We start from the raw sequence: 57,671 nt of genomic DNA on the forward strand, positions 1-57,671 counted from the left end.
CAATCGCCTGCAAGGTGTCCATGCCACTGGCGAGGCTGTCGATGCGTGCCAGAACCTGTGCCGCCGGCATCTTTGTGCCGCCCACGTCGACCATCTCCGAGGCGGGCCGGGCACGCAAGGTCTTGATCGTCGGCCCAAGATCCGTCAGCCAGGTGCGCAGCTCGGCATGTTCACGCGTGTTCGCCACGCTGCGTTGCAGTTCCCAGGCACCAAACAGCGCCAGGCACAGCGGCAACAGCACCAGTACCGCGACCAGCTTCAGGTTTTTCATGGGCATCCTTGAAAGTCGCTTATTTGCGACGGGCCTTGTGGCGCAGCGCTTGTCGCTGCAACCGCACCTGCACCATGGCCTCGCGCATTTCGCGGTGGCGCTTGCTGTTGAGCATCAGCAAGGTCAGCAGCGGCAGCAGCAGGCCTGCGACATACATGAACAACGGCACGCCGCGCTGCCCCCAATGCACACCGACCACCAGGATGCAGGCGACCATCGCTACCACAACCGGCCAGATGCCCCAGGGACGCCCACGAATGACCAGGAAATTGGCCGAGCACAGGTAGACCGAAAGGCCAAGGTTGGCGATGACCATGTATTTCCCGTAGTCCGAAAGCGTCGGTGGATACAGCTCCAAAAGCATGATCAAGGTCGCTGACAGGGCAAACAGCGCCAGGAAAAACGCGCCGATGAAGACAGGGAAATGCCGACGCAGGATCGTCATGAAGTCCATAGCGTCCCTCACTCGCCCAACTCCTCATAAAGGCCAATGACATGGTTTTGCACAATGGTGCTGCCTGCCAGTCCTGTGCCCACGCCAATCGCATCCTTGATCGTTACCGCAAACTTGGCCGAGATCTCAGCGGTCCCGTAGCGCTTGGGCAGGGTTCCGGCGGCTTGCAGCGCCTTGCGCAGCTTGGGCGTCAAGGCCGGGTTTTCAATCTTGTGCAGTTCATCGGTCAGGCGCTTGCGCTCTTGCCTGTTGAGGCCCTTGAGGCTCTCGTACCAACGGCGCCCGGTCATTGCCTTGCGCGTATTCAACAGTTTGGCAATGGTCAGGCCGGCAGACCCGACACCGGCCAACGCAACGATGTCCAGCGCTTGCGACATGCCCTGGTACCACTGCTCGCTGTCGAGGGCATCGTTTCTGGCAGGGTTGTTGATCTCATTACTGACCCGGGCCAGGCCAATGCCACATTGCGCGGTGCTGGCCGCCGTGGCCGCCAGTCCCAGCGAGGTAATCACCAGGCTCGCACCGCCGGTGAAGGGCACGATAGCAGTACCGCCGATCACCGCAATCCAGCCCAGCACCGCGCCGGTGCAGGCCATTGAAGCGCTGAAACCCTCATAAATCAGCCGCGATTCACGTGGGTTGGTTTGTACATGCTGGGCGAACTGCTGGGGAGAAATATTGCGTGGCGCCTCGCGCACGATGATCCGCTTGGGTTTGATGCTGCAGATCGGTGTGAACTCGCGCAGGGTCACCACATTGAAATCGGCATCGATGTACACCACCCCGGCCCCGACAATCGCAGGCTCGGCATCGATGGCGGCATAGATTTTTCTGACATTGATCCGGGCCTCGATGCTTTGCCGGGCCAACACTTGCGAAGGGCTGTTTCTCAGCCCGATCATGACTTCTGACATGCGTCTTCCTTGAAACAATACAAACAGGCGCCCCGTGCGGGGCCGCGCCGATCATTCAGATCGGCGGGCGTGTCATTAACGTACTCAGGCAGGGCAAGGCACCGGTGCCCAGTCGCCTACGTCAGGGCTTTTGCACATGCGGTCGACGTCGCTTTGACCGGCGGCGGCAACCGCCTTGCTCTTGTCTTGCTTGATCTTGGCCTGTTGCAGGGATTGCTCGGTGCCGACGGCTTCTTTCGGCACGTCAGGCAGCTTGCCGCGGTTGACCTTTGGCGGGTTCTTCGGCGGCTTCTTGCCCGACTGCGTCGAGGTTGTCACCAGGTTCGGCTGGTCGGCGGTGGCCACGACCACTACGTCGTTACGCTTGACGCCAACCTGTTGCAGGTCCGCCTCGTACGCCTGGGTGTAGTTGTTCAGGTCTTCGCTGGCGCGGCCATTCACGGCCACGATCAGGTCGTTGGACTCTTTCAGGCCAGCGACGATTTCGGCCAGGCGCTTGCGGCCTTCGACGGCGTCGATGCTGTTGGACTTGCGACCGGCAACCAGGCTGGCGAACTCGCGCTGGTAGCAGGATTGCGAAGCCTGGGCATAAGCGGTGCTGCGGTCGATGTCGGCTGCGCTTTTGCTGATGTCGGTGGCATAAGAGGCGATGCGCTGATTGTCATCGGCGATCTGCTTCTGGCGCTCGGTGTAATAACCGGCGGCGCCGCCGACCAGTGCACCGCCGGCCGCGCCGATGGCGGCATTACGGCCACGTTTTTCCGAGTTGCCAGTCAGGGCGCCGGCCAGCGCACCGCCCACCGCGCCGATGGCGGCACCGCTGACGACCGAGGTGGTCATGTCCGAATCGGTCTTGCGCAGGTGTTGTACCGGCTCGTAGCAGCTTGGGTAGTACTCGACCTTGGTGGTCGCGCCGACCTTGGACACCGGCGAGCTGGCGCAACCGGTCAACAGAACAGCGCTGAAACCGGCAGTGGCCATCAACAGGGTGCGGCTTTTGACGAAGCTTGCGAGGGGGTTGCGGGAAAAAGACATGACTGCGTTCTCTTCTTGAGGTTTTAACCAGCCCGGTACGGCCCCATGCCGTCCAGGTTTTTGCGTTACATACAGGCTTCGGTCAGTCACGGGTGCTGACCGATGCGAGCAATTGCTTGAGGATCACTTCCGGGTCGGCGCGCTTGTTCTTGCGGTACTCGCCGACATGACGCACGAACAGGGTGGCGCGGTTGACCAGGCTCTTGCCGATCACCGGCTTGCGATTGAGTTCTTCCTTGACCCGCTGAAACTGCGCCTGAATCACCGCATCGGTGTAGCGCGTGCCGTTGGCCAGGTTGTCGATGTAGATCGCCACGGCGCCATCGAGCGCACTGCGGCCATTGCTGATCGCGGCGCCGAACATCGCGGCGCTGGCCTCATCCTTGGCATCGCTGGCCTGCTTCTGGCTTTTCTGCATATTGGTCAAACGGATGTTGTAGTTATTGATGGTCTCGGCCACCAGTGCGGCGGACTGGATCAGGTTGCCGGCGGCTTCTTCGCGTTGCAGCGCGATCAGTGCCACGTTGCGTTTCAGCTCTTCGTTGACCAGCCCCAGTTCTGCCTGCAGGCGCGGGTCGGCGGTGGTGCCGATCAAGGTGTCGAGGCGCTGGGTCGGGTCGTTGACCGCGTCGATGTCGTCGGTCAGCGAGGCCAGACGGCCGTCCTTCTGCCATTGCTCGAACAGTTCCTTGTAGCGCGAGCGCGGGGCCGACAAGGCGCCCAGCGCCACGCGAAAACCGGTGGTTTCGTTGCGCTGCTCGGTGCCGTCGGCGGCGAACAACGGGTATTCGCGGCGCATGCCGGTGAACAACGTGCCCTCGCCTTCCAGGTAGTTGCCGCCCTTGGCGACGAAGCCGCCATAGGTGCCCTGGCGGCGACCGGCATGCACCAGCTGGAACGACTCCTGAACCATTTCGGCGGCGTTGCCGATCACATCGAACATGCCGATCGGGTTGGGCAGTCTGGTGCCGATGGGCATCAGCCGTGCGGCCTGGCCGGTGCCGCCGGCGACCTGGTTGAACACCGCCCAGTCGGCCAGCGGGCCATCGCCTTCCTGGCCTTCCTGACGGCGCGGGAACAAGCGCCCTTCCATGTCCTGGCGGCTGACCGCCTGGGCGCCACGGGCGGCGAACTCCCACTCCACTTCGGTGGGCAGGCGCACAAAACCGATACCGCCGTCGTCGACGTCTTTGCCACGACCGCTGACCGGCAACAGATCACGGTGGTTTTTCATCAGCCAGGCGCTGTACACCGCCGCAAAACGCTCGGCCTCGAAGCGCGACAGCTTGACCTGCGGCAGGCGCCCGGCCATGCCTTCGACAGGCTCGCAGGCCGGCGCCGGATCGCCGCTGGCCAGTGACTGCGCCTGGGCCATGACCTGCGCGTACTGGCGCTGGGTGACTTCGTATTTGCCAATGAAGTACATCATCGGCTTGAGCGGTGTGCCGGCCTCGGCCTTGGGCAGCATCGGGCCGATGCTCTTGCGCCAGTCGGGCGACAAGTCCTGCAAGGTGAACTGGCCGTTGATGAAGTCGCGCCGGTAGCCGGAAATGAACGACTGCTTGTAGCCCGCCTCGCCCTCGCTGAACGGGTAGCCGAGACTGATCTCGCGGTCGTCCAGGCTGCCCTCGGCGAGGATATACACGTAGCGCATGACCATCTCGCCGCCACACGGCAGCGGCAGGCTGACGTCGTCGGGTAATGGCTTGGGGTTGTCCAGTTTATTGGCGGCCTCTTCAGCCTGCGCGCCCAGCGCGGTCAGGCACAACGCCGCGACCGTCAGCGCCTGTAGGGCAGCTTGTAAGCCCCTGCGCAACTCAAACATCTCTGATTCCTTCCGAAGCTTCGATCCGTGACACGCGCCAGCCGCCGAGCAGCGCCGCGAAGGCGCTGACCCCGAGCACAGCGACCAGGGCCACGAGGTAATGGCGCGGTAATAGCTGACTGGCATATTGGCCAGACCCCTGAACGAATAAACGGTTCAGCCCCAGCTCCGCAATTGCATACAAAGTTGCGCCAATTGCGGACGCCATCACACCGCTGTACAGCGCTTGCAGCACCACGAAGCCCAACAGCGCGCCGGTGCCGAAACCCAGCAGGCGCAGCACCGACAGCTCGCGGCGCTTGCGCTCGATGGCCGCCAGGGTGCCGGCCACGATGGCCGCACAGGCGCCGCCCATGGCCAGGGCGGCAATGATCCAGAACACGATCGACAGGTTGCGGCTCAGCGACTGCACCTGGGCAATGGCCTGCGCCTGGGTCGAGACCAGCAGGCCGGTGTCGGCAAAATGACGGCGCAGGGTTTCGACATCGTTGAGGTTGCGGGCGTACAGGCGAAACGCCGGATAAATGCGCTGCGCAGCTTCGGGCCGTGCGTCACCGGGCCAGTCCAGCGCCGGCACCGCACGGCCGTCGCGGTAGTCTTCGGCGGCTTGCAGCAGGGTCAGATCGGCGAACAGTGCATCACGTTGAAATGCTTGCAGCGGCAATACCGCACGCACCTGAACCCGCACGCGGCGCGACTCGACACGTCCGGCGACCTGGCGGGTAAATGCCGATTCCAGCCAGTCACCGGCCTTGGCCTGAAGCTTTTCGGCGGCGGTCTTGCTCAGCAGCACGTCGTGCAGGCCATCGGGCGCGGCGAGGTCGCCCAGCAGCGGATCGCCGTGGGCGGTGGGGATCATTTCGACGTTCAACGACGTTTGGCCGTTCACGTTCAAATCGGCCGTCGCCGCGATCTGCCGGGTGCGCGGCACCACAAACATCACGTCCGGGCGCTGGCCCAGCGCGGCAATCGCATCGCTGCTGAAACGCCCGCCGCCCAACGGGATGATTTCGCGCACTGCCGGGTCCTGTTCCAGGCGTTCGGTCAGGCTGCCGATCAGGCCGAACTTGAGGCCGAACAGCACCAGCAACGGTGCGAGCACCGCCACCAGCGCCAACACGCTGCACGCCGACAAGCGTGAGTCAGCGCGGTAATCCTGCCAGGCCAGGCTCGCCACCAGCCCCACGCTCATGCGCGCAACTCCCCGAGAGTGGCGGTCACACCGCCGTCGGCGTCGCGCTGGCATTCGATGCGCAGCACGCTCAAGCCCGCCTGCCGCGCCAGGCCCTCGTCATGGGTGGCGATCACGCAACAGGCGCTCTGTTTGATCGCCTGCTTGAGCAACAGCTGCATGACCCGCCCGGCGTTCAGCGGGTCCAGCGCAGCGGTGGGTTCGTCGGCCAGCAGCAGTTGTGGATTGTGCGCCAGGGCGCGGGCGCAACTGACGCGCTGGCGCTGACCGACTGACAAGGCATTGGGTTTCTTGCGCAACTGGTCACCGATTTCCAGTTGCTCGGCGAGGTGCTCGACGCTGCCATCGTTGCTCAAGCCCAGCAGGCGCCGCGACAGCTCGATATTGCCGCGCACATCGAGAAACCCCAGCAGCCCGCCGGTTTGCAGCACATAGCCCAGGTGCCGGCTGCGCAGCGCGGCCAGCTGGTTTTGCCGGTCTTCACGCCACAGCCCGCCAATGTCGAACTCGCCCTGCGACGTCGAAAAATCGAAGCGCTGCGCATGGTCCGGTGCCAGCACCAGCGCCAGCAGGTCGAGCAAGGTACTCTTGCCGCAGCCGCTGGGACCGACCAGTGCACACTGCTGGCCGCGTTGCAGCTCAAGACGCGGGATCACCAGGCTATAGCGCTGGCTGCCCACGCCGCGCGTCTTGCGCACCTCTCGCAAACTGAGCATCACGGCAGTGTCGACAGGGGCACGCGGTACAGCGCATCACCCGGCTCGGCATCGCCGAAGCGCACCCAGTTGGCCAGGTCGTTGTGGAAGGTCTCGTACAGACGGATCTTCGATTCCAGCTCGTCGATAAAGTCTTCCTGCTCGGCGACGCTCAGCGACAACCACAAGTCCTGGGTCATGTTCAGCGACTTGCTGCGGTACGGCAGGCCTTCGAGGTATTCGCCCAGCACCCCGCCGCTGGCCAGGTTGCCGCCCGAACGCAGGGCTTGCGGGTCGCGGCTCATGTAGGCGCTGGCGCTGGCGATTTCCTGGAAGAAATCCTTGGGCGAGGTCTGGGTCTTGCGCGCCGCATCGACGATCAGTTTCAGCGATTGCTGCAAGTCGTTGAGTTGCAGTTTGGTCAGCATCACGCAGACCTGAAACGCCGGCAGCGCAGGGTTGGTCAGGTCGCGGTCGGCGGCCCAGGCGTTGACCAGTTGCGGCGCCTGGCTGGCCGATTTACGCCCGAGAAAATCCATGTGCATGGCATAACCGATTGCCGCCGACTTTTCGCCCAGGCTCGGCGCATTAGCCAGCAATGGCACGGCCTGCGGCTGGTTGCTGCGCACCTGATGCACCAGATCGGCGAACACCGTGCCGATCTCGCCGACGCGCTGGCCGAACTGCGCCACATCGCCGCCGGCCACCGGCACATACAGGTCGCCGATGCGCGGGTTGGCGTCAGCGGTCAGCACGCGATACTGCTGCTCGGCGGTGTCGTGGTTTTTCTTGCCGGCGTCGGTGCGCAGGTGCAGCGCATAAATCTTGATCTGCTTGCCCAGCGCAGCCTGGCGCACTTCGGCCTCGTTCATCTGCGTGCTGCTCAGCGGGTCGCTCTTGCGCAGCGCGCCGGCGTCGCTGACCAGCAGAATCAGACGCCCGCCGTAGCCTGACCAGTCCATGCCGTCAACCGCCTGCATGATCCCGGCAAAGGCATCCTCGTTGAACGAATGGCTGGACACCGAGGTGGCCTTGACCTGCTGCGCCAGTTGCATGAAGCGCTGTGGGTCGCTGCCTTGTTCGAGGCTGACCAGGGTCTTGGCCAGGTACTGCAAGCCGGGGGTTTTCGTGGTGTTGTTACGAAAGCCGACCAGACCAAAACTGACGCTGTCCAGCTCGCCGCGCTGGGCGATTTTTTCCTGCAATTGATGCACGACGTCGCGCACCTGATCGATATACGGCTGCATCGACACCGAGGTATCTACGACCAATACCACGGCGGTGCGAAAGGCCTTTTCGTTGGCGGCTGCGGGTGGTTTTGGCGGGTTGGCGACGGTTTGCGCGGCCTGGCTGCCGGGGTCGATGGACGCCACGTTGAGCATCTGCACCGGCTGGCCGTCCTCGTTGAAGCTCTCTTTGGCCTCGAAGATCGGCAGCAGGTAGAACTGATCTTGCGGCACCGCGCTGGCGGTCGGTTCCAGGGCCAGCACCTGACTGTTGTCCTGGCCCTGGTTTTGCGCCTGCATCAACAGTTTGCGTGCCGTCACCGGGTCGCCGATCAGTTTTTCCAGCTGGCCCGGCTCGCGCACGAACATCACCGGCGAACGCCCGGAGCGTTCGGTGAACTTGAGCACCAGGCTCTGTTTCCAGTCGCTGACCTGATCCGCCGGCAACCAGCCTTCGCTGCGCCCGTCACTGCCGGCGCCGACACGAAGCCACTGGCCGCCGGACGCCTTACGGCGCTCGTAGACATACAGCACCGAGAACGCTGGCAGCGCCTGGCCGCCGCCACTGCCCGGCTCTGTCGCCAACTGCGCGCCGGGCTTGCTCAGTACGCGCTGGTAAAGGGTTTTCTTGCCGGCCATCAGCAAAGGCCGCCCGGAATCGCTGGGCGGTTGTGCGGCGGGTGTTGTCGTGCCGGTTGCCAGCAGATTGGTTGGTGGATCGGAGGCGGTGACGGCATTCGGATCCTGAGGCTTGCTGACCGCCGGCACCTCTTCGGGTTTGTCGCTGCCCAGCCACAGGTAACCGCCGATACCGAGGCCCAGCGCGGCGGCAATCGCCACCGCCAGCAGGGTCTTGCCCGAACGCTTGGGCGGTGCCGGTTGAGGTTGCGGCTGAGGCCTTGGCTGGGGCTTGTCCAGGCTCGGCACAGGCCTGGCCGCTGGCGGCGGGCTGCTCGGAATCTCGATGGACACCGGCGTCATACCGGCCAGATCGTCGCCGGGCGCCTGAACAGCTTTTACCGGCTGCGGATCGGGCAACGGCCGGAACTGCGTGCGCTCGCTGTCGCGTGGCGTGTCGGCCAGTTCCAGCTCATCCAGCGCCGCGACCAAGGCCTGGGCATTGGCGAAGCGCTCGGCCGGGTCCTTGGCCAGCAGACGGCTAAGAATCCCTTGGTAGCGATCATGCTGCAGCGGCAGTTCCGGCAGCGGCTCGGTCAGGTGCGCCAGTGCCGTGGACAACGCATCGGGGCCGCTGTACGGCAGGCGCCCGGCGAGGATTTCGTAGAGCACCACGCCTAGCGCATACAGGTCGGCACGGCCGTCGATGTCCTGGCCACGCGCTTGCTCCGGGCTCATGTAGCTCGGCGTGCCGACCGCAAAGCCGGCCTGGGTGAACTGGGTGCGGTCGTCCAGCGACTTGGCGATGCCGAAGTCCGACAGCACCGCCGTGCCGTCGGCGCGAAACAGAATGTTGGCCGGTTTCACATCGCGGTGCACCAGCCCTTGGGCGTGGGCATAGCCCAGCGCAGCGGCGATCTGGCGGATGTACACCAGCCCGTATTCGGCGGCCAGCCCGGCGCCGATGCGCTCCTTGAGCGTGCCGCTGGGCAGGTATTCCATGGCCATGTAGTACAGCGGGCCGACATTGCCGATGTCGTGAATGGTCGCGATGTGCGGGTGCGACAGCCGCGCCAGGGTGCGGCCTTCACGCAAAAAGCGCTCGCAGAAGCTCGGGTCGTCGGCGAGGCTGGCGGCCATGACCTTGAGCGCGACCTTGCGCTCCAGCGAGCGCTGGGTGGCGAGGTACACCGTGGCCATGGCGCCTTCGCCAATCTCGCCGTCGATGTCGAATCCAGGAATCTGCATGTCCATAACGGCTCTCAACTGGCCTTGACGACGATGGCGGTGATGTTGTCCGGTGCGCCGCGGGTCAAGCCCAGATGCACCAGGCTGCGGACCACTTCATAAGGGTTTGGATGACTGAGCACGCCGCGAATCTCGTGGTCCTCGGCGGTCTTGTTGAGGCCATCGCTGCACAGCAGAAACGTGTCGCCGGGCAGGATCTGCACCGTCACCCGCGACAAGCTCAAACGGTCTTCGACGCCGATGGCGCGGGTGACGATATTGGCGCGCGGATGAACCCGTGCCTGGGCTTCGTTGAGCAGGCCGTTGTCGATCAGTTCCTGCACGTAGCTGTGGTCGCTGGACAGGCTTTGCAGCACACCGTCACGCAGGCGATACAAGCGGCTGTCGCCGGCCCAGAGGCATTCGCCCTGGTCCTCACGCACCGCCAGCACCACCACGGTGCTGCCCATGACCTGCACGCCACGGCGCACGGTTTCTTCGCGTACCTCGGCGTTGATATCTTGCAGGCGCAGCGCCAGGGCATCGCCATAGGCTGTCAGCGCGGCCAGCGGCGGCACGCCACGCAAGGCGTCGACGATCAGGCTGCTGACATAGTCGCCGGCCGCGTGGCCGCCCATGCCGTCGGCCACCACCCACAAGCCGCGCTCGGACAGTGCCAGGCAAGCGTCTTCGTTCAACGAGCGGACCATGCCGGTGTGGCTGTAGCTGGCCGCCTGGTAAGTCAATGACATCAGCCCTGCCCCTCATGGCCAAGGCCTTCGAAACCCAGCAGCGCACGGGCAAAATCGGCGGCGGCCGGCAAGCCGACGAAGCGTCGCAGGCCTGGCGCGATGTGTTCATTGCCACGGCCCCACCACAGGCTGGCACCGGCGTAATCCTGTTCAGGCACCGCCTCGAACTCAGGCAAAGGCAGGCTTTGCAGGCCGACTTCAAACGCCTCGAAACGGGCATCCGCCTCCAGGCTGTCGAGCATCAGCGCCTCAGCCTGTTCGAACCAGTCTTCGACTTCCAGCCAGGGACCGACGCCCTGCGCAGCCTCAAGGGGCAGGGCCACGGTCAGCGGAAAGTAGCGCCCGACCCGGTCGATGCTCGGCATCAATACGCCGACCACCGCCTGCGGCCCGCACACACCGGGAGCCAGCGCAAAGCGCCACAGCGGGCTGACCAGGTACGCTGGCAGCCAGTCGTTGCCCAGTTGTTGCTGGCTGGCATTCAGGCCCGCCGCCAGCCACTGGTCCCAGGGCTGAATGAACGAGGGCGGCAAGTCGCGGCTGACGAAGTCGCCACGGCTGGCCAGTTTTCCGTAAAACCCGGCGTAGGTCATAACCGCTCCGGCAGGCTGAAACCGCTCAGGACACGGCTTTTGAAAGGGTTGAAGGCGCTGTTGGCGCGCAGCTCGTAGGCGATGCTGGCGCCGTCGACGCGCAGGCGCAGGTTAAAGCGGTCCGGCCCGTTGCCGCCGGAAAGGTCCGACTGCTCCAGCAGGCGAAACCACGCCCACGGGCCGTCCAGCGTTACGCCGGAGCGGCCGCTGGGCGCTGGCGGGCTGATCGACAGGCGCACCACCCCGATGCTGCCGGGGTTGGGCCATTGCATCGCGACCGGGCGGCTGGGGCCGTGGTCGTAGCTGATCTGCTGGCCGTCCAGATCAAGCAGAAACTGGCTGATCGAGGCGTCCATGGCCACCGGCTTGAGTTCGAAACGCACCACCGGCTGGGTGCCGCCGGCACGGAAAAACGCATCGCGAATCGCACTGGCTCGCTGGAAGGTTTGCAACACGCCGCTGTTGATGCCCAGCTTCTGCGCCGCGCCCGGCTGCCAGCTCCACGGGTTGCGTGAGGTGTCGACATAGGGTTGCAGGTATTTGCGGAAATAGTTGTCCATCACCCCGCCGACACCGAAGAACAGGCCGAAATCGTCCAGCGTCGCGTCACGGGCGCTGCCGGGCGACATCGGGTAGCGACCGCTCAGCGACTGGCGATACACGTTCAGCACCTCGCTGGTCCAGGCCGCGTTGAGCTGGTTACGCACGCCGCCCATCATGGTGTTGGTGGTCGAGTTGACCACTGACTTGACCAGTCCGCGCACCAGCGCCGGCTGACGTTCGGCACTGAGGTTGACGCGGTTGGCGGCGGCCGTGGTCTGGTTCTTGGCCTCGCCCAGCAACGCATCGCCACTGGCGCCAACCATCGCGCTGACCTGCACATACAGCGCGTTCATATCAGCCAACAGGCCGTCGATACCGGCCGGCTGGTTATCGCCGCTGCCGACCAGCCGGCGCAGCTCGGCAAAATGCGCGCTGACCGGATCTTCAGTGCTTACTGGCGCCTGTGCCGCCGCGTTCTGCTGCTCCTGACCGAGCAACGAACCGAGGCGTTGCTTGAGCTGGTCGACACCGTCTTCGGCCTTTTTGCCCTGGGCACCGAGCAGGCGATCTTCGGCCTGCAGGTCGGTCTGTTTCGCCACCTCGACCAGCAGCTTTTTCAACGGCGAATCGGGACCGGAAATCACCCGCAATACGTCGGCGGCCTGGGCCACGCTGGTGATCGGCACAAAGTCGATGTCGGCGAGCAAGGCGTCCCACTCACGGACGAAATCCTGAAAGTACAAACGCCGCACTTCGCCAGCCAGCGCCGCCACATCCATGGCTGCACCGGCCACACCGCCTTGTGCGCCGCCCAGTACCCACTGCTCTTCAGCCAGGGTGCCGGCCTGGCTCAGGCTGTTGCGCAAAAAACCATCGCGGTAACCCTTGGCGGTGAACAGGCCGCTCAACGGCTCGCCCAAAGGCTTGCCGCTCTTGCGGCTGAACACCAGCGCAGCATCGCGGCCGGCGGCTTCGTTAAGGCGAAAGTCCGGCACGCCGTCGGGCAGCTTCTGGCGCTTGACCCGGTCATAGACGCGCTGCGCCACCGGCAGCTGCTGCAACTGGCGGCGCAGGTCGTCGATCAAGGGTTGGTCGAGCCGCGCCTTGGGCGGATGCCGCTCGAACAGCGCCTGCAAGTGCTCATTGAGTGCCTGACGCTGCTGCGCCGGCAGGTCACGCGGCAGGCTGCGCTCCCAGTCGAGCGTGACCCAGGCCTTGATGAAGTCGGCGTCGTAGTGCTCCTGATCGGCGAGCATAAGATAAGCCTTGAGGCCTTCGTAGAGATAGTCCGACGAACCGCCGGAGCGCAGTTGCTCTTCGATACGGCTGACCAGTCGCGGCGCAAACACCGCGATCAGCAGCTTGCGGTACACGCTGCCCGATTCGGCTTCGAGCATGTCGCCCTGGTACAGGCCCAACCCTTCGGACCAGTCCGGTGCATCGCCGGCCAGATGGCGGGTGGCATTGAGCAGCGGCAACACCGCCAGCACATCGCGCTGCGCCGGGCTGAGGTTTTGTACCTGCGGGCCGAGTGGCGCGACCTTGCCATCGACCTGGGCGATGTAGTCCTGGTTGGCGCGGTAGCTGACCCACCACAAACCGGCCACGGTCAGCACCACCGCCACGGTGGCCGCCAGCACGCCACGGGCGATCCAGCGCCGGCGGCGTTCGACCTTGGGGTCGGCGCTCATCAGGCCCTGTTCGGCAAAGGCCACGCCGGTGAACAGTTTTTCGATGAAGTAGCTGCGCCCGGTACCGTTCTGCCGCGCCAGGTGCTGGCGGTCCAGGCTCATGCTTTGCGCCATGACCCCGATCAGGCGGTCGATGGGGCTGCCTTCCTGGGTGCCGCTGGTGAAATACACCCCGCGCAGCAGCGGCCGGGCTTCATACGGATTGGGCTTGAACACGCCTTCCAGAAAGCCTTGCAGCACCTGGCGCTGCGCGGCGAACTGCTGGGCAAAACCGTAAATCAGATCGCGGCGTGCCGGGTCGCGCTCTTGCTGCAAACGCTCGACCAGCCGCTCATTAAGGCGCTGCTCCAGCGCCGCGAACTCGGCGGGGAAATCCTGCAACGGGCCGGTGGCGCTGGTGCCGTCGTCCAGATCGAAGGTGGTGCCCCACACTTGGGCGCGTTCATCCTTGCTCAGCGCGTCGAAAAACTCCATGAAGCCCGGCAGCAGGTCGAGCTTGGTGAGCATCAGGTAGATCGGAAAGCGCACGCCCAACTGGTCATGCAGTTCCTGAATCCGGCTGCGAATCGCCACGGCATGCGCGACGCGGTCTTCTTCGCTGCCCAGCAGCAGGTCCGACAGGCTGATGGCGATAAACGCGCCATCGATGGGCCGGCGCGGGCGCTGGGTCTTGAGCAAATCGAGGAAGCCCAGCCAGGCGGCCTTGTCGACCTGCGCATGGCTGTCCTGGGTGGTGTAGCGCCCGGCGGTGTCGAGCAGCACGGCCTGATCGGTGAACCACCAGTCGCAGTTGCGCGTGCCGCCCACGCCGCGAATCGCGCCGCTGCCCATTTGCGCGGCCAGCGGAAAATCCAGGCCCGAGTTGACCAGTGCGGTGGTCTTGCCGGAACCCGGCGGGCCGATGATCACGTACCACGGCAGCTCATACAGGTTGCGCCGCTGATCGCCGCCCAGACGGGCTTTTTTCAGCAGGGCCAGCGCCTCGTCCATGCGCTGGCGCAGGGTCGCCAGCTCTTCGGCGGTGGCGACACTGGCGGCGTCCGGCGGGGTTTCGGCGGCCAGGCTGTCGATGACCCGCGCCGCCTGACGCCGGGCCTGAACGATGCGAAACACCCGCCAGCCGATCCACGCCGCCCACAACAGGCCGATCAGCAGCCAGCGCCGGCCTTCGGGCACCAGTGCGTCGAGCAGCGGGCCAATGAACCAGACGATCAGGCTCAGAGCGATCAGGCCCAGCACCGGAATCACCCAGCGGATTACAAACTGCAAAAACGCCTTCACTCGACGCCCTCCGCCAATACCGTGATTTCAACCCGGCGATTCTTCGCCCGCCCTTCGCTGGTGGTGTTGGGCGCCAGCGGCTCGGTGTCGCTGCGCCCTTCGGCGGTAAAGCGCTGCGGCTGGCCGGTGCGCGCCGCGAGGATTTGCAGCACTTCCTGGGCACGCGCCTGGGACAAGGCCCAGTTGGACGGAAAGCGCAGCGTGGCGATGGGCCGGTTGTCGCTATGGCCGGTGATGCGCACCTCGCCCTTGACCTTGCCCAGCGCTTCGGCGATGCGCAGCATCAGCGGCTGGTAGGCATCGACGATGGTGGCGCTGCCGGAGGCGAACAGTTCGTCGCCACGAATGGTCACCACCGAACGGTCCACCGCGTCTTCCACCGCGACCTTGCCGGCGCGAATCTCGTCGGCCAGAAAACCCGCCAGGCGCGGACGCTCGACGATTTTTGGCTGCACGACAGGGCGGTCGATGGCCTGCACCGGAATCTCGCCCAGCGCATGAATACGTTTGAACACCGGCTCCGCCTGCGCCGCCAGTTGCATGCGCAGGATCAGCAGCAACAACAGTAACAGCGCCACGCCAATCGCCACGCCGACCCACGGCGGCATGAACTGCGCCAGCCGGTCGCGGGCCAGGGTCAGGCCGCGCCAGCGCGGCGACAGCGCTTGTTCACGCTCGCCACGGGCACTGCGAATCGCCGCGCTGGTGCGCTCGCGCAGGGCATCGAGCTGGCTGCGGCCGTTGTTCATCACCCGGTAGCGGCCTTCGAAACCCAGGCTCATGCACAGGTACAACAGTTCGAGCAGATACAAGCGCTCGCGCGGGGTTTGCAGGCAATGCTCCAGCAACTGAAAGCACTTTTCGCCGCCCCAGGCCTCGTTGTGGACGGTGATCAGCAGGCTCTGCTGGGTCCACTCGCTGCTGCTGCCCCACGGCGTGCTCATCACCGCCTCATCCAGCGCGGTGCACAACACGTAGCGGGCCAGCAACACATCGTTGCGCACCACACCGGCGGCCTCGGCGCGCTCTTCGAACTGGCGCAACTGCGCCAGCAACTGCGCGCGCAGGCTGGCCGGCGCCGGGTGGGCGATGGTGTTGCGCAAGCGCGTCAACAGCGCCAGCAACGGACCCGCCGCTGCTTCCAGCGGATTGAGGCCTTGCGCCTGGCCGGGCGCCAGTGCCGGGCCTTGTGGCTCGGGCGCGCGCGCGGGCGGCGGGGCCGCTTCACCGCTGCTCGCCGGGCGGCCGCCCGGACGCGGCATGAACTGGGTGCGATCGTCAGTGGGGTGCATGGCCGCTTATCCTCGGATCGCCCAGAACGCCAGATTCAAGCCCGGGAATTCGCCGGCAATGTGAAAGGCAAAACCGCCGGAGCGCATCAGTTGTTGCCAGTGCTCGCTGCCGCGGTCCAGCTCGTAATAGGTCGAGCCGACATGGAACGGCAATTGGCGTGGCGCCACCGGCAACGGCAGCAGGCCGATGCCTGGCAGTTGCAGGTTGACCAGGTCGCGGATGTGCTCCACCGAACCGACCTTGCTCTGCTGGCCGAAACGCGCACGCAAGGTTTCGCCAGGGATGTCGGCGCGCACCACGAGGATGAAGCTGGCGTTGTCGAGCAGGCTCTTGTCGGCCAGCATCGCCACGTGCACGCCGTAGGCTTTTTCGACAATCGGAATCGGCACCGCCTTGCTGTCGATCAGCATCGACAACGCTTCACGCAGCGCCTGCATGACCGGCGCAAAGCTGGCTTGCAGGTCGTCGTGCTGGTAGCGCGGGAATTCCTGCGGGCGGTGTTCGCGGGTCGAGAACGTAGCGAACTCGCCGGCCAGGCTGACCAGTTCGCTGTACAGCCGCTCCGGGTGCAGCGGGCTCATGTGGCCCAGGTGCTGCACCAGCGGTTCGGCGCGGTTGACCAGTTGCAGCAGCATGAAATCGGCAATTTCCGAAGCGCCACCGGCACCCGAGGCCACCACGCGCCCGGCCAGCGCTTCGCCGCGCTGGCGCAGCAGGCCTTGCAGCTCGCTGCGAAACGCATTCAGCGGCCGGCTGACGGTAATGTCGAGCAGCGGCGGGATGTATTGATCGTCGAGCAACAGCACATGATCGGCGCGCTTTTCGATGACCCGCACCACGCCCAGCACCGCGTAATCGCTCAGGCCTTCCTGCTCGGTCAGCATGCGCAAGGCACGCGAACCGACTGCCACGGGCGCGCGGTTTTCGAACGGCGCGTTATCGTCGCGCACTTCACGCACCTGGCTCTGGTAGCGCGCAGCCCCCGGCGCTTCGCCTTCGTCAACGGTGTCGCGCACCCCGGCACGGCGCAGCGGCAGGCCCAGGTACACCAGGCCGTCGCGCACGTTGTCGTCGAGAATCAGCGGGCTGGGCGCCGGGTCGTCATGCGGAATATTGAACGGTGTGCCATCGGGCAACAGGCCACGGGCACTGATGATCGCCAGCTTGCCCTGGGCCAGCAGGCCCTGGTCGATCAGCAGTTCGGAAAAGCCCCAGGCGGCGGCCGACAGCGGACGGCTGCGGGCGTCGATCAGGTTTTCCAGGTAGCGGTCATGCTGCTGGAAATGCTGGGTTCCGATGAACATGCCTTCCGACCAGACCACACGATTGTTCCAGGACATGGGTTCTCCGAATGCTTATTGAGCAGGAAGGGTGACAGGGGTGCTGCGCACAGCCTGCGGGTCGAGTTCGATGCGGTATTCGCGTGCGTTTGCCGACAGCACCGTGCGCCACAGCGCACGGTCGATTTCGCGATAGCCGACCACCAGGCCGATCTGCCGCGTCGCCGGGTTCAGCTTGCGCTCCACACGGCGGGTTTCACCGGGGCGGATCAGCACTTCGTCCTGATCGACCAAGTCAGGCCCCAAGGCATCGCCTGCGCGTTCGGCCAGGGCAAAATAGTCGGCACGGTTGAAGGCGGCGGTGTTCTTCAGTTCGAAAATACGCACGCGCACCGGCGCCGGCTGGCCGCTGGCACCGGGGTTGAGACCGGCAGCGGCGTGAAGGTTCAGAATCACCGCGCCGTCTTCGGCGGCCTTGATCGATTCAGCCTCGGGCGTCTTGCCGGCCGGCGTCGATGAACAGGCACCCAGCAACAAGGCCAGGGCAGCAAGGGGGGCAACTACACGCAACATCGCAATTCTCACGGCGGGTTCTCAGGGGCGGCGCAGGCGTTGGCTGTGCGCTTCATAGGCTCGGCTGAACTCGCGGCCGAACAGGTCCTGGAAGTCGTCTTCGGCTTCCTGCGAAATGCGCTGGTAAAGCGCGGTAAATTGCTGCCAGTACTGCGCCTGCCGCGTGCCGCCGAACAGGTTCGACAGGCCGCCGGGCTTGCCCATGCGGGTTTCAAGTTCTGCCGGTTCGAAGCGCTTGAGCAGGTGTTTGATCGCCGCCTCGACCCCGGCCATGACCGCCAGCTGGTGGGCACGCAGGTCGTCGAAACTGTCGTTGATCGCCTGTTCGGGGCCCATGAACGCCTGGTTGCCGTGACGCAGCAGCAACAGCAGCGCTTCATCGGCATTGGGGGCGAACTTGAGCGGGTTGTTTTCCACCGGGCGAATCATGGTCTGCTGCATGCGAAACTCGCCCTTGAGGCTGGTGCGCGCACGCAAGACATCGATCAGGCCCTCGACCATCAGCCGATAGCTGCGACCGATGGCTTCCATCTGCGCTGCAGCCTGGGCCGGGTCGAGGTTCAGTTGATCGAGACCGGCACCGCGCAGGAAGGCTTGCAGCAGGTCCTGGTTCGGTTCCTGGCTTGGCTTCGGGGGTTGCGCTGCAGGTGTCGCGACGGGCGCAGGGGCCGGCTCGACACGCGGCGCCGGCTCAGGAATCGGTTGTGGCTGTGGCGCTGGAACGGGCGGCGGCAGTGGCGCGGCGACATCGGCCAGCGGGTTCCAGTCATCGGGAATCATGCCGGCCGGCGCTACGGGCTTGTCCTGAACCACAGGCGTGGGCGGTCGAAAGTCATGCTGGCGCGCCGGCACATGGTCGGGCTGGGTTGCCGGCGCCACACTGCCAGGCGCCAGAAAATCGAACAGGTCGGGAAAGGTGTCCTGCGCAGAACCACCCTGCAAACGGGCCATGCCGGGCGTGGCGACAGGCGCGGTGTCCTGGCGATTCATCAGCGCCTCGAAACTGTGTGCGCCCTCCCCTGCGAGCACGCCCGTTTCGGGCAATTGCATGCTGAAATCGATACGCACGCGAATTTCATATTCGCCGATGCGGACAAGTTCACCGTCCTGTAATACTTCACTGTTACCGCGACGCAGACGAATGCCTGCCTCTACCAGCTCGACGCCATTAGTGCTGTTATCGGTCAAATAGTAACGGCCATCCTTATATTGGATGACGCAATGCCGTGAAGAAACTAACCGTTCTGGATCGGGAAGTACCCAGTCATTTTCCGGGCTGCGGCCAATTGCCATTACTCCCTGCTCAAGTGTCTTTTCAGCGCACTGTCCGGGGGTAATCTTGTGGTAACTGGTGATCGTCAAACACAGCGACATCGTGCCTCCCTGCTATATCGCGCATTATGAAACCCACGCCTCAAAGCCTTGTGGATCAAGGCCAGACAGGCGCCCGACGAAAAAGTTCAAAAACTGGCGACGCCTTCTAAAAGTCTGTACATCGACAACTTTGCGCGCATGATAATCATGCTGCCGCAAGCGATGTCAAAATAACATGCAAGCTGTTAGCTGCGTCACAACTCCCCGAAAGGGCGCCCATCCTAACCTTGACATTGCCCTTTAACTACTCCAAAAATGCACAACTTCTCGCACAGACTAGTGTCACATTGATATCTACCGTATTCATCACGACTGCGGCGTTTTCAAATAGTTCCGACATGACTTCGAGAAATTTCCCACCTACCGGTAGACATCATCTGAATCGATAAGGAGATCACGTTTGATGGATGTCGCATTGTTGCTCAGCGCTGTTTCAGCCAACTTCCCCTGCGGTGAAGACCTGGAATATGACGCCGACTTTCTGCAACTGGAACGTGACGCACAGGGCAAACCCGAGCGCGTGATGGGTGATGCCGTGCAGCCTGCCGAGCCGCCACCGTGGCGCCTCATCGAGCAGTCGGCCAGCGGCCTGCTGCAACGCAGCAAGGACCTGCGCATCACCCACTTTCTGGTGCAGAGCGCGCTGGCCCTGGACGGGATCACCGGGCTTGCCAACACCCTCGAACTGATCGACCAGTTGCTGCGCCAGTACTGGGCCGAGCTGTACCCGCTACTCGACGCCGATGACGACAACGACCCGACCCTGCGCATCAATGCGCTGGCGGGCCTGGCCTGCGACACCAACCTGCGGCTGCTGCGTGAAAGCCCGCTGGTGCGCTCTCGGGCCTTCGGCACCTTGAGCCTGCGCGCTGCCCTGCATGCCAGCGGCCTGCAACATGCCAGCGATGAGTCGCTGGGCCTGGACGCCTTCAGCGCCGCCCTGCGCGACAGCGACCCGCAAAGCCTGCAAGACACCCACAGCGCGCTGCGCCAGGCCCTGCAACGGGCCACAGACATCGAGGACTTCGTCAACGAACACGTCGGCTCCGCGCAAGGCATCGACTTGGCGCCACTGAAACAGCCGTTGCGCCAGGCGCTGCATGTGCTCAACGAGCATGGCCCGCAGACAGATGAGCCGGGCAGCGATGCGCCCGCAGCGCCTGAAGCACACGATGCAGCCCCGGCCCAGGCGCAAACCGTTGCCGCCCCTGCCGCGCCGCGCATCAGCGCCGAGATCAACAGCCGCGACGATGTGCTGCGCAGCCTGGACCGCTTGCTGGCCTATTACGCCCGCCACGAGCCGTCCAGCCCGCTGCCGATGCTGCTGAACCGCGCCAAAGGTCTGGTCAATGCAGATTTCGAGAGCATCGTGCGCAACCTGATTCCCGACGGCATGTCCCAGTTTGAAACCTTGCGCGGCCCGGAGCCTGACTGATCCGTTTTGTGGATCACGTTCGGGGTGCGTAACCCGTTACCGGCTTAGAAGCCAACAGCGTCGCACCAGCGACCAGGAGGAGCAACGTGGCGAAAACCAGTTCGCAGAAATTCATTGCGCGCAACCGTGCGCCTCGCGTGCAGATCGAGTACGACGTAGAGCTGTACGGCGCCGAGAAGAAGGTCCAGCTGCCGTTCGTGATGGGCGTCATGGCCGACCTGACCGGCAAGCCTGCCGAGCCCCTGGCGCCGGTGACCGAGCGCAAGTTTCTGGAAGTCGATGTCGACAACTTCGACTCGCGCCTCAAGGCGATGCAGCCACGGGTGGCCTTTCATGTACCCAACGAGCTGACCGGCGAAGGCAACCTGAGCCTGGACATCACCTTCGAGAGCATGGACGACTTCAGCCCTGCCGCCGTGGCGCGCAAGGTCGATTCGCTGAACCAGTTGCTCGAAGCGCGTACCCAGCTCGCCAACCTGCTGACCTACATGGACGGCAAGACCGGCGCCGAAGAAATCATTCTGAAAGCCATCAAGGACCCGGCGTTGCTGCAGGCCCTGGCCAGTGCGCCAAAGCCTCAGGACTCCGAGCCCTCCGCTTGATCAGGACCGATCATCATGACCGATTTGCTGCGTGACAATCAGGCCCAGGCGGGCACCGTAGAACAGACCAACGAGTTTGCCTCGTTGCTGTTGCAAGAATTCAAACCCAAGACCGAGCGCGCCCGCGAAGCGGTCGAGACGGCGGTGCGCACCCTGGCCGAACAGGCCCTGGCGCAGACCGATCTGGTGTCCAACGATGCGATCAAGTCGATCGAATCGATCATCGCCGCGATCGACGCCAAGCTCACCGCCCAGGTCAACCAGATCATTCATCACCCCGAGTTCCAGCAGGTCGAAAGCGCCTGGCGGGGCTTGCATTATCTGGTTAACAACACCGAAACCGACGAGCAACTGAAGATTCGCGTGCTGAACATCTCCAAGCCGGAGCTGCACAAGACCCTGAAGAAGTTCAAGGGCACGGCCTGGGACCAGAGCCCGCTGTTCAAGAAGATGTACGAAGAAGAGTACGGCCAGTTCGGCGGCGAGCCATATGGCTGCCTGATCGGCGACTACTACTTCGACCAGTCGCCACCGGATGTCGAGCTGCTGGGTGAGCTGTCGAAAGTCTGCGCGGCGATGCACGCACCGTTCATTTCTGCCGCCTCCCCAACGGTGATGGGCATGGGTTCGTGGCAGGAGCTGTCCAACCCGCGCGACCTGACCAAGATCTTCACCACCCCGGAATACGCCGGCTGGCGCTCGCTGCGTGAGTCCGAAGACGCACGCTATATCGGCCTGACCATGCCGCGCTTCCTGGCGCGCCTGCCGTACGGCGCCAAGACCGACCCGGTTGAAGCCTTCGCCTTCGAAGAGAACACCGACGGCGCCGACAGCGCCAAGTACACCTGGGCCAACGCGGCGTACGCGATGGGCGTGAACATCAACCGCTCGTTCAAGCACTACGGCTGGTGTTCGCGCATTCGCGGTGTGGAATCGGGTGGCGAGGTGGAAAACCTGCCGGCGCATACGTTCCCCACCGACGATGGTGGCGTGGACATGAAGTGCCCGACCGAAATCGCCATCTCCGACCGCCGTGAAGCGGAACTGGCCAAGAACGGCTTCATGCCGCTGCTGCACAAGAAGAACACCGACTTTGCAGCGTTCATCGGTGCCCAGTCGCTGCAAAAGCCTGCCGAATACGACGACCCGGACGCCACCGCCAACGCTAACCTGGCCGCACGCCTGCCGTACCTGTTCGCCACCTGCCGCTTTGCGCATTACCTCAAGTGCATCGTGCGCGACAAGATCGGCTCGTTCAAAGAGAAGGACGAAATGCAGCGCTGGCTGCAGAACTGGATTCTCAACTACGTCGACGGGGATCCTGCGCACTCCACCGAAACCACCAAGGCCCAGCACCCGCTGGCAGCGGCCGAAGTGGTGGTCGAGGACGTCGAAGGCAACCCGGGCTACTACACCTCGAAGTTCTTCCTGCGCCCGCATTACCAGCTCGAAGGACTGACCGTGTCGCTGCGCCTGGTTTCCAAACTGCCCTCGGCAAAAGGCGCCTGACGAGAGTCGACGCAATCGTCGTAGGAGCGACTTTAGCCGCGAATGGCCGGGATCGTGTCGCCCACTTCCCGACTAAAGCGGATCGCCGCCCGGTCGGTACACGTGCACTAATCAATACCGTGGCCCCACGCCACCTCAGGAGAAAACATGGCTGTCGATATCTTTATCAAGATCGGTGACATCAAGGGTGAGTCGGTAGACAAGACCCACAAGGACGAGATCGAAGTGTTGAACTGGAGCTGGGGCATGTCCCAGTCCGGCAACATGCACATGGGCACCGGTGGCGGTGCCGGCAAGGTCAATATCCAGGACCTGTCGCTGACCAAGTTCGTCGACAAGGCGACCCCCAACCTGATGATGCATTGCTCCAACGGCAAGCACATCGACAAGGTCACCCTGACCGTGCGCAAGGCCGGCGGCGACAATCAGGTCGAGTACCTGATCATCAACCTCGAAGAAGTGCTGGTCACCTCGCTGAGCACCGGCGGTTCGGGTAACGATGATCGCCTGGTCGAAAACGTCACCCTGAACTTCGCCCAGGTCACGGTCGATTACCAACCGCAGAAAGCCGACGGCAGCAAGGAAGGCGGCCCGATCAAGTACGGCTGGAACATCCGCTCCAATACCAAACGCTGAGTGTTGGCGCCCCCGGCCGCACAGGCCGGGGGTAATTGGCATCAGGATGCCTGCGCGGCAGGCGGTAAGGAGACACACAGATGGCCAAACCTTCGTTTATCAATTTGTGGAATGAATACCTCAAGATCTGGGCCGAGCACCCTGACGGAAAAGTCTGTGATGGTCCGTGGGCCAATCAATGTGCCCTGCGCATGAGCTACACGCTCAATGCCGACAAAACCATCAAGGTCAACAAATCTACCTACACCGAACCCAAATGCGCGCATGACCACGCTCGTGGCGCAGAGTCATTGGCCAACTGGCTGTGGAAACATCACCTCGGCCGTCCACTCATTCTCGGTGGTACTGCACAAGATCGCCTCAAACTGGCCGACAAGACCGGACTGATATTTTTCAAGGACTGCTTCCAGCAAGCAGGACAAGCGCTGGATGCGCGCACCGGTGACCATATCGATCTCTGGAAGCGTGGCCTCACAGCCGGCCGTTATGCCGATCCAAGGCACATGGCCAAGCAAATCTGGTTCTGGGAGTTGCAATGAACAAGCACCTGCGAACCTCTGTAGCGCTGGGCAGCATGTTGATAAGCCTGTGCGCCTGTGCCGAAACCTCGCAGCCTTCGGCCACACCGACCAGCTTCCCGGAGCAGGTCAATCTGGCCGGACAGACGTTCAAGCTGGAAAACGACCAGCAACAGTGCGTACTGCGCAAACCTGATCGGAGCGTGCTGCCACTGGACATGCCCTGGCCCTGTCATTTCAGTATCGGCAAAGCGGGACAGGCGCATGTCGAGACCTTTCAGAGTGTGCCCATCGTCATGGTGCTGCACGTGACGCCGACAGCCGATAACCCGCTGGAGTGCCGCTCGAAATACAAGGCCATACGCCTGATCAAGGGCCAGCTGGAGACATCGGTCGTTGCCGAGAGCGCGAGCTGTTTGCGCAGTGTCGGTGATCAGAAAGACTACACCGCCATGTTCGATTGGTAAGCCTGGCCATGACCAACATGACCCCGCGCGAGCGCTTGCAGCCTTCCCTGCTCGACCGCCTGACCGACGATGATCCGGGCAATCTGCAAGAGGGTACGGACAAGCGTGTGCTGTCGCTGAACCAGCTCAAAGCCTCTGTGCTGCGCGACCTGACCTGGCTGCTCAACACCACCTCCTTGCTGGACGCCGATGCCACGCTGCACACCCACGCGGGCACCTCGGTGGTCAATTACGGCTTGCCGGCGCTGGCCGGCAGCAGTGTGTCGGGGGTCGATATCGCGGTGCTCGAAAGCCTGATTCATCGGGCGATCATTACCTTCGAGCCGCGCTTGCTGGCGCACACCGTACGGGTTCGTGCGCATGTGGGGCATGAACAGATGAACCATAACGCGCTGAGTTTCGAGATTCAGGGCGACTTGTGGGCGCAGCCGGTGGCGTTGCCGCTGTTGCTGCGCACCGAGCTGGACCTGGAGTCGGGGCATGTGAAAGTGCTGCCGGCCGAACAACGGAGACGTGCATGAATCCGCGCCTGCTCGGGTTGTATAACCAGGAGTTGCAGCACATCCGCGAGAGTGCTCAGGAGTTCGCCCGCGAGTACCCGAAAATTGCCGGGCGCCTGACGCTGTCGGGGCTCGATTGCGCCGACCCGTATGTCGAGCGCCTGCTGGAAGGCTTCGCTTACCTGACCGCCCGCGTGCAGCTCAAGCTGGAAGCCGAATACCCGACCTTCACCCATAACCTGCTGGAGGTCGCCTACCCGCATTACCTGGCGCCCACGCCGTCGATGACCGTGGTACAGATGCAGGCCGACCCGGACGAAGGCTCACTGGCCGACGGTTTCCCGTTGCCGCGCGGCACCGTGCTGCGCGCAGCGTTAGGCCGCGACTCGCAGACTTCGTGCGAATACCGCAGCACCCAGGCCGTCACCCTGTGGCCGGTGCAGGTCAGCCAGGCCGAGTATTTCGGCAACCCGGCGGCCGTGCTCGGCCGGCTGGCAGCCAGTGAACCCAAGGCCAAGGCGGCGCTGCGCATCACTCTGCGCACCGGCGCCGAATTGCCGTTCAACAGCCTGGCGCTGAGCAATTTGCCGCTGTACCTGAATGGCGCGGACGAACTGCCGTACCGGCTTTACGAGCAATTACTGGCCAATACCTGCGCGATCTTTGCCCGCCAGCCGGGCAGCGACTGGGTCGAGCGCCTGCCGGTCGAGGCGCTGCGCCCGTGCGGTTTCGATGACCGTGAAGCGGCGCTGCCGGTGGTGCCGCAGGCGTTTCAGGGGTATCGCCTGCTGCAGGAATATTTCGCGCTGCCACAGCGTTTTCTGTTTGTTGATTTCAGCGGGCTTGAACGCGCTGTCAGCCGTTGCAACGGCCAGGAGCTGGAGCTGATCGTGCTGCTGGAGCGCTTCGACCAGAGCCTGGAAAATACGGTGGGCCGCGATCAATTCGTGCCCTACTGCACGCCGGCGATCAACCTGTTTCCCAAGCGCCTGGACCGCATTCATTTGTCTGACCGGGTGCATGAGCACCATGCGATTGCCGACCGTACCCGGCCGATGGATTTCGAGGTTCACTCGCTGACCGGCGTCACCGGTTTCGGCACCGGTCCCGACCAGCCGTTCTTGCCGTTTTACGCGGTGCGCGAGCCGTCGCGCTATGGCCGCGACAAGGCCTATTACAGCCTGCGCCGCGAGCCGCGCGTGTTGTCCAGCGAACAGCGGCGCAGCGGCACGCGCTCGACCTATGTAGGCAGCGAAACCTTTATCAGCCTGGTCGACAGCCAGCAGGCGCCGTATGGCCATGACCTGCGCCAACTGGGCCTGACCGCCTTGTGTACCAACCGCGACCTGCCGCTGTTCATGCGCCTGGGCGGCGGCAGTGATTTCACCCTGGCCGACAGCGCGCCGGTGCAAAGCATTCGTTGCCTGGCCGGCCCCAGCCGCCCGCGCGCCAGCCATGCCCACGACAACAAGGCGTGGCGGCTGATCAGCCAGCTGTCGCTCAATTACCTGTCACTCAGCGAACAAGGTCAGGGCGCCGCAGCCTTGCGTGAGCTGCTGCGTTTGTATGGCGACGATCAGGATGCCGCGCTGCAATTGCAGATCGAAGGCCTGCGCGAAGTCAGCAGCAAACCGTGTACGCGGCGGCTGCCGATGCCCGGTCCGATCGTCTTCGGGCGCGGCCTGGAAATCACCCTGGAGTTCGATGAAAACGCCTTTCGCGGCAGCGGCGTGTTTCTGCTCGGCGCGGTGTTCGAGCGCTTTCTGAGCCGCTACGTGTCGATCAACAGCTTTACCGAAACCGTCCTGCGCAGCACCGAACGCGGCGAGATCATGCGCTGGAAAGCTCAACCCGGCCGGCGCCCGACCCTGTGAGTACGCTGAATGACATGCACACGCAGCCCTGGGAGTACGACTTCTTCCAGGCCCTGCGACGGATCGAATGCGAGAACCCCGACCTGCCGCGTTTCGGCCATTCGCTGCGCCTGAGTGATGACCCGGTGCGTCTGGGCCAGCGTCAGGACAGCGCCTTTGCGCCCTCGACCCTGGCCAGCGTCACGCCCGGCGACGACGACACGGCGGCGCGGCTGGAGCAGTTGTTTTTCGGCCTTGGTGGACCCAACGGGCCGTTGCCGCTGCACCTGACCGAATACGTGCGCGAGCGCCAGCGCAACCATGCCGACAGCACCAGCAAGCGCTTTCTGGATGTGTTTCATCACCGCTTGCTGAGCCTGTTCTATCGCGCCTGGGCCGAAGCGCGGCCGACCGTCAGCCATGACCGCGCAGATGACGATTACTGGTCCGGGCGCCTCGCAGCCTTGTGTGGCCGTGGCCTGCCCGGCCAGCTGGAGCAGGGCGAACTGCCGGGCACCGCCAAATTGCATTACAGCGGTCACTTGGCGGCGCAGACCCGTTACCCGGATGGCCTGAAAGCGATTCTGGGCGAGTATTTCGGCCTGCCGGTGCACATCGAGGAATACGTCGGCCAGTGGCTGGAATTGCCCGAACGCAGCCGCGTGGGCGTCAGTGCCAACCGGCTGGGCGTCGACCTGTGCCTGGGCAGCCATGTCTGGGACCGCCAGCACAAATTCCGCATCCGCCTGGGGCCGCTGACGCTCGATGAATACATGGGCATGTTGCCCGACGGCCAGCCGTTTCGTGAGCTGGTGGCCTGGGTCGCCGAGTACCTGGGGCACGAGCTGGACTGGGATTTGAACCTGGTGCTGGAACAGCCACAGGTGCCGCGCCTGCAACTCAACGGCCGCCAGCGCCTGGGGTTCAACACCTGGCTGGGCGAGCGGGACACCGATGCCGACGAACTGGTTCTGGCCCGGCATTATGCCGAGCACGCTGGTTCGACACACACTTCAAGGAGCCAGTTAAATGAGTGAAATCAGTCGTGCCGCGTTGTTCGGCAAACTCAACAGCGTGGCCTATAAAGCCATCGAAGCGGCCACGGTGTTCTGCAAGCTGCGCGGCAATCCGTATGTCGAACTGGCGCACTGGCTGCACCAGTTGCTGCAATTGCAGGACTCGGACCTGCACCGCATCATCCGCCAGTTCAACGTCGAGCCTGCACGCCTGGCCGGCGACCTGACCGAGGCGCTGGACCGCCTGCCGCGTGGCTCGACGTCGATCACCGACCTGTCGTCGCACGTCGAAGAAGCGGTCGAGCGCGGCTGGGTCTACGGCAGCCTGATGTTCGGCGAAAACCAGGTGCGCACCGGTTATTTGCTGATCGGCATTCTCAAGACCCCGAGCCTGCGCAACGCCTTGCTTGGCCTGTCGGCAGAGTTCGGCAAACTCAAGATCGAAAGCCTGACCGAGCGCTTCGACGAGTACGTCGGTGATTCGCCGGAAAACGCCCTGCACGCCACCGATGGCTTCAGCGCAGCGGCACCCGGTGAAGCCAGCGGTGCCATCGCGCCGAGTGCGCTGGGCAAGCAGGAAGCGCTGAACAAATTCACCATCGACCTGACCGCCCAGGCGCGCAACGGCGAACTCGACCCGATCGTCGGCCGCGACGAAGAGATCCGCCAACTGGTGGATATCCTCATGCGGCGTCGGCAGAACAACCCGATCCTCACCGGTGAAGCCGGGGTCGGCAAGACCGCGGTGGTCGAAGGGTTTGCCCTGCGCATCGTCGCCGGCGATGTGCCGCCGGCGCTCAAGGACGTCGAACTGCGCAGCCTCGATGTCGGCCTGTTGCAGGCCGGCGCAAGCATGAAGGGCGAGTTCGAACAGCGCCTGCGCCAGGTCATCGAAGACGTTCAGGCCTCACCCAAGCCGATCATTCTGTTTATCGACGAAGCCCACACCCTGGTCGGTGCCGGCGGCGCAGCAGGCACCGGCGACGCGGCCAACCTGCTCAAGCCGGCACTGGCACGTGGCAGCCTGCGCACCGTTGCGGCCACCACCTGGGCCGAGTACAAGAAGCACATCGAGAAAGACCCGGCCCTGACCCGGCGCTTTCAGGTGGTGCAGGTCGACGAGCCGTCCGAAGACAAGGCGCTGCTGATGATGCGCGGCGTGGCCTCGACCATGGAGCAGCACCATCAGGTGCAGATTCTCGACGAGGCGCTGGAAGCCTCGGTAAAGCTGTCGCACCGCTATATTCCGGCGCGGCAGTTGCCGGACAAATCGGTGAGTTTGCTCGACACCGCCTGCGCGCGGGTCGCCATCAGCCTGCATGCGGTGCCGGCCGAAGTCGACGACAGCCGCCGGCGCATCGAAGCGCTGCAAACCGAGTTGCAGATCATCGCCCGCGAACACACCATCGGCGTGCACACCGGCACCCGCCAGGGCAGTGCCCAGGCGCTGCTGGACGCCGAGCAGGAACGCCTGACCGGGCTGGAAGTACGCTGGGCCGATGAAAAAGCGCTGGTCGACGAACTGCTGAAACTGCGGGCGCAACTGCGTGAAAGCGTCGGCGTGGTGGACAGCGAAGTGAATGACGAGAGTGCTCACGAACTGCGCATTCGCCTGGTCGAGTTGCAGCAGCAACTGAGCGAGCTGCAAGGCGAAACGCCGTTGATTCTGCCGACCGTGGATTACCAGGCGGTGGCCTCGGTGGTCGCCGACTGGACCGGGATTCCGGTCGGACGCATGGCGCGTAACGAGCTGGAAACCGTGCTCAACCTCGATCAGCATCTGGGCAAACGCATCATCGGCCAGGACCACGCGCTGAAGATGATTGCCAAACGCATCCAGACCTCACGCGCCGGCCTCGATAACCCGAGCAAACCGATCGGCGTGTTCATGCTCGCCGGCACCTCGGGCGTCGGCAAGACCGAAACGGCACTGGCGCTGGCCGAGGCCATGTATGGCGGCGAGCAGAACGTCATCACCATCAACATGAGCGAGTTCCAGGAAGCGCACACGGTGTCGACCCTCAAGGGCGCGCCGCCGGGGTATGTCGGCTACGGCGAAGGCGGCGTGCTGACCGAAGCGGTGCGGCGTAAACCGTACAGCGTGGTGCTGCTCGACGAAGTCGAAAAAGCTCACCCGGATGTGCATGAGATGTTCTTCCAGGTGTTCGACAAGGGCGTGATGGAAGACGGCGAAGGCCGGGTAATCGACTTCAAGAACACCCTGATTCTGCTGACCACCAACGCCGGCACCGACCTGATCGCGCACCTGTGCCGGGACGCGCACAACGTGCCGGACCCGGACGAGATCGCCAAGGCCCTGCGCCAGCCGCTGCTGGAAATTTTCCCGCCGGCGCTGCTTGGCCGCCTGGTGACCATTCCGTATTACCCGCTCAGCGACTCCATGCTCAAGGCCATTACCGAGCTGCAACTGGGCCGGATCAAGAAGCGGGTCGAGAGCACCCACAAAGTGCCGTTCGAATACGACGCCGACGTGATCGATCTGATCGTGTCGCGCTGCACCGAAACCGAAAGCGGTGGTCGGATGATCGATGCGATTCTGACCAACACCTTGTTGCCGGACATGAGCCGCGAATTCCTCACCCGTATGCTGGAAGGCAAACCGTTGGCCGGTGTGAAGATCAGCCAGCGCGACGGGCAGTTCCAGTATGAATTCGGTGATGCGGTATCCACCTGACGAGACACGGATATGAATTTCCAGCAACTCACTCGCATGGCACAAATCACCAGCCCGCTTGGGCCGGATGTGTTGTTGCTCAAGGATATGGGCGGCGGCGATGAGCTGGGCCGGCTGTTCAACTATGAACTGCAACTGACCGCCACCGACGGCGCGCTGGACCTGAACCAGTTGCTGGGCAAGCCCATGTGCCTGTCGCTGCAACTGACCGGTGGCGGGCAGCGGCATTTTCACGGCATCGTCGCGCGCTGCAGCCAGAACGTCGACCGTGGCCAGTTCGCCAGTTATCAGGTGACCTTGCGGCCCTGGTTGTGGCTGCTCAGCCGTACTTCGGACTGCCGGATCTTTCAGCATCAGACCGTGCCGCAGATCATCAAGCAAGTGTTTCGCGACCTGGGCTTTTCCGATTTCGAAGACGCGCTGAGCCGCCCTTATCGAGAGTGGGAATACTGCGTGCAGTACCGTGAAAGCAGCCTGGATTTTGTCAGCCGGCTGATGGAACACGAAGGCATCTACTATTTTTTCCGCCACGAGAAAGACCGCCATGTGCTGGTGCTGGCCGATGCCTATGGCGCGCACCAACCGGCGCCGGGCTATGAGTCGGTGCCGTATTACCCGCCCGATGGCCAGCACCGCGAGCGCGACCATTTCAACGACTGGCGCCTGGCGCAGGAAGTGCAGCCAGGCTCGCTTGAGCTGAACGACTACGACTTCCAGCGCCCGAGTGCGCGCATGGAAGTGCGCTCCAGCATGCCGCGCCCGCACACCGCCGGCGATTATCCGCTGTACGACTACCCCGGTGCCTACGAGCAGAATCAGGACGGCGAGCATTACGCCCGCACGCGCCTTGAAGCCCTGCAAAGCCTGCATGAGCGGGTCGAGCTGAGCGGCAACGCACGCGGGCTGTGCGCCGGCAATCTGTTCAGCCTGACCGGCTTTGGTCGTCAGGATCAGAACCGCGAATACCTGATCGTCGCCGCACGCTATTACGTCGCCCAGGAAAGCCTGGAAACCGGGGGCGGCGGCGGTGTGCAGTTCGAGGTCGGGCTGACCTGCATCGACGCCCAGCAAAGCTTCAAGCCGCTGGCCAGCACCACCAAGCCGCTGGTTCAGGGCCCGCAAACCGCGCGCGTGGTGGGGCCGGCCGGCGAGGAAATCTGGACCGATCAATATGGCCGGGTAAAGGTGCATTTCTATTGGGACCGGCATGACCAGTCCAACGAAAACAGCTCGTGCTGGATTCGCGTGTCGCAGTCGTGGGCCGGCAAGAACTGGGGTTCGATGCAGGTGCCGCGCATCGGTCAGGAAGTGATCGTCAGCTTTCTTGAAGGTGACCCGGACCGGCCGATCATTACGGGACGTGTGTACAACGCCGAACAGACCGTGCCTTACGACCTGCCGGCCAATGCGACGCAAAGCGGCATGAAAAGCCGCTCGAGCAAGGGCGGCACGCCGGCCAACTTCAATGAAATCCGCATGGAGGACAAGAAGGGTCAAGAGCAGTTGTACATCCATGCCGAGCGTAACCAGGACATTGTCGTCGAGAACGACGAAAGCCATTCGGTCGGGCAGAACCGCACCAAGGTCATCGGCGTCACCGAAACCGTGACCATTGGCATGGACCGGGTGCGCGCGGTCAACCACGACGACCTGCTGCTGGTGGGCAATACCAAGACCGATGCCATCAGCCGCAGCTACCTGATCGAGGTGGGCGAAAACCTGCGCCTGGTGTGCGGCAAGAGCGTGCTGGAGCTCAACGCCAGCGGGCAGATCAACCTGACCGGGGTGAATATCAATGTCTACGCCAGCGGTACGGCGATGATCAACACCGGCGAAATCCTGCATTTGAACAACGGCAGTGGCGCAGGCACCGAACCCAAGGGCCAGGGCGTGAAAGGCGAGATCGATGCGGCGGTGCAGCAGATATTTCCCAAAGCGTAGGGCAAACAATAACGCACGCCTCGTAGGAGCGGCCGGGCGGCGATCCGCTTTAGCCGCGAACCGCAGCGCCCCTGTTCCCGACTAAAGTCGGTCCTACGAAAATCAAATGCCACCCTGTGCGCGCCATCCACACGGAATCGTTTTATGACTTACCGCCTCAATGAGTTCAGTTTTGCCCTGCCCGATCCCCAGGTGCAGGACGCCAGTATCAATATCCTCAAGTTCGCTGAGCTGGGCACTTCGCTGATTGTCAGCCGCAGTGTGCTGGGTGATGCGGAAACCTTGCACAGCAACTTCAGCGCGCAACTGGAACGCTTGGGCCAGCAGGTGCAGGACTTGCGCCACGAGCCGTTGCAAACGCTGCACGTCGGGGTCAATCAGGAGGTCGAGGCCATCGAGCTGCGTAGCCAGTTCAGCAAGGGCAACGAGAAAATCTGGCAGTTCCAGCTGGCGCTGGTGCTGCCCGGCACGCGGCGCATGCTCGCGCTCAGTTACGTCAAGGCGCAGCCGCTGGGTGCCGCCGAAGCGGCGCATTGGGCGAGCATCAAACAGTCGCTGAATTTCGACGCCAGCGTCTGAGCACCCTGAATGTCTGACGCGATCTGGGCCGCCCGGCTGGGCGACGGTCTTGAACACACCTCGATGATGGCCGACATCGTTGGCGGGGTGCTGGAGGTCGCCGCCAGCGTGGCGATTGGCGCTCTGGCCACCGCAGCCGTCGTCGCCGCCACCGGGATTACCGTCGCCACCGGCGGCCTCGGCGCGTGCCTGCTCGGCGCGGTGGTCGGGCTGGTGGTCGGTGTGGTGATGGCCAAGACCGGCGCCGACACGGGTCTTTCGCGATTATGCGAGGGCATCGGCAATGGCCTGTTTCCGCCGACGATTCAGGCGACCATCACCACCGGCTCGCTGAACACCAAGACCAATAACCGGCTGGCCGCACGCGCCGCCGGCTGGGTGCCGCCCGGTGTACAGGTCAGCGAACAGGAAGGCGAAGAAGAAGAGGCCAGTTACTTCGACATGGCCAAAAGCTTTTTCTCGCAGATGTGGCGGCCCACCGTCGCCATGCCCGCCCCCGGCGCGCAACCGCTGCCCGAAGACCTGGTGCTGTGTACCAAGCACCCGCCGATGCCACCGCAGTACCTGGCCGAAGGCTCGGACAAGGTCACGATCAATAGCCAGCCGGCGGTGCGCAGCGGTGACCGCAGTACCTGCGAGGCCGTGGTGGTCTCGGCGGGGCCTATTTCATCGAACGTGCGCATCGGCGGCGGCACGCTGACCGTGCGCGAGATTCGCAGCGGCAAGACGCCCGGCATCGGCCTGGCGGTCACCGTGCTGCTGATGCTCAAGGGCAGCAAGGGCAAGTTCTTGAGCAACCTGCCGTGCATGCTGCTCGGCGGGGTCAATGCCTTTGTCGTAGGCCAGGCCACCAATGCCCTGACTCACGCCATCGTCGGCTCGCCCAACCCGGTGCATGCGCCGACTGGCGCCAAGGTGCTGGGCGAGGCCATGGAGCTGGATTTCGTGCTGCCGGCGTTGCTGCCCATTGACTGGCAGCGCGTCTACAACAGCCGCGACGAGCGCTGCGACGGCTTGTTCGGCGCCGGCTGGAGCGTGGCCTATGAGGTCAGCGTCACGATTGCCGCGCATGCCGACGGCGGCGAATCGCTGCTGTATATCGATGAGCAAGGCCGGCGCATCGACATGGGCAACATCCCCTTGGGCGGCGCGGTGTTCAGCGCCGGCGAAGGCCTGAGCGTTCGACGCCACACTAACGGCCAGTTGCTGATCGAGAGCGACGACGGCCTGTACCGCTTGTTCGAACCCAGCCCGCTCGATGCCCGGCATTTGCGCCTGACCCAGCAAGGCGACCGCAACGAAAACCGCATTCATCTGGACTACGACGAACGTGGCCGCTTGCAGCGCCTGCGCGACGACGACAGCCTGGTGCAGGTCGAGCTGGTCTACAGCGAGCAATGGCCGCAGCGGGTCAGCCGCATCGAGCGGATTTACCCCGACCAGCAGCGCGAAGTACTCAACCACTACGCGTTTGATGAGCGCGGCGATTTGAGCGAGGTGCGCGATGGCGAAAACCTCGTGCGCCGGCGTTTTGCCTACGACGCTGGGCGGCGCATGGTCGAGCATCAGTTGCCGACCGGGCTGCGCTGCTTCTACGACTGGGCGCACATCGATGGGCGTGAGTGGCGAGTGGTACGGCACTGGACCGACGACGGCGACGAATACGCCTTCGACTACGACCTGGACGCCGGGCGCACCACGGTGCGCGACGGCCTGGGCCGCAGCAGCCAGCGCCTGTGGAACCCACAGCATCAGGTCACCGAATACAGCGATAACCTCGGCCAGACCTGGCGTTTCGACTGGGACGACGAGCGCCAGCTGACCGGCGCAACCGACCCGCAAGGCGGCCAGTACGGTTTTGATTACGACGAGGCTGGCAACCTGACCGCCAGCCTCGACCCGCTGGGCCGGCGCACCACCACGGTGTGGCTGGAGCATTGGTCGCTGCCGCTGAGCGAGACCGATGCGGCCGGCAATACCTGGCAGTTTCGCTATGACCCGCGCGGCAACTGCATCCGTGAAACCGACCCGCTCGGCCACAGCACCCGCTACCGCTACGACGCACACGGCCAGACCGTGGAAATCACCGATGCCGCAGGCAAGCGCCAGCAGTTGCGCTGGAACCGCTACGGCCAGTTGATCCAGCGCACGGACTGTTCCGGCTACCCCACCGATTACGCCTACGACCGGCGCGGCAACCTGACCTGCATCACCGACGCGCAGGGCGAGCGTTTGCTGTATCAGCACGATACCCAAGGCCGGCTGCTGTCCAGCGAACTGCCGGACGGGCGTACCGAGCACTATCAACGCGACAGCCTCGGCCAGTTGATCGGCCACACCGATGCGGCCGGGCACACCACCCGCTACCGCTACGACCGCCGCGGCCAGGTGCGCCAGCGCATCGATGCGCAAGGTCGGCAGGTGCAGTTCGACTACGACAGCTATGCGCGACTGCTGGCGCTGAGCAATGAAAACGGCGAGCGCTATCGCTTTGCCTGGGACGCCGCCGACCGGCTGATCGAACAGCAGGACCTGGATGGCGCCAGCCGTCGCTATACGTATGACGCCGGCGATAACCTGGCCCGCGTCGAGCATCATCCGGCACCGCTGGCCACGGCTGTGGCGGTATTGGTCGAGGCGCCGCCCGCGCCCCTCGTGCATGAGCTGCACCACGATGCCGTCGGCCGCCTGCAAAGCAAAGTCACCGCTGACGGGCGCACCGACTACCAGTACGACGCGCTGGATAACCTGACGGCGGTGAGCTTCACCGACAGCCATGGCGAACAGCAGCTCGACTTTGCCTATGACGCACTCGGCCAGTTGCAGGAAGAACGCAGCGCGGCCGGGCGCCTGGAGCATCGGCATGACGAACAGGGCAATCTGATTCAAACCTGTCTGCCTGACGGGCGCTGGCTCAACCGGCTGTATTACGGCAGCGGCCATCTGCACCAGCTCAACCTCGACGGCCGGGTGATCAGCGACTTCGAGCGCGACCGTCTGCACCGCGAGGTGCTGCGCACGCAAGGGCAGATCAGTACCCGCAGCCAGTACGACCGCAGTGGCCGGCTGCGCACCCGTTTGCACCGCCCGACCGGGCAACCAGCGCAACTGCCGGGGCTGGGCGAAACCGAGTATCAGTTCGATCAGATCGACAACCTGGTCGGCAAGACCCGGCGTGATCGCCAGCCGCCAGGTGATGGCCGGCAGTTGCTGGGCTACGACAGCACCGGGCGCATCATCGCCAGCCAGGACAGCCTGACCGGCCAGAGTGAAACCTTCGCCTACGACGCTGCCGCCAACCTGCTCGACAGCCCGCACACCGGCGGCCTGGTGCGGCATAACAAGCTGCTGACGTATCAGGACAAGCGCTATCGTTACGACGGCTTCGGCCGGATGATCGAGAAGCGCAGCACCCGTCATGGCGTGCAACGTTTTGCCTACGATGCCGAAAGTCGCCTGATCGAGGTGCGCAACGCCAACGGCCAGCGCATCCGTATGCGCTACGACCCGCTGGGCCGGCGCATCGCCAAGACCGAGCTGCACGAAAGCGGTCGGGTGCTGGGCGAAACCCGGTTTGTCTGGGACGGCATGCGCCTGTTGCAGGAGCACAAGAACAGCGTTACCAGCCTGTACCTCTACAACCAGGGCAGTTTCGAGCCGCTGGCGCGGGTCGATGGGACCGGCGCCCAACAGAAGGTTCGCTACTACCACAACGACCTCAATGGCCAGCCCGAGCAGCTCACCGACAGCGACGGCCAGCCGGTGTGGCAGGCGCAGTATCAGGTGTGGGGCAACACGGTGCGCGAAACCCGCGCCGCCCATTACGTCGAAGAACAGAACCTGCGTTTTCAGGGCCAGTACCTAGACCGCGAAACCGGCCTGCACTACAACACCCTGCGCTTCTATGACCCGGACATCGGCCGCTTTACCACGCCTGACCCGATCGGCCTGGCCGGTGGCCTGAACCTGTATGCCTATGCGCCCAACCCGCTGGTGTGGGCCGACCCGCTGGGCCTGAGCAAGTGCGGCACCGGCAGCCGCAAACGCCCGCCGGGCCCGACCCATGACAAACGCACCACCGACAGCTTCACCGGCGGCGTGTACAAGAACCGTCAGTTGACCCGTAACGAACGCTTCTACAAGTACCATGGCGTGGATAACCGCACCGGGCGCAAGGTGTCGTGGCTGACCAAACAGAAATACAGCTCTGAAGATGTACTGCGCAAAGACCTGGCGATCCACCGTGACTGGGGGGTGGAAATCACCAAGGTGTCCGAATTCAATGTGCCCAAAGGCACTTGGGTCAGCGAGGGGCCTGCCGCCGCACAAGGCGCAGGCTACCCCGGTGGCGGCTATCAAGGTGTCATCACCAACCTGCCCCGATCATGGGTCGTCAAAACCACAGGAGTCCCCTGGTAATGCCGTTGAACGAACTGCTGACCGCGCTGGATAACCTCATCCAGGCACTCAACAAGGCCGGTAAGCCTTCGGCCGAATTCTTTGCCGAACGCGCCGCCGAACTGCGCCAGGCCAACCTCAGCGCCGCCGAGCATCAGGAAAGCCTCAAGCGCTTGTCGACCTGCATGGCGCTGGCCCAGTACGGCGATTTTTCGCTGGAACAGGAAGCGCTGCTGGGCAAGGTCGTCGACCTCGCCGGCGCGTGCCTGGCCACCCTGCCCTCGGCCTGATGAACGCGCGTGTCTGACGCGATCTGGGCCGCCCGGCTGGGCGACGGCCTCGAACACACCTCGATGATGGCCGACATCGTCGGCGGGGTGCTGGAGGTCGCCGCCACGGTCGCGATTGGCGCACTGGCCACCGCAGCGGTAGTCGCTGCCACCGGCATTACCGTCGCCACCGGCGGTATCGGCGCATGCCTGCTGGGTGCCGTGGTCGGGCTGGTGGTCGGCGTGGTGATGGCCAAGACCGGTGCCGACACGGGGCTTTCGCGATTATGCGAGGGCATCGGCAATGGCCTGTTTCCGCCGACGATTCAGGCGACCATCAGCACCGGCTCGCTGAACACCAGGACCAATAACCTGCTGGCCGCACGCGCTGCCGGCTGGGTGCCGCCGGGCGTCGAGCTGGTCGAGCAGGACGGCGAGGCGCCCGAGGCCAGCTATCTCGACATGGCCAGCAACTTTTTCTCGCAGATGTGGCGGCCTACCGTAGCCACGCCCGCCCCCGGCGCACAGCCGCTGCCCGAAGACCTGGTGCTGTGCAGCAAGCACCCGCCAATGCCGCCGCAGTTTCTGGCCGAAGGCTCGGCCAAGGTCACCATCAATGGCCAGCCGGCGGTGCGCAGCGGCGATCGCAGCACCTGCGAGGCGGTGGTGGTGTCGGCAGGGCCCATTTCGTCGAACGTGCGCATCGGCGGCGAGAAGCTGACCGTGCGCGAGATCCGCAGCGGCAAGACGCCCGGCGTCGGCCTGGCGGTCAGCGTGCTGATGATGCTCAAGGGCAGCAAGGGTAAGTTTCTCAGCAACCTGCCGTGCATGGCGCTGGGCATGGTCAACGGCTTTGTGGTCGGCGAAGCGACCGGCGCCATGACCCGCGCCATGAGCGGTTCGCCCAATCCGGTGCATGCCGCCACTGGCGCCAAGGTGCTCAGCGGTGGCGACGAGCTGGACTTTGTGCTGCCCGGCATCCTGCCCATCGAGTGGCAGCGTGTTTACAACAGCCGCGATGAGCGTCAGAACACGCTGTTCGGCCTGGGCTGGAGCGTGGCGTTCGAGGTGTGTGTCGCCATCGAGCCGCACCCCGAAGGCGGCGAGCGGCTGGTCTACACCGACGAACAGGGCCGGCGCATCGACATGGGCAGCATCCCGTTGGGCGGCGCGGTGTTCAGTGTCGGTGAAGGCTTGAGCGTGCGCCGGCATGCGCGCGGCCAACTGCTGATCGAAAGCGAGGACGGGCTGTATCGGCTGTTCGAACCCTCGCCGCTCGACGCCTCGTTGTTGCGCCTGAGCGTGCTGGGCGACCGTAACGACAACCGCATTCATCTGGACTACGACGAACAGGGCCGCCTGAGCGGCCTGCGCGATGGCCTGGATAATGTGCGGCTGGCACTGGTGCATTCATTGCAGTGGCCACAGCGCCTTGAACGTATCGAGCGATTGCACGCCGATGAGTCGCGCACGCTGCTGGCGCGTTATGACTACGACGCGCAAGGCCAGTTGAGCGAGGTGTGCGATGCCTTGGGTCAGGTGCAGCGACGCTTCGCCTACGACAGCGGGCGGCGCATGGTCGAGCATCAGTTACCGACCGGGTTGCGCTGTTTTTATGACTGGGCGCTGATCGACACGCGTGAATGGCGGGTGGTGCGGCACTGGACCGATGAGGGCGATGAGTACCTGTTCGATTACGACCTGGACGCCGGCCTGACACGCATCACCGATGGCTTGCAGCGGGTCAGCGAGCGGCGCTGGAACGCGCGCCGGCAGATCACCGCGTACACCGATAACCTCGGCCAGACCTGGCAGTTCGAGTGGAATGACGAAGACCAGTGGCTGGGGGCAACCGACCCGCTGGGCGGCCAGTGGCAGTTCAGTTACGACGACGCCGGCAACCTCAGCGAAACCCGCGACCCGCTCGGCCAGACCGAGTCGACGCGCTGGCTGGAGCATTGGTCGCTGCCGCTGAGCGAGACCGACAAGGCCGGTGGGCTCTGGCAGTACCGCTACGATCAACGCGGCAACTGCACCCGTGAAATCGACCCGCTCGGCCATGAAACCCGCTATCGCCATGACGCGCAGGGCCAGGTGATCGAGATCATCGACGCCAGCGGTAGAAGCCGGCATCAACGCTGGAGCGCAATCGGGCAGTTGCTGCAGCACACAGACTGTTCAGGCTACGCGACCGATTATGCCTATGACCGCCACGGTCATCTGTGCAGCGTCACCGATGCACTCGGCGAACGAACGCTGCATGAGCACGATGTGCTCGGGCGCCTGCTGCGCATCGAGCAGCCGGATGGGCGCGTGGAACACTTTCAGCGCGAGCGCAGCGGCCTGCTCACCGGCTATGTCGACCCGGCCGGGCACGCCACGCGCTACGGCTGGAACCGCCGTGGCCAGGTGCGCCAGCGCATCGACGCATTGGGACATCAGGTGCAGTTCGACTATGACCGTTATGGCCGCCTGCAAACCCTGAGCAATGAAAATGGCGAGCCGTACCGCTTTGCCTGGGATGCCGGTGACCGGCTGATCGAGCAGCAGGCGCTGGACCGCAGCGTGCAGTGTTTTGCCTACGATGCGGCGGATCGGCTGATCGAACACCGGCATATCCCGGCGCCGCAGGCTGACGGTGCGCAACCGTTGGTACAGCGCCTGGAGCGCGATGCCTTGGGGCGACTGATTGCCAGAACCACGGCTGACGGCCTGACGGCCTACCGCTACACCGCGCAGGATTTGCCGGCGAGCATTATGTTTACCGGTCACGGCGGGCAGCAGCAGAATCTTGAGTTCCGCTACGACGCCCTCGGTCAATTGCGGGAAGAGCGCAGCGCTGCCGGCAGCCTGCGCCATGAGTACGATGAACTGGGCAATCTGATCCGCACACAAACACCGGACGGCCGCTGGCTCAACCGGCTGTATTACGGCAGCGGGCATTTACACCAGATCAATCTCGATGGTCGGGTGATCAGTGACTTCGAACGCGACCGCCTGCACCGCGAAGTGCTCAGGACCCAGGGACAGATCAGCACTGCCAGCCAGTACGACCGCAGCGGCCGGTTACGGGCACGCTTGCGGCGCCCGACCCAAGGGACTGTTCGAGGGGCTACACAACTGCCCGCGCAGCGCGAAAGCCAGTACGACTTCGACCCGGCCGATAACCTGATCGGCCGCCTGCAACGCGACCGGCATGCGCAGCAGGATCAGCGCCAGCACCTGCATTACGACGCCAGTGGACGCATTGCTGCCAGCCAGCAAAGCCCAGGCAGCCAGAGCGAAACCTTTGCCTGGGATGCGGCCGCCAACCTGCTCGACCGGCCGCTCTCGGGCGCAGGTTTTGTGCGACACAACCAGTTGCTGACCTGGCAGGACAAACGCTACCGCTACGACGCTTTCGGCCGCACCGTGGAAAAACGCAGCGCTCGCCATGGCCTGCAACGTTTTGCCTATGACGCCGAACACCAACTGGTCGAAGTGCAGAATGACAACGGCAGCGTGGTGCGCATGCAGTACGACCCGCTGGGCCGGCGCATCGCCAAGACCGAACACGACCGCCACGGTCATCTACTGGGCGAGACCCGGTTTATCTGGGACGGCATGCGCCTGCTGCAAGAGCGGAAAAACAGCCTGAGCAGCCTGTATGTCTACGTCGAGGACAGCCATGAACCGCTGGCGCGTGTGGATGGCGCCGGTGATCAACAGCACATTCGCTACTACCACAACGACCCTAATGGCCTGCCCGGACAACTGACCGACAGCGCCGGCAAAACCGTATGGCAGGCGCAGTACCAGGTGTGGGGCAACACGCTGCGCGAAACTCGCGAGGTCTGGTATGTCGAGGAGCAGAACCTCAGGTTTCAGGGCCAGTACCTGGACCGCGAGACCGGGCTGCACTACAACACTTTCCGGTTTTATGACCCGGACATCGGACGCTTTACCACGCCGGATCCGATTGGCCTGGCCGGTGGCCTGAATCTGTACCTGTACGCGCCGAACCCGTTTGGCTGGGCAGACCCGTGGGGCTGGTGTCCGAAGAGCTTTCGCAAACTCAAGAGTTCGACGAAGGGCGAATGGGGCAAGCATCGGGGGCGAAACTACCTGGAGTCCAAAGGCTACAAGGTGGTGGGCGAAGAAATCACCATGCGCGTAGGGCCCAAAAACTCGCGCATTCGCGCCGACCTGGTTGGCTACAATCCGGCAACACAGAAATTCATGGTGCTGGAAACCAAGGCCGGGCCGTTCGCGCGGCTGACCAAGAACCAGAAAGCGTCGGGCGTGTTCTCGGCGAAGCACTCCACGCTGTCGCAAGGGGCCGAGCTGAGTGGGCCTCGGGCGGACGCCATGATGAAAGAACTAGGCCTGTCATCGAACAAAATTACCAGCGACTTCAGCATGCAGCATTACAGAGTCCCGGGCGGCCTATTTTAGGAAGGTGTAAACACATGACAACCAAAGCTGAATTCAAGAAGACCCTTCAGGGCCAGATCAATACGGCGTTGCAAGCGCTGGGGTATGGCTACAATAAAAGTCGCGCCTCTTTTGCGAAGGCGGTGGGGCCGTGCGAGATACGGATTGCTTATACCGTGTCAACGGCCGGTTACCCGAAGAACATCGTCGCCGTCGACGTGCGGGTGTTCATCGATATACCACGGGTCAATGAAATCGGCGCGAGTTTGTTTTCACCCCCTGACGTCAACCCGGCAACGCTGTGGGGCACCCTCAGAATCTTTACGCCGGCCAACAGCACGCGGGACACCAATTATTATTTCGACATTCATAAAGACGATGACACGTCACTCGGTACGCTTATCAAGGATTTGAAAATCTTCGATAACTTTGCAGGCTCGCTGACCGACCTTCATGCCTTGTCCAACGAGCGATTGGCCAAAGCGCCGCTGATTCGCAAGAACTTTGGCCAGGGCTTGAGCTGGGACTATAAGTACGGTATTCCGCAATACATTGCGATTGTGCATGCCTTGAACAAAGAGTTTGAAGATGCACGGGCGTGCGCCGAGCATGCCAATCATTTGAATGCCGATGAGAAGCAGGCGCTGTTGGCGTTTATCGCAGACCAGGCCGATTGAAATGCAGTGAACGTATCCACTTTATTACCGAGGATAAACATTTAACTACTCAGTAAACCTTAACGTAAATTAAATGAAAAATTGACACTTGGTTTTTAAAGGACCTGTACGCTTGCGTGCTCCTGCTTATGGACAACCTACAGGTCTGGTTACATGAATCGCTTCCTATGGAAACTTATTCCAAAGCGTCAGCGCGAGCTGCTGCTCGATCGTCTGCCGGTCATTGACCGGCAGGTCGTCAACAAGACACTGTCCGGCACGTCACGCTTTCCGGAAGTGTTCGATCACCTTGAGTGTTTGTTTATCCATGTGCCCAAATGCGCCGGCAGCAGTGTGGCCAAGGCGTTGTTTGGCGATAACCCGGCCGGGCACATGCCACTGTATTGGTACGAAAAGCAGTTTCAGGAGCGCTACCAGCATTACTTCAAGTTCGGTTTTGTACGCGACCCGTTACAAAGGGCCTTGTCGGCGTACAACTACTTGCTCAAGTCGCGGCCTGGCCGGGATCAGGCGGCTTTTGATCTGGTCAGCAAATATGCCAGCTTCGATGCCTTCGTCGACCATTGGCTGTGTGCGGAAAACATCACTCGGCAGATTCATTTTGCGCCGCAGCATTACTTTTTGCAGAACACCCTGGGCAGTATCGATGTGGACTTTATCGGCCGTCATGAAAACCTTGAGGCGGACTTTCGGGCGCTGTGTACCCACCTGCATCTGAAGGCCGACCTGCAGCACGTCAACCGTTCTGGCGCGCACATGGCCTGTTCTGCCGCCTCACGGCGCAAGGTGCGTGAAGTTTATGCCCGCGACTATGAGTTGTTTTCGTATGAATGAACCGCGCCCGTTATTGATCGCCCCGACCCTGATGGTCGACAGGACCATGCGCCAGGCACTGAAGCACCAGCAGGCTTGTTGCATCTGGCTGACCGGCTTGTCGGGCGCCGGCAAATCGACCCTCGGCAATCGCCTGGATCAGGTTCTGCACGCCAACGGCCTGCACAGTTACTTGCTCGACGGCGACCATATGCGCAAGGGCCTGTGTCAGGACCTGGGCATGTCCGACGCTGACCGGCATGAAAATGTACGGCGCATCGGCGAGGCTGCGCAGTTGATGGTCGATGCCGGGCTGATTGTGATTGTCTCGGCGATTTCGCCGTTTCGCGCTGACCGGGACCGGGTTCGGCAGCAACTGGCAACCGATGCGTTCATTGAGGTGCATGTCAGCACGCCGCTGGCCGAATGCGCACGCCGGGATGCCAAGGGCCTGTACCGCGCTGTGCAGGAGGGGCGGATCCGTAATTTCACCGGCATCGACAGCCCTTATGAAGCACCGCTGAATCCTGAGTTCGTGATCGACACCCGCCGTGACGACGGCGAGGCGCTGATGGCGCAACTGTTGACGCGCTTGAGTGGCGCTCAGGGGCAAGGCACTTCGCCTCCTGTCATAACTGTCAGTAGACGCGGGCCTGCGCCTTTGCACAATGGAGGGTTCTGTCGCACGGGCGTGGCATGAGTTCTGGTTGAGCGCCTGCGTGGCCTTACCTGCGGAGGTGCTACCTGATGGATGCGTTGAATGTCATTAATGTCGGAACCGACAAGGTCAATTCGCTGCTTAATCTGGTTCTGCAATACGGGGCTACCGTCGGTATCAAATTGCTGGTTGCCGCCTTGTTGTGGATTGTCGGACGCTGGTCGATCGGCATGCTGGTCAGGATGCTGCAACGCTCTCTGACCCGGCAACGGTTCGATCCTACCGTGCTGCGTTACCTGGGCTCGTTTGTCACCGTGACCCTGAATATCATTCTGGTGGTGGCCATTCTTGGTTACTGCGGCATCGAGACCACCAGCTTTGCGGCGCTGCTGGCGGCGGTGGGCCTGGCGATCGGCATGGCGTGGTCGGGTTTGCTGGCCAATCTGGCGGCGGGCGGATTCATCATTGTGCTGCGTCCGTTCAAGGTCGGCGATTTCATCGCAGTGGACACGATCAGTGGGCGGGTGGAGGAGATCGGCCTGTTCACCACCTCACTCGACACGGCTGAAAACGTGCGGGTGCTGATGGCCAACAACAAGGTCTTTTCGAGCAATATCATCAATTACTCGGTCAACGGCTATCGCCGCGTGGAGTTGACAGCGACGTTACCGACCAGCGCGGATGAACAGACGCTGATCGTCCGGTTGACCGAGCAATTGAAGGCCATTCCAAATGTGCTGACAGCACCGCCGGTGGATGTACACCTGGCCAGCCTGAGCGCCGACAGCGTGACCCTGGCGGTCAGGCCGTATTGCCACAACGATCATTACTGGCCGGTGTATTACCAGAGCCTTGAGGTCATTCGCGGGTTGTTGCGCGAAGGGGGCGTTGAACGCCCCCGGTAAAACGTTACTGCGCGCCCAGGCCGCCGGCGTTGGCCATGACGAAGGCGGCGAATTCTTCGACGCTCATCTTGCGACCGTTGAAGTCGACGCTGTCGTTGCCGTATTGCAGGGTGGTGACGATGTTGTCGCCTTCGACCTTGGCCAGTTGCAGGGCAGACGCCATGGTGCCGATCATTTCGCTGGTGGTGGTCGCCTGCACGGTGATGTCCTTGGTATCGGTGATGCCTTGCAGGTTCGCTTGCAGGCCGACCAGGTCCTGGATCATCGCCTTGGACAGCACGATGCGTGCGTCGACCGCGCCCAGGCTCTTGTTGACCAGCTCGTCCGGCGCTTGCTCGAACGAACCGGGGTCGGTCAGGTCGATGCTCAGGCGCGCATGGCTTTCGCCGTTGGCGGTGCGCAGCGAGAGCTTTTCCAGCTCGATGTGCGGCTTGCCGGCCAGCAGCTTGCCCAGCTCGGCGTTCATCAAGGCCTGGTCGGCGGCGCTCAGTTCAATTTTTTCCAGCGGTTTCTGCTCAGCAGCGGCAGCCTGTTGCTGCGGCACGACTTTCTGCTGGAACAGCTGGTACAGCGCTTTGGTGGCGGCAATGTCGAAATTGCCGAAACGCAGGCCCAGGTGCGCAGCGCCAATATCCTTGCCGCTGTAGGCGATCTTGCCGATGTCGTAGTTGATCTGCGCCGAGAGCTTGTCGCCCTCTTCCTGCATCAGGTTGGTGTTGACGAACTGATCGATCTGCAACGCCGGGCGGCCCACGGCCTGGAAGCTGACTTGCTCGACCTTGACGTTGCTGTGCCCCAGGTAGAAGCCGGCCTTGCCCTTGGTACCGCCGGTGTCGAAGGTCATGCCCTTGATCAGCATGCTGACCGGGCCTTCGGCGGACTGGACGTTGAGTTGCAGGTTGTCCATGTTGCCGGTGACCTTGATTTTCTCGGCGTCGGCCGACACATCGCTGTGCAGGGTCAGGCCCGAAAAGCTGAATTCGCCGTCGGTGTCTTTCATCTGCATCGGGGCGAAGGTCAGTGTGCCGTTGGCGGCACGGTCATAGCCAATGCTGGTCTGGCTCTTGAAGGGCACTGCGCCCTGGCTGAGGGCAAACCATTTCTCGGTGTCCGGGGTCTTCACCAGTTCGCCATTGCTGACCGCCATGACCGGCAGCAGTTTGAGCGAGGTCAGACGCGACAGTGGCAGCGGGCCGTGCTCGATATGATCGACAAAGTGCAGTTCCAGCGTTTGCACCTGACCGTTCTGGTCTTTGACCTGGAAGGTCGAGCGATAGCGCGCGGTGCTGCGGAACAGGCCGCTGTCCAGCGACTCCAGTTGCACGTTGGCCTGATAGCCGCTGCCCGCGAATGCCTGGGCCAATTCCTGATTGCCCTTGGCAAGCGTGTCATTGAGCACGCCGGGCAATTGCTGGCCGGTGTACCAGGCGCCCCCGGTTGCCAGTGCGCCGACTACGATGATGACGCCTGCGACGATACCTGCTGATTTATTCATGTCCGACCTGAAGATGTCCGTTCTGATGGTTGAAAAAGCCTTCCCTGCACCTGGCGCTGCACTTGGTTAGGTACCGCGCCGGGCCGATGACGGCCCAAGCGAAAAGTCGCAGGAGATTAACATTGCCGGCGCAAAACGGCCCGGCGACGTGGCCTGAATGCGCGGTTCGACACATTTCAGAGCGTTTCGTTGCAATGCCAATCATTATCGATGGGTAGCCACAGTCTCGATGGACGCGTTAGGCTGGGCACCGACTACCCAGAGGCCGATCACATGAGTGCACAGCAAGGCGACCGCCGGCCGATCAAGGCCGTTATTTTCGATATGGATGGTCTGTTGCTGGACACCGAGGGGATCTACACCGAGGTCACCGAACTGATTGCCCAACGTTACGGCAAGCACTTCGACTGGAGCATCAAACAGAACACCATCGGGCGTGGCGCCCGGGATTTTTCCGGTTACATCATCGAGACGCTGGACTTGCCGATGTCGGTGGATGAGTTTCTTGAGGTGCGCCAGCCGCTGCTCGACGAACGTTTTCCACTGGCCCCGGCGATGCCCGGCGCCGAAGCGCTGGTACGCCATCTGGCGGCGCACGACATTCCCATTGCCGTGGGCACCAGTTCTTCGGTGCGCTATTTCCACGCCAAGATCACCCGCCACAAAGCCTGGTTCGAGCTGTTCGATACCGTGGTGACCGCCGATGACCCGCAAGTGACGGCCGCCAAGCCGGCACCGGATATCTTTCTGGTGGCTGCCGAGCGCCTGGGTGTCGACCCTGCCGATTGCCTGGTGTTCGAGGACTCGCCCTTCGGCGTGACCGCCGCAAAAGCCGCCGGCATGTTTGCCGTGGCCATTCCGGATGCGAACATGCCGATCGAGCGTTATCACCACGCCGATCTGGTGCTGGGTTCTTTGAACGAGTCGCCACTGGTGCAATGGGGCTTGCCCGCCCTGCCGGCCTGAGCACCAATCCCATCCGTAATTGCATTCAATGACATGGAGGTATTGAACATGACCTATCGCACGCTGGGCCAATCGGGCCTGAAGGTTTCTACCCTGACACTGGGCTCGATGATGTTCGGCGAACAGACCGGCACCGAGGAGTCGCTGCGCATCATCGACAAGGCGTGGGATCAGGGGGTGAATTTCATCGATACGGCCGATGTGTATAACAGCGGCCGCTCTGAAGAGATCGTCGGCGAGGCGATTGCCGCACGGCGCAGTGAATGGGTGCTGGCAACCAAAGTGGCCGTAGGCCCGAGCGACGGTATTCCCAACCGTGCGGGCCTGAACCGCAAGCACATTTTCAACGCCATCGATAACAGCCTGCGCCGGCTGGACACCGACTATGTCGATATTTATTACCTGCACAAGGAAGACCACGACACGCCGCTGGAGGTGACGGTGTCGGCCATCGGCGATCTGATTCGCCAGGGCAAGATTCGTTATTGGGGGGTGTCGAACTTCCGTGGCTGGCGAATCGCCGAAATCGCCAATGTCGCCCGGCGCCTGGGGGTCGATCAGCCGATCATCAGCCAGCCACTGTATAACATCGTCAACCGTCAGGCCGAGATTGAACAAATTCCGGCGGCGGCGTTTCATGGTCTGGGCGTGGTGCCCTACAGCCCGCTGGCACGCGGCGTGCTCAGCGGCAAGTACAACCCGGACATCGCGCCCAGCGGCGACAGCCGCGCCGGACGGCAGGACAAGCGCCTGCTGGAAACCGAATGGCGCGTGGAGTCGCTGCGCATTGCCCAGCGTATTCAGGCGTATACCCAGGAAAAGGGCGTCGGCATCGTCGAGTTCGCGATTGCCTGGGTGCTGAACAACAAGGCGGTCAGCTCGGCCATTGTCGGCCCGCGTACCGAGCAGCAGTGGGATGGCTATCTCAAGGCGCTGGAGGTGCGGATCACCGCCGAAGACGAAGCCTTCATCGACTCGCTGGTCACCCCTGGCCACGCCTCGACGCCCGGTTTCAACGACGTGCAGCACTTTGTTTCAGGCCGTTTGCTGCGCTGAATCGACTCGGCCCGCATGATGTCTGCATTGTTTCTGCCGTGTAGGTAAATGCTTATATCGGGCGGGCCGACGAACGACATTAAAATAGGCCGCGAATGGGTTGATGAACGCCGCTTGAATACGAAAAATGCGTCTCGCTTTGCGCAGCCAGCCGGTGGCGCAAGGTGTCGATGCGGGTCATGCAATATTTTTCTGCCTTTTGCATGAGTTTTGGCTAGTCTGTTGGCAGCCCGCTTGTTGATTGGATCCTATTCGGCCAGGTTGATGAAGATTTATGGCGATGCGCAAGATCGATAGAGAAGCCTATTTATACGAGGTGCTCGGCAATGAGCAGCCTCCTGCGCACCTTGCCCGCACCGTGATCGAGGAAAAACTGCGCAGCGCCATCATCGATGGACGTCTGCCCAGCGGCACGGCCTTGCGGCAACAGGAACTGGCCACGCTCTTCGGCGTCAGTCGCATGCCGGTGCGCGAGGCCCTGCGCCAGCTCGAAGCACAGTCGTTGTTACGGGTCGAACTGCACAAGGGTGCGGTGGTGGCACCGCTGATTACCGAGGATGCCGTCGAGGCCTACGCCTTGCGCATCCTGTTCGAGTCCGAAGCGCTGCGCCTGTCGATTCCGTTGCTGGATGAAGAAGACTATGCCCAGGCGCGCGGCTATATAGAGGCGCTGGAGGTCGAGACCGATTACAGCCGGATCGGCACCCTGAACCGCATGTTTCACATGACGTTGTACGCCAAGACATCGAACAAGCGCCTGATGCGCCTGGTCGAGGCCGGTCTCAACGAAGAGGAGCGCTTTCTGCGCTTCAACCTGTCGGCCATGGGCCTGGGCAAACTGGCTCAGGATGACCACTGGGAACTGTTGCGCCTGGCACAAGCCCGGGATGTCGAGCAGACCGTAGCCGCCCTGCACCACCACCTCAATCGTGCGGTGCAGGCAATCACTCGCTACCTGGCCAGCAAGGCTGCTGAAACCCCGCCAAAGCGTCAGCGCAAGAAAAGCCCCGCGTGATGTAACGCCTCGCTTGTCATGACTTGAGCCCTTCGCCAGCCCGGTACATCGCCCGGGCTGTTCGCACGCCTTTCTTTTGCTTTTCTCCCGCCACCCGCTTGGCCTGACCCGCGAATAAGGCAAACTCGCGGTGACCCTGGCCTGCGTCATGCGCATGTCTCAGACCGGGTTACACCTGAATGGCCTTGATGGCACAGGACGATGTTCATCGATTGAACGACACGGCAAAAGGAGTGATTGCCCAGGGCAGCACGGTAGCGAGTGTTATTCGGCTATCGCCCACACCTTCATCACGACCCCGATAGATCGACCATAGAAGTGACGCTGAACGAGGCATTCGTTCATTAACTGAAATTTTGGCCTTACTTGGCTGAAAGGGTCACTTACGCGCCTATAAAACACAACTAAAAGTTTTATATGGCTACACGCACGCCAAAAATAAACACAACTAAAAAAATATAAAAAAACATTGCGATGCACATTCCAAGTGCTTTAACTTTTATTCACCGCTTGTTGCAGAAACTTCTCTTTCTTCTGCCAGCCGGCGGTACAGCAGGCAGCACACGCCAGACAGAAGGCGTTCAATACCCCATGAAACGGGCGTAGCCCTTGGAATTTGACGTATGAAAACGTCGGCTTTCATTCGCCTTGTATTTATGGAGTTACGCGGTTTGCGACCAACAAGGAATGTTGTCAACGGTGCGAAACAGGCATACAGAGTTGCAACTTTCCGGCGCATTTACAACTACCGGGATACCGCTATGACTTGTCAGAAAACGCTACTTGAACGTAAGAAACTGGAACTTAGCCAGCACCCTGTCTTTTCCGAAATCGATTCGTTGCCGGTCTTGCGCCGCTTCATGGAGACGCATGTCTTCGCGGTCTGGGATTTCATGTCCCTGACCAAGCGCTTGCAACAGGAGTTGACCTGCACCCAGTTGCCCTGGCTACCACCCCGGGACCCTGCAGCGGCGCGATTGATCAATGACATTGTGCTCGGCGAAGAGTCGGACGACCGCCCGGCCCATGGTCACTACAGCCACTTCGAGCTGTATCTGGACGCCATGCGCGAGATCGGCGCCAGCACCACACGCATCGAGCGCTTCATTGAGTTGCAGCGTCAGGGTGTGCATTACGCCACCGCTTTGCAGCGGGTCAATGCCGATCCTGCCGCCTCACTGTTCGTTACCCAGACCCTGGCCACGGCCCTGCATGCACCGGCGCACAGCGTGGCGGCTTCGTTTCTGCACGGCCGCGAAAGCGTCATTCCGGCGATGTTCCAGACCATCCTCGATGAATGGGAGATCAGCGCGGCGCAGGCACCGACCTTTCGCTATTACCTGCAGCGGCATATCGAGGTCGACTCCGAGGATCACGGCCCTGCGGCCGAGCATTTGCTGGCACGCCTGGTGGCCGGCGATGCGCAGCGCGAGCGTGAGGTGTATGAGGCGGCAATCGAGGCCGTCGAGAGCCGCATTGCTTTGTGGGACACCTTGCGTGCGCGCCTGCACGCCCCGTTGATGCAGGCCAGCGCGTGATGCCCTGCCCGGCCTTTCTGCTTACAAGGATGCCGTCATGAAAGCTGAAGACTATGTGTCGTTCGTCGATGCCTGGGAAGCGCGCGCCACGATTCGCACACGCCCCCGGCGTATGGTCGAAGACGATGAACGCCTGATCTACCCGTTGAGCCGCCAGCCGCTGGTGCTCAGCGACACCTTCACCCGCGAATGCCCGCAACTGCGCGATTACGCGTTGATCCAGAGCCTCTACAAGTTCATCAACGATGTGGTGATCTTCGAGACCGAGATCGTCGACAAGACTGCGCGCAGTATCGCCAAGGACCGTTTCGCGATTCGCTTCCCGTTCGCCTGCCGCTTCGATGCGATGAGCGTGGTGGTCGATGAGGATTACCACGCCCTGGTGGCGATGGACTTCATGCAGCAGACCATCGCCCTGACCGGCATCGAGCCCATCGCGCTGCCTGCCGAGATCGAGCTGAGCCGCGCCATTCCGGCGGCCCTGGCGCTGGCTCCGGAACACCTGCGCAGCGCCGTCGAGCTGATCTGCGTGTCGATTGCGGAAAACACCGTGACCAACGATGTGGCCGCGTTTGCCCGGGACGACTCGGTCAAGCAGTCAGTCAAGGGTCTGATGGCCGATCACCTGCTTGATGAAGGCCGCCACTCGGGCTTCTGGACCCGGCTGGTGCGCATTTATTGGCAGACCGCACCGCAGCCCGATCGCGAGGCCATCGCGCAGATTCTGCCGGTGTTCATCAACCAGTATTTGACCAACGAGATCCAGAACGGCTTCGACTTTATCCTCATCGATCACCTGCCGGTGACCGGGGCGGTCAGGCAGGCGCTGAAGGCCGAGACCCTGGCCTTGAGTTTTCCGATCAACAGCCATCACCCGCTGGTGGGTAATATCGTGCGGTTCTTTCGCAACAGCACGATGCTCGAAGCGCCGTGCGTGCGTCAGGCGCTGGTGGATTATCTGCCGGTGCGCGAGGTGCTCGCATGAGACGCCTGGAGATCGTTCTGATCGGCCATAGCCAGGTGCTCGTCGAGTTGCACCGCGAGCTGCTGGAGCATGGCCACACGTTGCATCACCTGAGCGACCCGCTGGCCTTGCGCGATTGCCAGGTCAGGCAGCCCGCGCTGCTGATCGACGACGGCAGCCTGGAGCTGGATGACCAGAGGCTGGCGGCCTTTGCGGCCAGCCATTGCCTGAGCCTGCGGGTCGGCTTGAATAGCGGTGTGTTGCAGCATCTGCCGCGTCTGGAGTTGTTGGTGTGGCATGGTTACGGCCACGATCAGCGCCTGATTGTGCGCCAGTGGCAACCGGAGGAGGCCGCAGGCAACGGTCGGCAGTTGCGCGATGCCGCAGTGGCGACACTGGTGGATGTGCTGGCCTTGCAGGTCAGTCGCCTGTCGCGGGATGCGGATTACTTTGCCAGCCCGGGCAGCGCGACAGCGGCGCAAAGTGAATGGCAGGACGGCTTGCAGGCGCTGGATCGACTGCTGTTTCGGCATCGTTTCAATGACACCGCCGATGCCACGTTACTGGAGCAGGCCGCCACACCGCTGAGCGTGCGGCTTGGGCAAAGTTTTGCAGCCTTTGCCGAGCGCCCGGCCTTGACGCTGGGCGGGCAGACGTTGAGCTATGCGCAATTGCAGGCGCACGCGGTGTCTATCCAGCAGCCGCTGCTTGCCCGGCTGGCCACGCTGCGCCAGGGCAATGCAACGCCTGTGGTCGGCATCTGCCTGCCCAAGTCGGCGGCTTTGTTTGCCGGGATTCTGGCGATTCTGGGTAGCGGCGCGATTTATCTGCCGCTGGACCCCAACCAGCCGCTGCAACGCCAGCAGTACATTCTGGAAAACGCAGGGGCCGTTTTGCTGCTGCACGATGGCGGGCACCCATTGGCAGTGGCAGGCTTCGCGGCGCTGGACATTGCCACCATCGCGGTGACAGCCAGCGTGCAGCCGTTGTTGCGGGCGCAGCCAGCCAGCGACAGCCCGTGCATGGCGCTGTATACATCGGGCACCACCGGCCAGCCCAAGGGCGTGTTGCTCAGCCAGCATAACCTCAGCCATTTCACGGCCTGGTATGCCGGTTATGTCGAGTTGTGCGAATACAGCCGGGTGTTGCAGTTCTCGACCTTGAGCTTTGACTCGTCAGTGATCGATATTTTCCCCACCTGGCTCAGCGGTGCCGAGCTGGTGGTGGCCGATGAAGATCAGCGCCGCGACCCGTTGCTGCTGCTCGACCTGCTGCGTCAGGGCATCAGCCACGCCTTTCTGCCGCCAGCACTGTTGAGCCTGTTGCCGCTGGACGCGCCGCTGGGGCTGGCGCATCTGGTGACTGGCGGTGATGTTTGCGAGCCGTATGTCATCGAGCGGCTGGCCGGGCAGTGCCGCTTTCATAACCTGTACGGGCCGACCGAAACCACGGTGCTGGTTACCGCCCGGCAATTGGAGGCAGGCAGCAGTAACCGCAGCCTCGGCCAGCCGATTGCCAACAGCCAGGTGTGGATTCTCGACGAACACCTGCAACCGGTGGCCGAGCAGGTACAGGGCGAGTTGTACATCGCAGGGCCCGGCGTGGGCCTGGGCTATGTGAACAATGCGCCACTGAGCGCCGAGCGCTATGTCGAGCTGCCGCTGCCCGATGGCCAGCGGCTGCGCGCCTACCGTACCGGCGATCTGGGCAAGTGGACCGAGGATGGCATCGAGCTGGGCGGGCGGCGTGACAATCAGGTGAAGATTCGTGGCTTTCGGGTCGAGCCTGAAGAGATCGAGCATTGCCTGCGCGGCACTCAGTTGTATCGCCAGGTGGCCGTGGTGGTCGATGCGCAGCGGCGGATTCTGGCCTTTGTCGCCCAGCCCCACGATGCGCAACTGACGACCACTCTGCAAACGCTCAAGAGCCACGTGCAGCGGCTGTTGCCGGACTACATGCAGCCGGCGTTGTACAGCGTGCTGGCGCATCTGCCGTTTGCCAGCAATGGCAAGGTCGATCGCCAGGCGTTATTACAGATACCGCTGAATGTGGTTGAGCCCGGCAACCGCAGACAGCCCGACAACGAGCAGGAACAGCACCTGCTGGCGCTGTGGGCCGAGCTGCTGGAACTGCCGCCTGGGGATATTTCCACTGACGAGAGTTTCTTCAATCTGGGCGGGCATTCGATTCTGCTGTCGCGCCTGTTGCTGGGGGTGCGCGAGCGGTTCGGCCGCAGTATTCCCATCAATCGCTTTATCGAGGCGCCGAGTATCCAGACCCTGGCACGGCTACTGAGCAGCGATGACGGTTCGGGCTGGACGGTCAGCCCGCAAGCCTTGCGCGATGCCAGCGCCGCGTTGCAATTACCGGTGCTGCCCATCAAGGCCATGGGCGATGTGCACAAGGTGATCGTCACCGGCGCCAATGGTTTTCTCGGCGTGCACATCGTGCAGGCGCTGCTGGAATGGGGTGCGACCGAGGTGGCTTGTCTGGTGCGCGAAGGCGGCGGCATGACGGCACGCGAGCGGTTTATCCAGTCGTTGCAGGAAAACCGTCTGGCGCACCTGGACCTGAGCCGGGTGAGCATTTATGCGGGCGATGTCACCCGCCCGCAACTGGGGCTGAGCGAGGCGGTGTATGCGCGGCTGGACCGCGAGTTCGGTGCGCTGGTGCATAACGCTGCCAACGTTAACCACGTGCAGGACTACGAGGCGCTGGCTCGCGACAACGTGGCGCCGATTTTCGAATGCCTGAAGCTGTGCGAAGGGCGCAGCAAGAAGGTGTTCAATTTCGTCTCGACGCTGTCGGCGTCCAGTGCCATCGATGCCACCGGCAGTGTGCTGGAGCAACCGGCCGCTGCCACGCCGCCGATCTACATCAAGAACGGCTACAACCTGTCGAAATGGGTCGCGGAGCGAGTGCTGGAGCAGGCGCGCACGTTGGGTGTGTGGGTGAATATCTATCGTCCCGGCAACATCGCTTTCAACAGCATTACCGGTGTCTGCCAGCCGCAGAAGAACCGCCTGATGCTGATGCTCAAGGGCTCGCTGCAGCTGGGCCAGGTGCCGGACTTCGCGATCAACTTCGATTTGATGCCGGTGGATTTTCTGGCGCGCTTCATCGGCTTTCATGCCAGCCGCTACCAGGCCAGCCGCGCGGTTTTCAATCTGCATAACCCTGAACCCCTGAGTTGGGACAGTTATGTGCAGGCCTTCCGTGAGGCGGGCCGCGAGTTCGAGCTGGTCAGCGTGGCGCAGTGGCAGACCCAGCTTGATCGGGTCGACAGCCAGAACGCGTTGTTCGGTGTGCTGGGCTTTTATCTGGATGGTTTCCAGGAAGACATCGGCGACATCTCGATGATCGAGTACCGCAATGCTTTGGCGGGCATTCACCAAATGGGCGAATGCTACCCCTCCAAGACCCCGGCGCTGCTGAGCAAGGGCTGCGCTTACCTGAAAGAAATCGAATTTATTTAACCCCCTGAAACAATGGAGAACGACATGACTGTATTCAATACGCTGCAACCTGACACCCGTATCCACAATGCCAACGCCTGCCGCGTGGTATCCAGCGTGCAGGTCCCGGCCGAGGCTGACCGTGTGTGGGCCGTGGCGGGCGACTTTGGCGGCTTTCAGGCCTTCGTGCCTGGCCTGGAAAGCACCGAGATGATTGGTCAGGGGCCAGGCTCGGTGCGGTACAAGCGCTTCAAGGACGGCAACTTTGCTGTCGAGCAACTCAACTCGCGTGATGATCAGGCGCGTTACATCACCTGGAGCCTGATTCACACCAGTTTGCCGGTCAGTAATCTGTGGGCATCGATGACGGTGGCGGCGGTGGATGGTCAGGCCAGCGTGGTGACCTGGACCATCGTCGCTGACCCTGTAGCCGGCGCGGAACAGGATCTGGCGGGCTTTGAGGCGTTTTTGCAGGGCTTTGCCGATACCTCGATGAACAATGTGCGCAGTCTGTTTGCGTGATGGCGTAATCGGTAAAACCTTACCCGGTGCCTGGCACCGGGTGGGGCAGGCTTACTCAGCAGGTTGCTCGACGAGCCGGGCCTGGGTCATGACCCCGAAGTCGATCAGATAGCGCTTGCCGCCACTCATGCAATAGTTATTGAAGCCTTCTCTTGAGCAGGCAATATCCGGCGTTGCCAGGCCCGGAAACACGGTCGGACGTGCGCGGTTATCCAGATACAGAACATCGCGCCCGACCTTGCCAATCATGGGTGCTGCGTAATCGGTGGATCGGCACGACTGGCTATCGCCCGTACACGGCAAGGCCAGCCACTGCACATTGGTCAGGTCAATGATGGGCAGTGAATAGCCATCAATGAAGACATGCTGGCTGTCCCTGGAAACTGAATAGCGCTTTAGTTTCGCATCGTCTCCGAAAGGAAATATCACCTCGAAGCTTTCGGGGTCTGCACCGTCAATCCTATCCGAAAAGTAGTACACCGAAGTCTGATCCACGGCATAGAGATCGACTCTGTCTTGCTGCGCGGGCGTCAATGCTGGCTGGCTTGATCGGGCCGGACGAAAGTGTGCAATGTCTTCAGTGACCCGCCAGAAATGGCGCTGCTCGACGTTCTCATGGGTTTGCAGCAGTGCGGGCAGATAACAGGTCGGGGTGATTATCTGGCCCAGAGAGCCGACACCCGTTCCCTGACAGGGGCTGTAACGCTTGCTTGATGATGAAACCCAATACACGCGACCGTCGATTACTTGATAACCCGTCTTGAGTTCAGCCTTTTTGTCTTTGGGTACCGGACAGTCGTTCATCTTGTAGGCCGAACGCTTGTTGTGGATCGAGTCCCTGATGCCGGTTTCGTACCAGGTTTCGGTGCAGGTATGACTCTCGAATGCCCAGGATGCTGTGGGCAGCAAGAGCAGGATGAATATTGACCCTATTGCTGTAAGACTCACTGCATGATCCCCATGGTCGGTGCATTCCCTTCAGCGCGTGATCATAGGCGTGACTAAAAGTCGTCACAAGCGCGGTGCTGAACAACCATGAGATGTTCAATGTCCACTGGTGAGACGTCCAAAAGGTATTCAGCGTTGAACACATTCAGGTTATTGCAGGCAACAGGTATGTTGAGCCTGGCTTTACTGACCGGCAACGCAAGCGCAGCAAGCGACATGGCAACGGGTAAAACGCCCTTCTATTTTGGTCGTTATACGCTGCAAGTGCCTACCGACGGAGCGGGTATCTGGTCCGCCTACAGGGTGGTCGACAAGGATATCAAGCGTGTCAGCCAGGATGGCAAACAGGATCTGGAGACCCGCCTTCCCCGTGTCATCAGTGAAATAAACAAACTGCATAAGGTTGGGTATGACGCCTACGACCAGACCGTGCCGCTGGAGGGCGGCGGGGCCATCGTGGTGTCCAAGTCAACGAGCTACAGCTTTGATATTTACTACCTCACGGCAAACAACACCTTGTACCAGCAGGTTGTAAAGCCGATTCCGCTGGATGGGCTGGACTCGGTGATCGCTCTCGCCAAGGAGTTGAATGCATTGATCCACGATCGCAATCCTGCCCAGAGCCCGCCCAGCGGGACCTTTGCGATTGAAGCGGGATACATGAACCTGCCGGTCGATACATTCGAAGAGCAGGTGTTGATCGGCCTGCCGGTCTCATCGATGCCGGGCATTCATTTGACCTTCGATACGCAACGGATAGGCCAACCGGAGGAGGGGCTGATTGCGCGTTATGAACAGCGCTCGTTCGGGATAATGACCCCCACGTTAAAGAACTTGCTGTCCGGCACACGTGTATTGAGAAAGTCGAAGCGGACGGTTGCAGGGCTGCCGTTTGAAGAGCTGTTGCTCAAGACCAAGCTTGAGGGCAGACCCGTTTACGCCTTTCGTCTTGAGTACCCGGGTACGCCTGAATCAAGCAGGGAGCCTTACA

44 protein-coding genes (2 of these 44 only partly in view) are annotated in these 57,671 nt (G+C 62.7%); 27 read left to right on the plus strand and 17 right to left on the minus strand.

The features are described from left to right. The 15 genes from ACYP2A_RS31990 to tagH form a co-directional block, all read right to left on the minus strand. Window positions 1–271: the 5' portion of a M48 family metallopeptidase gene (locus ACYP2A_RS31990; protein WP_459749945.1), read on the minus strand. 1,874 nt of this gene lie to the left of the window's left edge; 271 of the gene's 2,145 nt are visible here — the first part of the coding sequence; its start codon is at window positions 269–271; its stop codon lies beyond the left edge, outside the window. Window positions 272–290: 19 nt separating this feature from the next. After that, the gene (locus ACYP2A_RS31995) at window positions 291–737 is read right to left on the minus strand and encodes a hypothetical protein (protein ID WP_459749946.1); all 447 of its coding nucleotides are present in this window, start codon (window positions 735–737) and stop codon (window positions 291–293) included. Then, complete coding sequence (locus ACYP2A_RS32000) at window positions 734–1,639, minus strand: NAD synthetase (protein WP_459749947.1); 906 nt, start codon at window positions 1,637–1,639, stop codon at window positions 734–736. Before ACYP2A_RS32000 ends, ACYP2A_RS31995 begins: the two co-directional genes overlap by 4 nt. An 84-nt stretch (window positions 1,640–1,723) precedes the next feature. After that, window positions 1,724–2,674 (minus strand): type VI secretion system-associated lipoprotein TagQ, encoded by a 951-nt coding sequence (gene tagQ, locus ACYP2A_RS32005; RefSeq protein ID WP_459749948.1) that lies wholly within the window; start codon window positions 2,672–2,674, stop codon window positions 1,724–1,726. A gap of 82 nt (window positions 2,675–2,756) precedes the next feature. After that, window positions 2,757–4,499, minus strand: coding sequence for a formylglycine-generating enzyme family protein (locus tag ACYP2A_RS32010; RefSeq protein ID WP_459749949.1), 1,743 nt, complete (start codon window positions 4,497–4,499; stop codon window positions 2,757–2,759). Next, complete coding sequence (locus tag ACYP2A_RS32015; protein ID WP_459749950.1) at window positions 4,492–5,691, minus strand: ABC transporter permease; 1,200 nt, start codon at window positions 5,689–5,691, stop codon at window positions 4,492–4,494. The genes ACYP2A_RS32010 and ACYP2A_RS32015 overlap by 8 nt, the downstream gene beginning before the upstream one ends. Then, the gene (locus ACYP2A_RS32020) at window positions 5,688–6,407 is read right to left on the minus strand and encodes an ABC transporter ATP-binding protein (RefSeq protein ID WP_459749951.1); all 720 of its coding nucleotides are present in this window, start codon (window positions 6,405–6,407) and stop codon (window positions 5,688–5,690) included. The genes ACYP2A_RS32015 and ACYP2A_RS32020 overlap by 4 nt, the downstream gene beginning before the upstream one ends. Then, on the minus strand, window positions 6,407–9,484 hold the full coding sequence (locus ACYP2A_RS32025) for a serine/threonine-protein kinase (protein WP_459749952.1): 3,078 nt from the start codon (window positions 9,482–9,484) through the stop codon (window positions 6,407–6,409). Before ACYP2A_RS32025 ends, ACYP2A_RS32020 begins: the two co-directional genes overlap by 1 nt. Before the next feature lie 8 nt (window positions 9,485–9,492). Then, on the minus strand, window positions 9,493–10,209 hold the full coding sequence (locus ACYP2A_RS32030; RefSeq protein WP_459749953.1) for a PP2C family protein-serine/threonine phosphatase: 717 nt from the start codon (window positions 10,207–10,209) through the stop codon (window positions 9,493–9,495). Continuing rightward, window positions 10,209–10,802 (minus strand): type VI secretion system-associated protein TagF, encoded by a 594-nt coding sequence (gene tagF / locus ACYP2A_RS32035; protein ID WP_459749954.1) that lies wholly within the window; start codon window positions 10,800–10,802, stop codon window positions 10,209–10,211. The genes ACYP2A_RS32030 and tagF overlap by 1 nt, the downstream gene beginning before the upstream one ends. Beyond that, window positions 10,799–14,317 carry a type VI secretion system membrane subunit TssM gene (gene tssM / locus ACYP2A_RS32040; RefSeq protein ID WP_459749955.1) on the minus strand — a complete coding sequence of 1,173 codons (3,519 nt, stop codon included), beginning with the start codon at window positions 14,315–14,317 and terminating at the stop codon, window positions 10,799–10,801. Before tssM ends, tagF begins: the two co-directional genes overlap by 4 nt. Next, window positions 14,314–15,609, minus strand: coding sequence for a DotU family type VI secretion system protein (locus ACYP2A_RS32045; RefSeq protein WP_459749956.1), 1,296 nt, complete (start codon window positions 15,607–15,609; stop codon window positions 14,314–14,316). The genes tssM and ACYP2A_RS32045 overlap by 4 nt, the downstream gene beginning before the upstream one ends. A gap of 6 nt (window positions 15,610–15,615) precedes the next feature. Then, window positions 15,616–16,950 (minus strand): type VI secretion system baseplate subunit TssK, encoded by a 1,335-nt coding sequence (gene tssK, locus ACYP2A_RS32050; protein WP_459749957.1) that lies wholly within the window; start codon window positions 16,948–16,950, stop codon window positions 15,616–15,618. A 15-nt stretch (window positions 16,951–16,965) separates the two neighbouring features. Beyond that, window positions 16,966–17,463: a type VI secretion system lipoprotein TssJ gene (tssJ, locus tag ACYP2A_RS32055; protein WP_459749958.1), complete on the minus strand. Its 498-nt coding sequence runs from the start codon at window positions 17,461–17,463 to the stop codon at window positions 16,966–16,968. Window positions 17,464–17,484: 21 nt separating this feature from the next. Next, window positions 17,485–18,837: a type VI secretion system-associated FHA domain protein TagH gene (tagH, locus tag ACYP2A_RS32060; protein WP_459749959.1), complete on the minus strand. Its 1,353-nt coding sequence runs from the start codon at window positions 18,835–18,837 to the stop codon at window positions 17,485–17,487. A gap of 403 nt (window positions 18,838–19,240) precedes the next feature. On the opposite strand from tagH, the gene tssA reads away from it, so the two are divergent. The 19 genes from tssA (at window position 19,241) to ACYP2A_RS32155 (ending at window position 44,721) form a co-directional block, all read left to right on the plus strand. Then, window positions 19,241–20,272, plus strand: coding sequence for a type VI secretion system protein TssA (tssA, locus tag ACYP2A_RS32065; protein ID WP_459749960.1), 1,032 nt, complete (start codon window positions 19,241–19,243; stop codon window positions 20,270–20,272). A gap of 86 nt (window positions 20,273–20,358) precedes the next feature. Then, on the plus strand, window positions 20,359–20,874 hold the full coding sequence (tssB, locus tag ACYP2A_RS32070) for a type VI secretion system contractile sheath small subunit (protein WP_459749961.1): 516 nt from the start codon (window positions 20,359–20,361) through the stop codon (window positions 20,872–20,874). A 15-nt stretch (window positions 20,875–20,889) separates the two neighbouring features. Then, on the plus strand, window positions 20,890–22,383 hold the full coding sequence (tssC, locus tag ACYP2A_RS32075) for a type VI secretion system contractile sheath large subunit (RefSeq protein ID WP_459749962.1): 1,494 nt from the start codon (window positions 20,890–20,892) through the stop codon (window positions 22,381–22,383). 147 nt (window positions 22,384–22,530) lie between these two features. Beyond that, a complete protein-coding gene (locus ACYP2A_RS32080) occupies window positions 22,531–23,019 on the plus strand; it encodes an Hcp family type VI secretion system effector (RefSeq protein WP_459749963.1) in 489 nt (162 codons plus the stop codon). Between the two features lie 80 nt (window positions 23,020–23,099). After that, window positions 23,100–23,558 (plus strand): type VI secretion system amidase effector protein Tae4, encoded by a 459-nt coding sequence (locus ACYP2A_RS32085; protein ID WP_459749964.1) that lies wholly within the window; start codon window positions 23,100–23,102, stop codon window positions 23,556–23,558. Beyond that, a complete protein-coding gene (locus ACYP2A_RS32090; protein ID WP_459749965.1) occupies window positions 23,555–24,004 on the plus strand; it encodes a hypothetical protein in 450 nt (149 codons plus the stop codon). The genes ACYP2A_RS32085 and ACYP2A_RS32090 overlap by 4 nt, the downstream gene beginning before the upstream one ends. Before the next feature lie 8 nt (window positions 24,005–24,012). Then, the gene (gene tssE, locus ACYP2A_RS32095) at window positions 24,013–24,525 is read left to right on the plus strand and encodes a type VI secretion system baseplate subunit TssE (RefSeq protein ID WP_459749966.1); all 513 of its coding nucleotides are present in this window, start codon (window positions 24,013–24,015) and stop codon (window positions 24,523–24,525) included. Continuing rightward, window positions 24,522–26,378 (plus strand): type VI secretion system baseplate subunit TssF, encoded by a 1,857-nt coding sequence (gene tssF, locus ACYP2A_RS32100; protein ID WP_459749967.1) that lies wholly within the window; start codon window positions 24,522–24,524, stop codon window positions 26,376–26,378. The genes tssE and tssF overlap by 4 nt, the downstream gene beginning before the upstream one ends. Window positions 26,379–26,392: 14 nt before the next feature. Further along, a complete protein-coding gene (gene tssG, locus ACYP2A_RS32105) occupies window positions 26,393–27,394 on the plus strand; it encodes a type VI secretion system baseplate subunit TssG (protein WP_459749989.1) in 1,002 nt (333 codons plus the stop codon). Continuing rightward, window positions 27,387–30,068 carry a type VI secretion system ATPase TssH gene (gene tssH, locus ACYP2A_RS32110; protein ID WP_459749968.1) on the plus strand — a complete coding sequence of 894 codons (2,682 nt, stop codon included), beginning with the start codon at window positions 27,387–27,389 and terminating at the stop codon, window positions 30,066–30,068. Before tssG ends, tssH begins: the two co-directional genes overlap by 8 nt. A gap of 12 nt (window positions 30,069–30,080) precedes the next feature. Further along, a complete protein-coding gene (locus tag ACYP2A_RS32115; protein WP_459749969.1) occupies window positions 30,081–32,009 on the plus strand; it encodes a type VI secretion system Vgr family protein in 1,929 nt (642 codons plus the stop codon). 144 nt (window positions 32,010–32,153) lie between these two features. After that, window positions 32,154–32,588, plus strand: coding sequence for a DcrB-related protein (locus ACYP2A_RS32120; RefSeq protein WP_459749970.1), 435 nt, complete (start codon window positions 32,154–32,156; stop codon window positions 32,586–32,588). Between the two features lie 9 nt (window positions 32,589–32,597). Continuing rightward, window positions 32,598–37,007, plus strand: coding sequence for an RHS repeat-associated core domain-containing protein (locus tag ACYP2A_RS32125; protein WP_459749971.1), 4,410 nt, complete (start codon window positions 32,598–32,600; stop codon window positions 37,005–37,007). Beyond that, complete coding sequence (locus ACYP2A_RS32130) at window positions 37,007–37,276, plus strand: hypothetical protein (protein WP_459749972.1); 270 nt, start codon at window positions 37,007–37,009, stop codon at window positions 37,274–37,276. Before ACYP2A_RS32125 ends, ACYP2A_RS32130 begins: the two co-directional genes overlap by 1 nt. A 9-nt stretch (window positions 37,277–37,285) precedes the next feature. Continuing rightward, on the plus strand, window positions 37,286–41,689 hold the full coding sequence (locus ACYP2A_RS32135) for an RHS repeat-associated core domain-containing protein (protein ID WP_459749973.1): 4,404 nt from the start codon (window positions 37,286–37,288) through the stop codon (window positions 41,687–41,689). Between the two features lie 14 nt (window positions 41,690–41,703). Beyond that, window positions 41,704–42,345 (plus strand): hypothetical protein, encoded by a 642-nt coding sequence (locus ACYP2A_RS32140; protein ID WP_459749974.1) that lies wholly within the window; start codon window positions 41,704–41,706, stop codon window positions 42,343–42,345. Between the two features lie 153 nt (window positions 42,346–42,498). Beyond that, window positions 42,499–43,179, plus strand: coding sequence for a sulfotransferase family 2 domain-containing protein (locus ACYP2A_RS32145; RefSeq protein WP_459749975.1), 681 nt, complete (start codon window positions 42,499–42,501; stop codon window positions 43,177–43,179). Further along, window positions 43,172–43,858, plus strand: coding sequence for an adenylyl-sulfate kinase (gene cysC / locus ACYP2A_RS32150; RefSeq protein WP_459749976.1), 687 nt, complete (start codon window positions 43,172–43,174; stop codon window positions 43,856–43,858). Before ACYP2A_RS32145 ends, cysC begins: the two co-directional genes overlap by 8 nt. Before the next feature lie 47 nt (window positions 43,859–43,905). Further along, complete coding sequence (locus ACYP2A_RS32155; protein WP_459749977.1) at window positions 43,906–44,721, plus strand: mechanosensitive ion channel family protein; 816 nt, start codon at window positions 43,906–43,908, stop codon at window positions 44,719–44,721. Window positions 44,722–44,725: 4 nt separating this feature from the next. Here the strand turns inward: ACYP2A_RS32155 and ACYP2A_RS32160 are convergent, their stop codons facing one another. Then, a complete protein-coding gene (locus tag ACYP2A_RS32160) occupies window positions 44,726–46,216 on the minus strand; it encodes a YdgA family protein (RefSeq protein WP_459749978.1) in 1,491 nt (496 codons plus the stop codon). Window positions 46,217–46,489: 273 nt separating this feature from the next. Here ACYP2A_RS32160 and ACYP2A_RS32165 point away from each other — a divergent pair, with 273 nt between their 5' ends. From ACYP2A_RS32165 to ACYP2A_RS32195, 7 genes are all read left to right on the plus strand, one after another. Further along, window positions 46,490–47,182, plus strand: coding sequence for an HAD-IA family hydrolase (locus ACYP2A_RS32165; protein WP_459749979.1), 693 nt, complete (start codon window positions 46,490–46,492; stop codon window positions 47,180–47,182). A 48-nt stretch (window positions 47,183–47,230) separates the two neighbouring features. Beyond that, on the plus strand, window positions 47,231–48,238 hold the full coding sequence (locus ACYP2A_RS32170; RefSeq protein WP_459749980.1) for an aldo/keto reductase: 1,008 nt from the start codon (window positions 47,231–47,233) through the stop codon (window positions 48,236–48,238). Between the two features lie 280 nt (window positions 48,239–48,518). After that, entirely contained in the window at window positions 48,519–49,253 is a 735-nt protein-coding gene (locus ACYP2A_RS32175; RefSeq protein WP_459749981.1) for a GntR family transcriptional regulator, read from the plus strand. Between the two features lie 761 nt (window positions 49,254–50,014). Continuing rightward, window positions 50,015–50,791, plus strand: a complete 777-nt coding sequence (locus ACYP2A_RS32180; protein ID WP_459749982.1) for a DUF3050 domain-containing protein — start codon at window positions 50,015–50,017, stop codon at window positions 50,789–50,791. Between the two features lie 37 nt (window positions 50,792–50,828). After that, window positions 50,829–51,776: a diiron oxygenase gene (locus tag ACYP2A_RS32185; RefSeq protein ID WP_459749983.1), complete on the plus strand. Its 948-nt coding sequence runs from the start codon at window positions 50,829–50,831 to the stop codon at window positions 51,774–51,776. Further along, the gene (locus ACYP2A_RS32190; RefSeq protein ID WP_459749984.1) at window positions 51,773–55,231 is read left to right on the plus strand and encodes a thioester reductase domain-containing protein; all 3,459 of its coding nucleotides are present in this window, start codon (window positions 51,773–51,775) and stop codon (window positions 55,229–55,231) included. The genes ACYP2A_RS32185 and ACYP2A_RS32190 overlap by 4 nt, the downstream gene beginning before the upstream one ends. A gap of 24 nt (window positions 55,232–55,255) precedes the next feature. After that, entirely contained in the window at window positions 55,256–55,732 is a 477-nt protein-coding gene (locus ACYP2A_RS32195; protein ID WP_459749985.1) for an SRPBCC family protein, read from the plus strand. A gap of 51 nt (window positions 55,733–55,783) precedes the next feature. Here ACYP2A_RS32195 and ACYP2A_RS32200 read toward each other — a convergent pair whose 3' ends face one another. Then, on the minus strand, window positions 55,784–56,680 hold the full coding sequence (locus tag ACYP2A_RS32200) for a DKNYY domain-containing protein (RefSeq protein ID WP_459749986.1): 897 nt from the start codon (window positions 56,678–56,680) through the stop codon (window positions 55,784–55,786). 168 nt (window positions 56,681–56,848) lie between these two features. On the opposite strand from ACYP2A_RS32200, the gene ACYP2A_RS32205 reads away from it, so the two are divergent. Then, a protein-coding gene (locus tag ACYP2A_RS32205; RefSeq protein WP_459749987.1) for a T6SS immunity protein Tli4 family protein crosses the window boundary here: on the plus strand, window positions 56,849–57,671 show its 5' portion. The gene runs 104 nt beyond the window's last position; the window shows 823 of its 927 coding nt (coding positions 1–823); the start codon lies at window positions 56,849–56,851; its stop codon lies beyond the right edge, outside the window.

It is taken from the genome of Pseudomonas sp. 3A(2025) (genome assembly GCF_054589175.1).

What these genes read in the sequence shown, in the direction of transcription:
- ACYP2A_RS32195 (WP_459749985.1), top strand. Translation starts at nt 55,256, where the DNA reads ATGACTGTATTCAATACGCTGCAACCTGACACCCGTATCCACAATGCC.
- ACYP2A_RS32025 (WP_459749952.1), bottom strand. Translation starts at nt 9,484, where the DNA reads ATGGACATGCAGATTCCTGGATTCGACATCGACGGCGAGATTGGCGAA.
- ACYP2A_RS32000 (WP_459749947.1), bottom strand. Translation starts at nt 1,639, where the DNA reads ATGTCAGAAGTCATGATCGGGCTGAGAAACAGCCCTTCGCAAGTGTTG.
- ACYP2A_RS32175 (WP_459749981.1), top strand. Translation starts at nt 48,519, where the DNA reads ATGCGCAAGATCGATAGAGAAGCCTATTTATACGAGGTGCTCGGCAAT.
- ACYP2A_RS32145 (WP_459749975.1), top strand. Translation starts at nt 42,499, where the DNA reads ATGAATCGCTTCCTATGGAAACTTATTCCAAAGCGTCAGCGCGAGCTG.
- tagH (WP_459749959.1), bottom strand. Translation starts at nt 18,837, where the DNA reads ATGTCGCTGTGTTTGACGATCACCAGTTACCACAAGATTACCCCCGGA.
- ACYP2A_RS32165 (WP_459749979.1), top strand. Translation starts at nt 46,490, where the DNA reads ATGAGTGCACAGCAAGGCGACCGCCGGCCGATCAAGGCCGTTATTTTC.
- ACYP2A_RS32180 (WP_459749982.1), top strand. Translation starts at nt 50,015, where the DNA reads ATGACTTGTCAGAAAACGCTACTTGAACGTAAGAAACTGGAACTTAGC.
- ACYP2A_RS32085 (WP_459749964.1), top strand. Translation starts at nt 23,100, where the DNA reads ATGGCCAAACCTTCGTTTATCAATTTGTGGAATGAATACCTCAAGATC.
- ACYP2A_RS32020 (WP_459749951.1), bottom strand. Translation starts at nt 6,407, where the DNA reads ATGCTCAGTTTGCGAGAGGTGCGCAAGACGCGCGGCGTGGGCAGCCAG.
- tssK (WP_459749957.1), bottom strand. Translation starts at nt 16,950, where the DNA reads ATGTCCTGGAACAATCGTGTGGTCTGGTCGGAAGGCATGTTCATCGGA.
- ACYP2A_RS32155 (WP_459749977.1), top strand. Translation starts at nt 43,906, where the DNA reads ATGGATGCGTTGAATGTCATTAATGTCGGAACCGACAAGGTCAATTCG.
- ACYP2A_RS32015 (WP_459749950.1), bottom strand. Translation starts at nt 5,691, where the DNA reads ATGAGCGTGGGGCTGGTGGCGAGCCTGGCCTGGCAGGATTACCGCGCT.
- tssJ (WP_459749958.1), bottom strand. Translation starts at nt 17,463, where the DNA reads ATGTTGCGTGTAGTTGCCCCCCTTGCTGCCCTGGCCTTGTTGCTGGGT.
- ACYP2A_RS32125 (WP_459749971.1), top strand. Translation starts at nt 32,598, where the DNA reads ATGTCTGACGCGATCTGGGCCGCCCGGCTGGGCGACGGTCTTGAACAC.
- ACYP2A_RS32045 (WP_459749956.1), bottom strand. Translation starts at nt 15,609, where the DNA reads ATGCACCCCACTGACGATCGCACCCAGTTCATGCCGCGTCCGGGCGGC.
- ACYP2A_RS32120 (WP_459749970.1), top strand. Translation starts at nt 32,154, where the DNA reads ATGACTTACCGCCTCAATGAGTTCAGTTTTGCCCTGCCCGATCCCCAG.
- tssE (WP_459749966.1), top strand. Translation starts at nt 24,013, where the DNA reads ATGACCAACATGACCCCGCGCGAGCGCTTGCAGCCTTCCCTGCTCGAC.
- tagQ (WP_459749948.1), bottom strand. Translation starts at nt 2,674, where the DNA reads ATGTCTTTTTCCCGCAACCCCCTCGCAAGCTTCGTCAAAAGCCGCACC.
- tssH (WP_459749968.1), top strand. Translation starts at nt 27,387, where the DNA reads ATGAGTGAAATCAGTCGTGCCGCGTTGTTCGGCAAACTCAACAGCGTG.
- ACYP2A_RS32130 (WP_459749972.1), top strand. Translation starts at nt 37,007, where the DNA reads ATGCCGTTGAACGAACTGCTGACCGCGCTGGATAACCTCATCCAGGCA.
- tssG (WP_459749989.1), top strand. Translation starts at nt 26,393, where the DNA reads ATGCACACGCAGCCCTGGGAGTACGACTTCTTCCAGGCCCTGCGACGG.
- ACYP2A_RS32115 (WP_459749969.1), top strand. Translation starts at nt 30,081, where the DNA reads ATGAATTTCCAGCAACTCACTCGCATGGCACAAATCACCAGCCCGCTT.
- tagF (WP_459749954.1), bottom strand. Translation starts at nt 10,802, where the DNA reads ATGACCTACGCCGGGTTTTACGGAAAACTGGCCAGCCGTGGCGACTTC.
- tssA (WP_459749960.1), top strand. Translation starts at nt 19,241, where the DNA reads ATGGATGTCGCATTGTTGCTCAGCGCTGTTTCAGCCAACTTCCCCTGC.
- ACYP2A_RS32185 (WP_459749983.1), top strand. Translation starts at nt 50,829, where the DNA reads ATGAAAGCTGAAGACTATGTGTCGTTCGTCGATGCCTGGGAAGCGCGC.
- ACYP2A_RS32090 (WP_459749965.1), top strand. Translation starts at nt 23,555, where the DNA reads ATGAACAAGCACCTGCGAACCTCTGTAGCGCTGGGCAGCATGTTGATA.
- ACYP2A_RS32160 (WP_459749978.1), bottom strand. Translation starts at nt 46,216, where the DNA reads ATGAATAAATCAGCAGGTATCGTCGCAGGCGTCATCATCGTAGTCGGC.
- cysC (WP_459749976.1), top strand. Translation starts at nt 43,172, where the DNA reads ATGAATGAACCGCGCCCGTTATTGATCGCCCCGACCCTGATGGTCGAC.
- tssC (WP_459749962.1), top strand. Translation starts at nt 20,890, where the DNA reads ATGACCGATTTGCTGCGTGACAATCAGGCCCAGGCGGGCACCGTAGAA.
- tssF (WP_459749967.1), top strand. Translation starts at nt 24,522, where the DNA reads ATGAATCCGCGCCTGCTCGGGTTGTATAACCAGGAGTTGCAGCACATC.
- ACYP2A_RS32030 (WP_459749953.1), bottom strand. Translation starts at nt 10,209, where the DNA reads ATGTCATTGACTTACCAGGCGGCCAGCTACAGCCACACCGGCATGGTC.
- ACYP2A_RS32170 (WP_459749980.1), top strand. Translation starts at nt 47,231, where the DNA reads ATGACCTATCGCACGCTGGGCCAATCGGGCCTGAAGGTTTCTACCCTG.
- ACYP2A_RS32190 (WP_459749984.1), top strand. Translation starts at nt 51,773, where the DNA reads ATGAGACGCCTGGAGATCGTTCTGATCGGCCATAGCCAGGTGCTCGTC.
- ACYP2A_RS32080 (WP_459749963.1), top strand. Translation starts at nt 22,531, where the DNA reads ATGGCTGTCGATATCTTTATCAAGATCGGTGACATCAAGGGTGAGTCG.
- ACYP2A_RS32010 (WP_459749949.1), bottom strand. Translation starts at nt 4,499, where the DNA reads ATGTTTGAGTTGCGCAGGGGCTTACAAGCTGCCCTACAGGCGCTGACG.
- ACYP2A_RS32140 (WP_459749974.1), top strand. Translation starts at nt 41,704, where the DNA reads ATGACAACCAAAGCTGAATTCAAGAAGACCCTTCAGGGCCAGATCAAT.